52 protein-coding genes, 1 other RNA gene and 1 pseudogene (1 of these 54 running past the window's edge) are annotated in these 56,215 nt (G+C 66.5%); 27 read left to right on the top strand and 27 right to left on the bottom strand.

The features are described from left to right. Nucleotides 1-165 precede the first annotated feature (165 nt). The 5 genes from ABQZ09_RS09045 to ABQZ09_RS09025 form a co-directional block, all read right to left on the bottom strand. Entirely contained in the window at nt 166-396 is a 231-nt protein-coding gene (locus ABQZ09_RS09045; protein WP_349776709.1) for a hypothetical protein, read from the bottom strand. A 1,509-nt stretch (nt 397-1,905) separates the two neighbouring features. Continuing rightward, nucleotides 1,906-2,217 carry a hypothetical protein gene (locus tag ABQZ09_RS09040; protein WP_349776708.1) on the bottom strand — a complete coding sequence of 104 codons (312 nt, stop codon included), beginning with the start codon at nt 2,215-2,217 and terminating at the stop codon, nt 1,906-1,908. Between the two features lie 71 nt (nt 2,218-2,288). Next, nucleotides 2,289-2,696 (bottom strand): hypothetical protein, encoded by a 408-nt coding sequence (locus tag ABQZ09_RS09035; RefSeq protein WP_349776707.1) that lies wholly within the window; start codon nt 2,694-2,696, stop codon nt 2,289-2,291. A 398-nt stretch (nt 2,697-3,094) separates the two neighbouring features. After that, nucleotides 3,095-3,418 (bottom strand): hypothetical protein, encoded by a 324-nt coding sequence (locus tag ABQZ09_RS09030; protein ID WP_349776706.1) that lies wholly within the window; start codon nt 3,416-3,418, stop codon nt 3,095-3,097. 31 nt (nt 3,419-3,449) lie between these two features. Further along, nucleotides 3,450-3,866: a hypothetical protein gene (locus ABQZ09_RS09025; protein ID WP_349776705.1), complete on the bottom strand. Its 417-nt coding sequence runs from the start codon at nt 3,864-3,866 to the stop codon at nt 3,450-3,452. 123 nt (nt 3,867-3,989) lie between these two features. On the opposite strand from ABQZ09_RS09025, the gene ABQZ09_RS09020 reads away from it, so the two are divergent. Continuing rightward, nucleotides 3,990-5,075 carry an integron integrase gene (locus ABQZ09_RS09020; protein ID WP_349776704.1) on the top strand — a complete coding sequence of 362 codons (1,086 nt, stop codon included), beginning with the start codon at nt 3,990-3,992 and terminating at the stop codon, nt 5,073-5,075. A gap of 239 nt (nt 5,076-5,314) precedes the next feature. Here ABQZ09_RS09020 and ilvD read toward each other — a convergent pair whose 3' ends face one another. Continuing rightward, nucleotides 5,315-7,153 carry a dihydroxy-acid dehydratase gene (gene ilvD / locus ABQZ09_RS09015; protein WP_349776703.1) on the bottom strand — a complete coding sequence of 613 codons (1,839 nt, stop codon included), beginning with the start codon at nt 7,151-7,153 and terminating at the stop codon, nt 5,315-5,317. A gap of 390 nt (nt 7,154-7,543) precedes the next feature. On the opposite strand from ilvD, the gene ABQZ09_RS09010 reads away from it, so the two are divergent. Together ABQZ09_RS09010 and ABQZ09_RS09005 are read left to right on the top strand one after the other, a co-directional pair. Then, complete coding sequence (locus tag ABQZ09_RS09010) at nt 7,544-8,914, top strand: glycoside hydrolase family 5 protein (RefSeq protein WP_349776702.1); 1,371 nt, start codon at nt 7,544-7,546, stop codon at nt 8,912-8,914. 55 nt (nt 8,915-8,969) lie between these two features. Beyond that, nucleotides 8,970-9,236, top strand: a complete 267-nt coding sequence (locus tag ABQZ09_RS09005; RefSeq protein ID WP_081419535.1) for a YkgJ family cysteine cluster protein — start codon at nt 8,970-8,972, stop codon at nt 9,234-9,236. A gap of 291 nt (nt 9,237-9,527) precedes the next feature. Here the strand turns inward: ABQZ09_RS09005 and ABQZ09_RS09000 are convergent, their stop codons facing one another. Then, the gene (locus tag ABQZ09_RS09000; protein ID WP_039408784.1) at nt 9,528-10,073 is read right to left on the bottom strand and encodes a gamma carbonic anhydrase family protein; all 546 of its coding nucleotides are present in this window, start codon (nt 10,071-10,073) and stop codon (nt 9,528-9,530) included. A 778-nt stretch (nt 10,074-10,851) separates the two neighbouring features. Between ABQZ09_RS09000 and ABQZ09_RS08995 the strand changes: the two genes are divergently transcribed. From ABQZ09_RS08995 to ABQZ09_RS08970, 6 genes are all read left to right on the top strand, one after another. Then, nucleotides 10,852-12,162 carry an MFS transporter gene (locus ABQZ09_RS08995; RefSeq protein ID WP_349776701.1) on the top strand — a complete coding sequence of 437 codons (1,311 nt, stop codon included), beginning with the start codon at nt 10,852-10,854 and terminating at the stop codon, nt 12,160-12,162. 141 nt (nt 12,163-12,303) lie between these two features. After that, nucleotides 12,304-13,545 carry a cyclic di-GMP phosphodiesterase gene (locus tag ABQZ09_RS08990; RefSeq protein ID WP_349776700.1) on the top strand — a complete coding sequence of 414 codons (1,242 nt, stop codon included), beginning with the start codon at nt 12,304-12,306 and terminating at the stop codon, nt 13,543-13,545. A gap of 497 nt (nt 13,546-14,042) precedes the next feature. Next, nucleotides 14,043-14,519 (top strand): MarR family winged helix-turn-helix transcriptional regulator, encoded by a 477-nt coding sequence (locus tag ABQZ09_RS08985; RefSeq protein ID WP_039408776.1) that lies wholly within the window; start codon nt 14,043-14,045, stop codon nt 14,517-14,519. Between the two features lie 137 nt (nt 14,520-14,656). Then, nucleotides 14,657-15,676 (top strand): SphA family protein, encoded by a 1,020-nt coding sequence (locus tag ABQZ09_RS08980; protein WP_349776699.1) that lies wholly within the window; start codon nt 14,657-14,659, stop codon nt 15,674-15,676. A gap of 33 nt (nt 15,677-15,709) precedes the next feature. Beyond that, nucleotides 15,710-16,477, top strand: a complete 768-nt coding sequence (locus tag ABQZ09_RS08975) for a coniferyl-alcohol dehydrogenase (RefSeq protein WP_123137553.1) — start codon at nt 15,710-15,712, stop codon at nt 16,475-16,477. Nucleotides 16,478-16,511: 34 nt separating this feature from the next. Continuing rightward, a complete protein-coding gene (locus ABQZ09_RS08970) occupies nt 16,512-17,993 on the top strand; it encodes a benzaldehyde dehydrogenase (RefSeq protein ID WP_104579366.1) in 1,482 nt (493 codons plus the stop codon). A 130-nt stretch (nt 17,994-18,123) separates the two neighbouring features. Here the strand turns inward: ABQZ09_RS08970 and ABQZ09_RS08965 are convergent, their stop codons facing one another. Then, entirely contained in the window at nt 18,124-19,020 is an 897-nt protein-coding gene (locus ABQZ09_RS08965) for a helix-turn-helix domain-containing protein (RefSeq protein ID WP_228313372.1), read from the bottom strand. A 96-nt stretch (nt 19,021-19,116) separates the two neighbouring features. On the opposite strand from ABQZ09_RS08965, the gene pobA reads away from it, so the two are divergent. The 3 genes from pobA (at nt 19,117) to ABQZ09_RS08950 (ending at nt 21,171) form a co-directional block, all read left to right on the top strand. Next, a complete protein-coding gene (gene pobA, locus ABQZ09_RS08960; RefSeq protein ID WP_349776698.1) occupies nt 19,117-20,304 on the top strand; it encodes a 4-hydroxybenzoate 3-monooxygenase in 1,188 nt (395 codons plus the stop codon). A gap of 213 nt (nt 20,305-20,517) precedes the next feature. Then, a complete protein-coding gene (locus ABQZ09_RS08955) occupies nt 20,518-21,033 on the top strand; it encodes a nuclear transport factor 2 family protein (protein ID WP_039408763.1) in 516 nt (171 codons plus the stop codon). A gap of 61 nt (nt 21,034-21,094) precedes the next feature. Next, a non-coding RNA gene (locus ABQZ09_RS08950) (sX9 sRNA) lies at nt 21,095-21,171 on the top strand. A 116-nt stretch (nt 21,172-21,287) separates the two neighbouring features. On the opposite strand, the gene glpK is transcribed toward ABQZ09_RS08950, so the two are convergent. From glpK to ABQZ09_RS08915, 7 genes are all read right to left on the bottom strand, one after another. After that, nucleotides 21,288-22,787, bottom strand: coding sequence for a glycerol kinase GlpK (gene glpK, locus ABQZ09_RS08945; RefSeq protein ID WP_349776697.1), 1,500 nt, complete (start codon nt 22,785-22,787; stop codon nt 21,288-21,290). A gap of 134 nt (nt 22,788-22,921) precedes the next feature. Further along, a complete protein-coding gene (locus ABQZ09_RS08940; protein ID WP_349776696.1) occupies nt 22,922-23,743 on the bottom strand; it encodes an MIP/aquaporin family protein in 822 nt (273 codons plus the stop codon). A 176-nt stretch (nt 23,744-23,919) separates the two neighbouring features. Then, nucleotides 23,920-25,434 carry a glycerol-3-phosphate dehydrogenase gene (gene glpD / locus ABQZ09_RS08935; protein WP_349776695.1) on the bottom strand — a complete coding sequence of 505 codons (1,515 nt, stop codon included), beginning with the start codon at nt 25,432-25,434 and terminating at the stop codon, nt 23,920-23,922. A gap of 224 nt (nt 25,435-25,658) precedes the next feature. Beyond that, a complete protein-coding gene (locus ABQZ09_RS08930) occupies nt 25,659-26,486 on the bottom strand; it encodes a DeoR/GlpR family DNA-binding transcription regulator (protein ID WP_184553405.1) in 828 nt (275 codons plus the stop codon). Between the two features lie 155 nt (nt 26,487-26,641). Further along, nucleotides 26,642-27,625, bottom strand: coding sequence for a PDR/VanB family oxidoreductase (locus ABQZ09_RS08925; protein ID WP_184553403.1), 984 nt, complete (start codon nt 27,623-27,625; stop codon nt 26,642-26,644). Continuing rightward, nucleotides 27,618-28,421 (bottom strand): GntR family transcriptional regulator, encoded by an 804-nt coding sequence (locus ABQZ09_RS08920; RefSeq protein ID WP_349776694.1) that lies wholly within the window; start codon nt 28,419-28,421, stop codon nt 27,618-27,620. The genes ABQZ09_RS08925 and ABQZ09_RS08920 overlap by 8 nt, the downstream gene beginning before the upstream one ends. 22 nt (nt 28,422-28,443) lie before the next feature. Then, a complete protein-coding gene (locus tag ABQZ09_RS08915) occupies nt 28,444-29,520 on the bottom strand; it encodes an aromatic ring-hydroxylating dioxygenase subunit alpha (protein ID WP_349776693.1) in 1,077 nt (358 codons plus the stop codon). A 255-nt stretch (nt 29,521-29,775) separates the two neighbouring features. On the opposite strand from ABQZ09_RS08915, the gene ABQZ09_RS08910 reads away from it, so the two are divergent. From ABQZ09_RS08910 to ABQZ09_RS08870, 9 genes and pseudogenes are all read left to right on the top strand, one after another. Beyond that, nucleotides 29,776-30,639 (top strand): CoA transferase subunit A, encoded by an 864-nt coding sequence (locus ABQZ09_RS08910; RefSeq protein WP_184553396.1) that lies wholly within the window; start codon nt 29,776-29,778, stop codon nt 30,637-30,639. Then, nucleotides 30,636-31,424 carry a CoA-transferase subunit beta gene (locus tag ABQZ09_RS08905; RefSeq protein WP_349776692.1) on the top strand — a complete coding sequence of 263 codons (789 nt, stop codon included), beginning with the start codon at nt 30,636-30,638 and terminating at the stop codon, nt 31,422-31,424. Before ABQZ09_RS08910 ends, ABQZ09_RS08905 begins: the two co-directional genes overlap by 4 nt. Beyond that, nucleotides 31,421-32,629 carry a 3-oxoadipyl-CoA thiolase gene (gene pcaF, locus ABQZ09_RS08900; RefSeq protein ID WP_349776691.1) on the top strand — a complete coding sequence of 403 codons (1,209 nt, stop codon included), beginning with the start codon at nt 31,421-31,423 and terminating at the stop codon, nt 32,627-32,629. Before ABQZ09_RS08905 ends, pcaF begins: the two co-directional genes overlap by 4 nt. An 83-nt stretch (nt 32,630-32,712) precedes the next feature. Then, nucleotides 32,713-33,444, top strand: a complete 732-nt coding sequence (pcaH, locus tag ABQZ09_RS08895; RefSeq protein ID WP_228890451.1) for a protocatechuate 3,4-dioxygenase subunit beta — start codon at nt 32,713-32,715, stop codon at nt 33,442-33,444. Between the two features lie 4 nt (nt 33,445-33,448). Then, the gene (gene pcaG / locus ABQZ09_RS08890; RefSeq protein ID WP_184553390.1) at nt 33,449-34,012 is read left to right on the top strand and encodes a protocatechuate 3,4-dioxygenase subunit alpha; all 564 of its coding nucleotides are present in this window, start codon (nt 33,449-33,451) and stop codon (nt 34,010-34,012) included. Nucleotides 34,013-34,300: 288 nt separating this feature from the next. Next, nucleotides 34,301-35,653 (top strand): 3-carboxy-cis,cis-muconate cycloisomerase, encoded by a 1,353-nt coding sequence (locus ABQZ09_RS08885; RefSeq protein ID WP_349776690.1) that lies wholly within the window; start codon nt 34,301-34,303, stop codon nt 35,651-35,653. A gap of 10 nt (nt 35,654-35,663) precedes the next feature. Further along, the gene (pcaD, locus tag ABQZ09_RS08880; RefSeq protein WP_047695504.1) at nt 35,664-36,446 is read left to right on the top strand and encodes a 3-oxoadipate enol-lactonase; all 783 of its coding nucleotides are present in this window, start codon (nt 35,664-35,666) and stop codon (nt 36,444-36,446) included. A 22-nt stretch (nt 36,447-36,468) separates the two neighbouring features. Then, nucleotides 36,469-36,855: a 4-carboxymuconolactone decarboxylase gene (pcaC, locus tag ABQZ09_RS08875; protein ID WP_039408723.1), complete on the top strand. Its 387-nt coding sequence runs from the start codon at nt 36,469-36,471 to the stop codon at nt 36,853-36,855. Nucleotides 36,856-36,907: 52 nt separating this feature from the next. Beyond that, nucleotides 36,908-37,186, top strand: a pseudogene (locus ABQZ09_RS08870) (alpha/beta hydrolase); the annotation flags it as partial. A 100-nt stretch (nt 37,187-37,286) separates the two neighbouring features. On the opposite strand, the gene ABQZ09_RS08865 reads toward ABQZ09_RS08870, so the two are convergent. Next, nucleotides 37,287-38,147: an IclR family transcriptional regulator domain-containing protein gene (locus ABQZ09_RS08865; RefSeq protein ID WP_349776689.1), complete on the bottom strand. Its 861-nt coding sequence runs from the start codon at nt 38,145-38,147 to the stop codon at nt 37,287-37,289. 148 nt (nt 38,148-38,295) lie between these two features. On the opposite strand from ABQZ09_RS08865, the gene ABQZ09_RS08860 reads away from it, so the two are divergent. Both ABQZ09_RS08860 and ABQZ09_RS08855 read left to right on the top strand, forming a co-directional pair. Then, complete coding sequence (locus ABQZ09_RS08860) at nt 38,296-39,153, top strand: PA4780 family RIO1-like protein kinase (RefSeq protein ID WP_349776688.1); 858 nt, start codon at nt 38,296-38,298, stop codon at nt 39,151-39,153. A 496-nt stretch (nt 39,154-39,649) separates the two neighbouring features. Further along, nucleotides 39,650-40,597, top strand: coding sequence for an alpha/beta hydrolase (locus tag ABQZ09_RS08855; RefSeq protein WP_349776687.1), 948 nt, complete (start codon nt 39,650-39,652; stop codon nt 40,595-40,597). Nucleotides 40,598-40,677: 80 nt separating this feature from the next. Here ABQZ09_RS08855 and ABQZ09_RS08850 read toward each other — a convergent pair whose 3' ends face one another. From ABQZ09_RS08850 to ABQZ09_RS08840, 3 genes are all read right to left on the bottom strand, one after another. Beyond that, a complete protein-coding gene (locus ABQZ09_RS08850) occupies nt 40,678-41,388 on the bottom strand; it encodes a DUF2490 domain-containing protein (protein WP_228890448.1) in 711 nt (236 codons plus the stop codon). Between the two features lie 657 nt (nt 41,389-42,045). Beyond that, a complete protein-coding gene (gene mnmG / locus ABQZ09_RS08845) occupies nt 42,046-43,950 on the bottom strand; it encodes a tRNA uridine-5-carboxymethylaminomethyl(34) synthesis enzyme MnmG (RefSeq protein WP_349776686.1) in 1,905 nt (634 codons plus the stop codon). A gap of 576 nt (nt 43,951-44,526) precedes the next feature. Beyond that, entirely contained in the window at nt 44,527-44,988 is a 462-nt protein-coding gene (locus tag ABQZ09_RS08840) for a hypothetical protein (RefSeq protein WP_039408705.1), read from the bottom strand. A 158-nt stretch (nt 44,989-45,146) separates the two neighbouring features. On the opposite strand from ABQZ09_RS08840, the gene ABQZ09_RS08835 reads away from it, so the two are divergent. Genes ABQZ09_RS08835 through ABQZ09_RS08825 form a run of 3 tightly spaced genes read left to right on the top strand, consistent with a single transcriptional unit; the run spans nt 45,147 to nt 47,170 of the window. Next, nucleotides 45,147-46,106: a pyridoxal-phosphate dependent enzyme gene (locus ABQZ09_RS08835; RefSeq protein ID WP_228313388.1), complete on the top strand. Its 960-nt coding sequence runs from the start codon at nt 45,147-45,149 to the stop codon at nt 46,104-46,106. After that, entirely contained in the window at nt 46,091-46,708 is a 618-nt protein-coding gene (locus tag ABQZ09_RS08830; protein ID WP_039415238.1) for a YdcF family protein, read from the top strand. Before ABQZ09_RS08835 ends, ABQZ09_RS08830 begins: the two co-directional genes overlap by 16 nt. Nucleotides 46,709-46,750: 42 nt before the next feature. Then, on the top strand, nt 46,751-47,170 hold the full coding sequence (locus ABQZ09_RS08825) for a nuclear transport factor 2 family protein (RefSeq protein WP_039415229.1): 420 nt from the start codon (nt 46,751-46,753) through the stop codon (nt 47,168-47,170). Nucleotides 47,171-47,268: 98 nt separating this feature from the next. Here ABQZ09_RS08825 and lpxO read toward each other — a convergent pair whose 3' ends face one another. From lpxO to bioB, 7 genes are all read right to left on the bottom strand, one after another. Beyond that, nucleotides 47,269-48,174 carry a lipid A hydroxylase LpxO gene (gene lpxO / locus ABQZ09_RS08820; RefSeq protein WP_184553371.1) on the bottom strand — a complete coding sequence of 302 codons (906 nt, stop codon included), beginning with the start codon at nt 48,172-48,174 and terminating at the stop codon, nt 47,269-47,271. 191 nt (nt 48,175-48,365) lie between these two features. Next, nucleotides 48,366-49,250, bottom strand: a complete 885-nt coding sequence (gene bioC, locus ABQZ09_RS08815) for a malonyl-ACP O-methyltransferase BioC (RefSeq protein ID WP_228313389.1) — start codon at nt 49,248-49,250, stop codon at nt 48,366-48,368. 63 nt (nt 49,251-49,313) lie between these two features. Next, nucleotides 49,314-50,096: an SDR family oxidoreductase gene (locus ABQZ09_RS08810; protein WP_228313390.1), complete on the bottom strand. Its 783-nt coding sequence runs from the start codon at nt 50,094-50,096 to the stop codon at nt 49,314-49,316. A gap of 44 nt (nt 50,097-50,140) precedes the next feature. After that, complete coding sequence (gene bioH / locus ABQZ09_RS08805; RefSeq protein ID WP_349776685.1) at nt 50,141-50,902, bottom strand: pimeloyl-ACP methyl ester esterase BioH; 762 nt, start codon at nt 50,900-50,902, stop codon at nt 50,141-50,143. 164 nt (nt 50,903-51,066) lie between these two features. Beyond that, nucleotides 51,067-51,441 (bottom strand): DUF7079 family protein, encoded by a 375-nt coding sequence (locus ABQZ09_RS08800; RefSeq protein ID WP_349776684.1) that lies wholly within the window; start codon nt 51,439-51,441, stop codon nt 51,067-51,069. A 189-nt stretch (nt 51,442-51,630) separates the two neighbouring features. Further along, nucleotides 51,631-52,836, bottom strand: a complete 1,206-nt coding sequence (gene bioF / locus ABQZ09_RS08795) for an 8-amino-7-oxononanoate synthase (protein ID WP_039406063.1) — start codon at nt 52,834-52,836, stop codon at nt 51,631-51,633. A gap of 499 nt (nt 52,837-53,335) precedes the next feature. After that, nucleotides 53,336-54,370, bottom strand: a complete 1,035-nt coding sequence (gene bioB, locus ABQZ09_RS08790) for a biotin synthase BioB (protein ID WP_228890442.1) — start codon at nt 54,368-54,370, stop codon at nt 53,336-53,338. 49 nt (nt 54,371-54,419) lie between these two features. Between bioB and ABQZ09_RS08785 the strand changes: the two genes are divergently transcribed. Further along, nucleotides 54,420-55,145 (top strand): ComF family protein, encoded by a 726-nt coding sequence (locus ABQZ09_RS08785; protein WP_349776683.1) that lies wholly within the window; start codon nt 54,420-54,422, stop codon nt 55,143-55,145. 401 nt (nt 55,146-55,546) lie between these two features. On the opposite strand, the gene ubiA is transcribed toward ABQZ09_RS08785, so the two are convergent. Continuing rightward, nucleotides 55,547-56,215, bottom strand: partial view of a 4-hydroxybenzoate octaprenyltransferase gene (gene ubiA, locus ABQZ09_RS08780; RefSeq protein ID WP_184553356.1) — the 3' portion only. 237 nt of this gene lie beyond the right edge of the window; only the last 669 of its 906 coding nucleotides appear in the window; the start codon falls outside the window, past its right edge — the gene reads right to left on this strand; the stop codon is at nt 55,547-55,549.

Here is a 56,215-nt window from a genome sequence, read left to right as displayed (position 1 = left end):
GCCCAACAGCTGGCCAACATCGATATCATCAACCCCGGACTCTAAACCTGGCCGCTACTCAGGGCGGGGGGACGTCGAACGGTGGGCAAGATAGTTGCGCAGCCTGAGTGCGGAAGCCAGATCCTGACTAAGGTTGTCTGGTACGCCTGTAACGGCGGCTAAAGCTCAGATCAATCTTCCAAGGGTAAGTTCAAACTTAGACTCCATAAAGGAATCGACTAACTCCTCCCATTCGGATCTGCTTTTCGCCTTATGACGCTCATTGGGGATGAGGTCAAGCATCACTAGCGCATTGACCAATCCATGCTCTAAGCATTGTACTTGATAGATGGCCAAGCCAAACCGCGCATAGATTTCCTTGACTTGCTCTCCATGATCTTCCGGGAAGTCTTCCATGATCTCTAACACCTGAGTTAAGCCGCGCCGCAAAGCGGTGTCGGCTGGACGAATAGTTAGCGCTCATCTCAACTTTACGAATGTGCCGCCAACGTTGACATGCACCGCTCTGACGCTTGGACTTTCCACAGAGAAATAATTAGCGCTTCTGCTGCGAGCTCCATTGCCTCTGGAGCGAAAGCGAGACGCCTTGCCCTCATTGAGGACCCCCTGAATCATTTCGAGTTCTGAGACGTCCAACTCCCCAGCTCCACGAACATTGTGTTCGCTGCCGCCGGAACTTAGTCGAAACGTTCCGTCGACTGTGCACGGCCAGACCTCGTCGCCGTCTGCCAAGGTGAAGTAGAACGCTTCGGACAATAGAACCGTGACCATGAGTGCTAACACCTGAGTTAAGCCGCGCGGCGTAGCGGAACAAACAGTGGCACGCTTTTCGGTGCCACCGTTTGTTTAGCGAAGCTGCGTCGGCTTGAACGAATAGTTAGGTCCTGCCCCCTGGCGGATAAGGAAGACCCTCTATATGTGCCTCCACGACCTTACTGGGAGAAAGACCAAGCTCTACCAGCTTATCGCCGTACAGCTTGATCAGGTTCCATGGGCAGCCGATGTCTTGGCACGGCCCATCTGGGTCTCCTTGATGCTCAAATTCTAAATGGAAACACAGCCAATGCATCCCCTCAAATGTATCGAAGTCGGCCGCATAGATTCGACCGGTCGACCGCAGCGACGGCAGTTTTTGTGTGAGTCGCTCATGGGCCTCCTGCAGGGCCTAACGCTTGAATTAAGCCGAACTGCGAAGCAACTTCGGCTTGAATGAGTTGTTAGGCAGTGAGTGGCCGCAGAGGTTGGATGTTGCAACCATGCTCCCCAGCACTGCCGCCTGGACCGAGTGTGCCACAGCTTGTGGGACGGAGCTTGCCTTAGCGGTGCAGCGGCGCGTGATGCTACCGACGCCAAGCACAATAAGCACAGCGCGGAAACAACGTACGAAAACGAAGCACCAAACCTTCCGACACAAGAAACGGTGATGATTGCTACCCGGAGCGCATGCGCGCCAGACAACTCATCGAAGCTGCATTCACCAATGCATTTACCCCGCCACGGCCTAACGCTTGAATTAAGCCGAGTTGCGAAGCAACTTCGGCTTGAATGAGTTGTTAGGCAGTGAATGGCCGCAGAAGTTGGATGTTGCAATTTGCTCCCCAGCACTGCCGCCTGGACCGAGTGTGCCACAGCTCGCGGGGGTGGAGCTTGCCCAGCGGTGCCGCGGCGCGTGATGCCACCGAAGCCCAATGCAACGAGCGCAGCCTGGCAACGACGTGCCAAGGCGAAGCACTGAACTTGCCGCAACCAGCGACGATGATGACGACTGCCCGGAGCCGACCGCATGCACACTAGCGAACTTACTGAAGCGGCAACCACCAACGCATTTGCTCCACCCCGACCTAACGCTTGAATTAAGCCGAGTTGCGAAGCAACTTCGGCTTGAATGAATTGTTAGAACTCACTTTATCGAAGTGGATACACGTGAAATCGGTGCGCACCAGTGCGCTCCACGACCACTTTGTCTCCAGGCTTGAGCTGATGAACTTCGAAGAACTCACGCACCCAAGCGCGGCGCCTAAAGATTTTCTTGTCCCCAGCGATATCTGTTTCGACAGGCTCACCGATGCCTGAGTGAACCTCCAATAGCTGTGGCGCCTGATCAGCATCCGATCCGCCGCCAATAGAGTTGGCAGGAAAGAGGCCATAGATGCTGGAAAGGTACAGATGATGGTGGTCCAGGTTTGGTTGGTTGATTTCGATGATTCCGTATCGCAAGAAATCGCTCCTGTGAGTGCTAATGCCTGAATTAAGCCGCGCCGCGAAGCGGCGTCGGCTTGAATGAATTGTTAGGGCGCATCAGGGAGACCGAGATATGCCCTGTTTGCAGCAGTTACAGGCGCCAAGAGTGCCAAAAGTTGCTGCGCCAGATCACGGATCGGCTCCCAAGCCGGATTTTGCATCGCTGCAAGATTTGCGGCGCGACCAGACCCGAACGGCATCTCATTTACAGGGATGGGATCTATTGCCGCTAGAAACTCAAGAATGGCCGCCTCTTGTTGCCCTGTAAGGAGACCGGAGCCGATCAAGTAGTGGCCGGCAAGCGCATCATCCCGTAGCTCCCACACGGTGTTGTAGTCGCCCATCAACTCGCACTGCTTATCGGCCGAGTCGGCAAGCGCCCCAAGGGCAAAGACGAACACGTCATAGGCGTTGTGAGACGCTTCTAATGTTGAAATTTGCGATGGATGAGACATGCGCCCTAACGCCTGAATTAAGCCGACACGCGAAGCGGGTTCGGCTTGAATGAATTGTTAGGCTCCAGCCGAAGCCACTTGGAGGCAAGTATCCCAAAGTACGAAGTTATCTGTCTCTGCCGACCTCAAGGACGTGAGTGGACTCGGGTCGACGCCCCAACGCCTAAAGACCACCAGGAGTTGCCGAACTGTGTCAGCGCTGACTGGTGAGGCTAACTCCAAGTCCAAGGTGGTGCCCGCACCAAGGATGTTCTTGTACTCGGGTAGCGAGTACAGCCAGTTGAAGAATTGATCCTCATCCTCAGGGACAAAGAATGTTGGACCTTTGAAAGAAACGATCATGAGCCTAACGCCAGAGTTAAGCCGAGTTGTGAAGCAACTTCGGCTTGAATTAATTGTTAGAACTCACTTGATCGAAGTGGATACACGTGAAATCGGTGCGCACCAGTGCGCTCCACGACCACTTTGTCTCCAGGCTTGAGCTGATGAACTTCGAAGAACTCACGCACCCAAGCGCGGCGCCTAAAGATTTTCTTGTCCCCAGCGATATCTGTTTCGACAGGCTCACCAATGCCTGAGTGAACCTCCAATAGCTGTGGCGCCTGATCAGCATCCGATCCGCCGCCAATAGAGTCGGCAGGAAAGAGGCCATAGATGCTGGAAAGGTACAGATGATGGTGGTCCAGGTTTGGTTGGTTGATTTCGATGATTCCGTATCGCAAGAAATCGCTCCTGTGAGTGCTAACGTTTGAATTAAGCCGAGCCGCGAAGCGGGTTCGGCTTGAATGAATTGTTAGGGCTCAGTCTTGCTAGAACGTAGCCTGCTAAGGCGTACAACATAGAGCGCAACATACCCCACGGCTCGATCAACTCACTGACTTGTGCACCGAATGCCAAAGATAGAGCCATGTCGATGAGCTGTACTAGCAAGAATGCAGCAATGACATGCCAGGCTCTACGAGTCGGAGCATCAGCGGCAAGGCGCCAGTAGCAGACGACTGCAATGAGACCAATTGCAACGCGCCGAAAAAGACGGGCTTTCTCCACTAGTTGATCGATGGTCGCCGGATCAATCTCCGAATGAGCCATCCAGACTCCGCTAAGAACACCAATACCATTGGCTAGGATCATGAGAAGAGCGGACCATCCAATGATGCGCTTCCAGTTCACAGCACTTTCCTCCTGAGCCCTAACAAATATTGGACCGCCGAAATGCGGTGTTGCACGGAGTATCTTCGATCGCTGGCGCTTTGTGAACGGGGGAAATCCTAGCCGGGGTTACGGGATTGCACGATGGCAAGCGGTCGCGACCATATGGATACTTTCAGTGTTATCCAGCAAGGACGCAGGCGTATGAGATACACCCCCCAAAACAACGGCGTAACAGTACCTCCACCGCTTCGGCTACTCGATCAGGTGCGTGACCGCCTGCGGGTTCGGCGCTACAGCCTACGCACCGAGCAGGCGTATATCAGTTGGATACGACGCTTCATCCTGGCCAGCGGCAAGCGCCATCCGGCCCAGATGGGGCAGGCGGAAGTCGAGGCGTTCCTGACGCGGCTGGCCACGGATGGCCGGGTGTCTGCGGGCACCCAGAACCAGGCGTTGGCGGCGCTGTTGTTTCTTTACCGCGAAATGCTGCGCATCGAGCTGCCGTGGATGGAAAACCTGGTGCACGCCAAGCGGCCCAGGCGCATTCCGGTAGTGCTTTTGCGCGAGGAGGTGGCACGTCTGCTGGCGGTGCTGGAGGGGCGGTGCTGGCTGATGGCCAGCCTGCTGTACGGCAGCGGGATGCGGTTGATGGAATGCCTGCGCCTGCGCATCAAGGACGTGGATGCCGCGCGTGGCGAGATCGTGGTGCGCAATGGTAAGGGCGGCAAGGACCGACGGGTGCCGTTGCCGCACAGCCTGCGGGAGGCGCTACAGCGGCAACGCGAACGCGCACTGTTAGTGCATGCGGCGGATCTGGCGGCCTGTGCCGGTCGGGTCTTCTTGCCGCACGCGTTGGTGCGCAAGTATCCCAATGCCGACGTTGAGCCGGGGTGGCAATATCTGTTCCCGTCTGTGCGCCGGTTGCGGGATCCGCGCAGCGGCCGGCCTGGCCGGCACTATGTCTCTGAAGAAATTCTGCAGCGTTTGGTGCAGTCGGCACGGCAGCAGTCTGGCATCGTCAAGCCGGCGACCTGCCACACATTGCGGCATTCGTTCGCCACCCATCTGCTGGAGGCCGGCCACGATATCCGCACCGTACAGGAACTGCTGGGGCACAAGGACGTGAGCACCACGCAGATCTACACGCACGCGGTGCGTCGGCGGTTCGCAGCCCGTTGGATGGGCTGGGCAGTGTTGGTGGCGGAGTGTGAGCTGCCGTGCAACTGATGCAGCGGATGGCCGCTTGCTGCCAAGCAAGCAACCATGATTGCGCCTGAGACACGCGTTTCAGACTCGATTGTGCGCGATGACGGCAGCCAGTTGCTGCACTGGCCGAGCGCGACCCACCCCACGTTGCGCGCATCGCAGATGGGCGCGAATGCATCCGTGAGGCACGACGTACCACTCCTGCACAACTGCGCTGTGCGGCCATCTGACGCCTGTTCGATCTATCGTAGCGGCCAGCCTCAACCGTCCAACAACGCCTTATCCCGCACCGCACCCTTATCCGCACTCGTCGCCAACAACGCATACGCTTTCAACGCGGTGGTGACCTTGCGTGGGCGCACCTCCACCGGCTTCCAGCCCTTGGCATCCTGCTCGGCGCGACGGCTGGCGAGTTCTTCGTCGGACACCTGCAGATTGATCGAACGGTTAGGAATGTCGATCAGGATCTTGTCGCCGTCGCGCACCAGGCCGATGGCGCCGCCTGCGGCGGCTTCCGGTGAGGCGTGGCCGATCGACAGGCCCGAGGTGCCGCCGGAGAAGCGGCCGTCGGTGAGCAGGGCGCATTGCTTGCCCAGCCCCTTGGATTTGAGATAGCTGGTGGGGTAGAGCATTTCCTGCATGCCGGGGCCGCCCTTGGGGCCTTCGTAGCGGATCACCACGATGTCGCCGGCTTTCACTTCGTCGGCAAGGATGGCCTTGACCGCCGAATCCTGGCTCTCATAGACGCGGGCGTTGCCTTCGAACACGTGGATGGATTCATCCACGCCTGCGGTCTTCACCACGCAGCCGTCGCGGGCGATATTGCCGTACAGCACGGCCAGGCCGCCCTCCTGCGAAAACGCATGCGCCACATCGCGAATGCAGCCCTCGCCACGGTCGGTGTCCAGGGTGTCCCAGCGTGTGGCCTGGCTGAAGGCAATCTGCGTGGGAATACCGGCCGGGCCGGCCTTGTAGAACGTGTGCACTTTCTCATCGTCGGTCTGGGTGACGTCCCATTGCGCGATGGCGTCGGCCAGCGTGCGTGCGTGCACGGTGGCTGCGTTGGTATGCAGCAGCCCGCCACGCGCCAGCTCGCCAAGGATGGCCATGATGCCGCCGGCGCGATGCACGTCTTCGATGTGGTATTTCGGCGTATTTGGGGCGACCTTGCACAGCTGCGGCACGCGCTTGGAGAGGCGGTCGATATCGCGCATGCCGAATGCCACCTCGCCTTCCTGCGCGGCGGCGAGCAGATGCAGGATGGTGTTGGTCGAGCCGCCCATGGCGATATCCAGCGTCATCGCATTTTCGAAGGCCTCGAAGGTGGCGATGCCGCGTGGCAGGGCGGTGGGGTCTTCGGCGCCGTACCAGCGGTGACACAACTCCACCGCCACGCGCCCGGCGCGCAGGAACAGTTGCTCGCGGTCCGCGTGCGTGGCGACAACCGTGCCGTTGCCCGGCAGCGACAGGCCCAGCGCTTCGGTCAGGCAGTTCATCGAGTTGGCGGTGAACATGCCCGAGCAGGAGCCGCAGGTGGGGCAGGCGCTGCGTTCGAACTCGGCCACCTTTTCATCGGAGGCGCTGTCGTCGGCGGCGATCACCATCGCGTCGATCAAATCGAGCTTGTGCTCGGCCAGCTTGGTCTTGCCGGCTTCCATCGGGCCGCCGGAGACGAACACGGTGGGGATATTGAGCCGCAGCGCGGCCATCAACATGCCGGGGGTGATCTTGTCGCAGTTGGAAATGCACACCAGCGCGTCGGCGCAATGCGCGTTGACCATGTATTCCACCGAGTCGGCAATGATCTCGCGGCTGGGCAGCGAATACAGCATGCCGTCGTGGCCCATGGCGATGCCATCGTCCACGGCAATGGTGTCGAACTCCTTGGCCACGCCGCCGACGCGTTCGATCTCGCGCGCGACCAACTGGCCAAGATCCTTCAGGTGCACATGCCCGGGCACGAACTGGGTGAACGAGTTGGCGATGGCGATGATGGGCTTGTGGAAGTCGCCGTCCTTCATGCCGGTGGCACGCCACAACGCGCGCGCGCCGGCCATGTTGCGGCCGTGGGTGGAGGTCTTGGAGCGGTACTCGGGCATGGCGAATTCGACGGCTAGTCAGCGAGCGATGGCTGGCAATTAGACCGCACGGCGACTGTTGCTGCTGCAACCGTCACCGCCAAGCGGGGGCGCAACAGGTCCAGGCGCAAGGCATTGCAGGCGCGTGGTTGCGTGCGCGAGCGGCGCTCGCATGCACGGCACCGTTGGCGGGCGGTCGTTGTGTCTGCCTGCCTCCGGCTGCAACGCGGGCACAGCGGGTGCGTGGCTGTCATGTAATGCGATGTAAACGTATGCGCCGTTTCATGCAGTGACAGCCTGCGAACCGGGTCGCAGACGCGACCGCGCCGCGTCCGCACCATGGCGCCAGGCCGGTGCGCATAGGGGAGCAGCACCGCCATGGATCCCACCACGGCACCGCAGGAGGCGCCCATGTCCGACCATCCACATCCCCGCCGCCGCTCCAGCACGGCGTGCTCGCATCCTCCCGACCAGACGCTGGCAGCAGCCGGTGGCATCACCCGGCGCCGTGTTCTGCAAGGCGTCACCGGCGCCGCAGTGCTGGCATCGGTGGGGTGGGGCGGCAGCGCCGCTGCGCAGAGCGCCACCTTGCCCTTCGCCGGCTTGAACCTGTCCGGGCTGGCGTCCAACAGCTATGTGGACAATGCCGAGATCGGCACCCACTACCGCGCCATCACCGCACAGCACGTGGCCGCGGCCGGGGCCTGCCCGTTGTTCCGGTTGCCGACCACGGCGGCACGCTTCACGCGCGGGCAGGGCCTGTCGTTGAACGAAACCTACTGCGCGCAGGTGCAGGCGGCGCTCGACAACATCGCCGCGCGCGGCAAACGCGCGATTGTGGAATTGCACGACTACATGCGCTTGCCGCAGCGGGTGGCGGCCAAGTCGGGCTACCGGCGCGATGCCAGCGGCGCCATCATCGATGCGCGCGGCAACCGCATCGACAATCTGGTCGACCCCGCACTCTGGGCCGACACCTATCCGCTGCGCAGCTTCGGCTACCAGGGTTACTTCGATCGCCGCGACGGGCTGCTCAAGCTCTACGAGTACCGGGTGATCGGCACGCCAGGCTGCACGCTCTACAACGAGGCCGGCTTGCCCGACCTGTGGGCACGCATCGTCAATCGGTTCCGGCAGCATCCGGCCGTATTCGGCTGGGGCGTGATGAACGAGCCTTACCAGGGCAAGGAACTCAATGCCGATGGCAGTGTGTTGTCGATGGCGGCACACTGGCAGAAGACCGCCACTGCGTGCTGCAAGACCATCGTCGATCGCGACCGTGACCACTTCGTGTTCGTGTGCGGCAATGGCTATGCCAGCGCACGGCTCTGGCAGGAGGATTCGATGAGTCTGTTCGACATCCCCGACCCCTACGCGCGCATCGTCTACGAAGCGCATAACTACCTGGACAGCAACGGGGCGGGCGGCGGCAACTGGATCGGGCCTGGCGGGCGCGACGAGGTGATCCGGCCGGACACCGGCATCGAGATGGTGACGCCCTTCATCGATGCGTTGCGGCATGCCGGCAAGCGCGGCTACCTCGGCGAGCACGGCTACCCGGCCGGCAATCGCAGCGCGGAGGTCGCTACCACGCGCATGCTGGCCCATCTGCAGGCGAACAATATCCCCAGCACGCAATGGTGCTTCGGCCCCGGCTGGCCGGATGACGACGTGCTCGGCATGAGCCGCGACGTGGGCGCGGACATTCAGGCCAAGGGCAATCTGGCCGCGGTGCAGGCGTTCTTTGGCGTGCGCGTGCCCAGCTATGTCCCGCCACGCTAGCCGCCGACGATAACCGGCCGCCGCCGGACCATGGGCGGCGGTTTACACTGCAGCAATGCCCATGGACATCCCGTGCCGCGCCGGCTGCGCGGCGTGCTGTATTGCGCCGTCGATCAGTTCGGCGATCCCCGGCATGCCGCATGGCAAGCCGGCCGGCGTGCCGTGCGTGCAGCTGGACGGGCAGGGCCGATGCCGGCTGTTCGGGTTGCCAACGCGGCCGTTGGTGTGTGGCAGCCTGCGTCCTTCCGCGGAGATGTGTGGGAGCTCGCGCGCCCAGGCATTGGCCACCCTCGCCGCGCTGGAACACGCCACGCGGCCCTGAGCCGCGTTCTGCAGGCACAGGCACGTGAGGCACGCGCACAGCGCTGCCGCGCATCGCGTCCAGGCCTCGGCCGGCAACAGGCATCCTTCGGCCAGCGCGGTCTCTTGGTCTACGCGCATGCCTGCCGTCGTGCCGTGCGCGCATGCGATGCATTCGCTCGGAAGCCCGGGCATTGGCCGGCCGCTCGATTCGCCTGCTCGCCTTGCGCGTGGGTAACTGCTGCGCCAACGCTCGGGCGCTCACGCGTTCGTTGCCATCACCACGCGTGCGATGGCGCCTGGTGCGGCGTGCTCAGTGGGCGGCGGGCGTGCCCAGATACTGATCCTTGAGCCGCACATAATGCTGGGCGGAGTAATGCAGGCTTTCGATTTCCTTGTCGCTGAGCGTGCGTGCCGGACGCGCAGGATTGCCCAGCCACAACTCGGCCTCGCCGACGACCTTGCCCGGGCCGACCACCGCACCGGCACCGACAAAGCCATAGCGCTTGACGGTGGCGCCATCGAGCACGCACGCGCCCATGCCGATCAGGCACAGGTCCTCGATGGTGCAGGCATGCAGGATGGTGCCGTGGCCGACGGTGACGTCTTCGCCGATCACGGTCGGGTAGCCGGCCTTGTTGAAGGGGCTGTGGTGGCTGACGTGGATGATGGTGCCGTCCTGCACGTTGGTGCGCGCGCCGATCTGCACATGATTGACGTCGCCGCGGATCACCGTGCCCGGCCACACCGACACGTCATCGCCCAGGCTCACCTTGCCGATGATGGTGCAGGCCGGGTCGATGTAGACGCGCGCGCCCAGCTGAGGGGTGTGGTCCAGAAATGGGCGAATCGGGGTCACGGCACTCTCCGGCGGGTCAGCGTGCCACCGACTGCAGCACCGCAGCATGATACCTGCGCGGTGCTGCTGGCTGCCGCAGGCATGACCCGCGCGACAGCGGGCATGTGTGGATGAGCAGCCTGTTGCGATGTGCAGGCAAGCGCGGACTGCGACCGTGAAGATAAGCGCCTCTGGATGTTGGATGTCGCAACGCGTTGACCGGCGGCACTTGGTGCGCGATCGATCGACCGGCCCGCCGGCCTTGGTCATCGCACCGCGACATCGAACGTGCGCGGTGATGTTGCCCGTGCTGCGATGAATCGCACGACGCGTGTGCTGTTGCACGTCACCAGGTGACTGGTGGCCGAGGACTGCCTGCAGCAGCCATCCCGGCGCATGCGCCTGCGCATCGCACGACGGCGCGCATGAACCGCCGCGCCTTTGCCGCCGGCATCGACGCACCACGCGACAAGCCAGGGCGCTGCGGCCAGGGGCATCGATGTCGGCACGCAGGGTGCGGCATGCGTGCGCATGCCGTTGGCGCACCTGGCTCACCGACCGAACGTGTGGCTGGGCAAGCGAAGCGGCGGCCCGCAGCGTCCGATTAGCGCACAGCCGTGCGCTGGCCCGGCTTGAACAGTGCGTGCGATGGGCCTAGCGTGCGTGCAGTCATCGCACTGCCGTGTTCGCTAGGCGTTGCCTCGCCTGCGCGCACGGCAGTGTGCCCGTCCACGGCGGTGCCATGCCGCGGCCGTGCACACGTGATCGGTACCGGCCCTTCCATGCACAGGACATGCCCATGCTCCAACGCACCGCAGACGCTGCGCCCTTCGTATTGGAGCGCATGACGCCCTTCCAGTGGCGGGCAGTGGCGGTGTGCGTGTTGTTGACCATGCTCGATGGCTTCGACGTGATGGCCATGGCCTTCACCGCGCCGCATGTCTCGGCCGACTGGCAGTTGTCGGGCAAGCTGTTGGGGGCATTGTTCAGTGCCGGGCTGGTGGGCATGGCGGTGGGCTCGCTGCTGCTGGCGCCGCTGGCAGACCGCATCGGGCGCCGTGCGCTCACCCTGATCTGCCTGGCCATTCTCACGGTGGGCATGGGCGCGTCTGCCCTGGCCGGCAATGCCTGGCAACTGGGCGCACTGCGGGCGTTCACCGGGTTGGGCATTGGCGGCATGCTGGCCTGCGTGGCGGTGACCGCGGCCGAATACTCCACTGCACGCTGGCGTAGCACCGCCACCGTGCTGCAGGCGACCGGCTACCCGGTGGGCGCGACGCTGGGTGGTGTGATTGCGGCGCTGTTGCTGCAGCAGTGGTCGTGGCCAGCGGTGTTCTGGCTGGGCGCGCTCGGGTCGCTGCTGTGCGTGCCGCTGGTGCTGCTGTTTTTGCCGGAGTCGCTGGAATTTCTGATCGCCCGTCGCCCGGCCGGGGCGCTTGCGCGCTTCAACGCCGTGCTGGCGCGCATGGCCATGCCGCCGCATGCGCGGTTGCCGCCGCTGCCGGTGCAGACCGATGCGCAGACGCATGGCTATGCGGCGTTGTTTGTCGGGGCGCTACGGCGGCAATCACTGCTGATCGCACTGGCTTTTTTCCTGCTGATGTTCTCGTTCTACTTCGTGCTCAGCTGGACTCCCAAGCTGTTGGTGAATGCCGGGCTGTCGGCCGCGCAGGGTGTCACCGGCGGGGTGTTGTTGAACCTGGGCGGCATTGTCGGCGGCAGCCTGTTCGGTTGGCTGGCCTTGCGCGCGCGGCTGTCGTGGCTGACGGCCGGTGCCCTGCTGCTGGTAGCGGCGGCCATGGTCGCGTTCGGGCTGAGCAGCACGGTGCTGCGCTGGGCCTTTGCCAGCGCGTTGCTGACCGGCGCCGCCATGACCGCGGCGATGGGCGGGCTGTATGCGGTAGCGCCGGTGGTCTTCCCGGCGGCGGTGCGCTCCACCGGCATGGGCTGGGCGATCGGCGTGGGGCGCGTCGGCGCGATCCTGTCGCCGCTCTGCGCGGGCGTATTGCTGGACGCCGGGTGGTCGCCGGTGCGGCTGTATCTGGCCTGCGCGGTGCCGCTGCTGTTTGCTGCGGCCGCGGTGCTGGCGATGCGCCTGCCGCATCGCTGAATCGCTCAGCCGAGCGCGGCTGGCCGCTGCGTCGCACGGGGTGGTCGGTGGTCAAAGAAATCGAGTCGGTTGCCGATAACCACGAAGACCGCCAAGCCTGCGGCGGCCTCATCCGTGACCCTCGTGCAGACCAGTGCCGGCATGCTCAGAACCATCGACTCCGACCAACTCCGTCCCGGCATGTATGTGTGCAAGCTGCTGGGCGCGTGGGTGCATCATCCGTTCTGGAAGACGTCGTTCCTGGTCGATTCGCAGGACGTGGACAAGATCCACGGCAGCCGGATCGAGCAGCTGGTGATCGACACCGCGCGCGGGCTCGACGTGGACACCGGCGCATCCACGCCCGCACCCGAGGCGATCGACACGCCATCGCCGCCGCCCGTACCGGAGCCACCGGAGCCGGCGTCCAGCCCGCGCGGTGTGCGTACCAACAGCGTCACCGCGCAGGTCGGCATCGAGGCCGAAGTGGTGCGCGCACGCAAGATCTTCGAAGACGGCCGCGACACGGTGGAGGCGATGTTCCGCGACGTGCGGCTGGGGCGCACCGTCGACACCGAGGCGGCGATGCCGCTGGTGGAGGCCATCAACGATTCGGTGCTGCGTCATCCGCAGGCCCTGATCAGCGTGGCGCGGCTCAAGACCGCCGACGATTACACCTACCTGCACTCGATGGCGGTGGCCGGCCTGATGAGCGGGCTGGCGCGTCAGCTCGGTTTGCCCGAGCCGCAGGTCGTGGAAGCGGCGATGGGCGGCCTGCTGCATGACATGGGCAAGGCGGTGACGCCGCTGGACATTCTCAACAAGCCCGGCCGGCTCACCAACGACGAAATGGACATCATGCGCCAGCATCCGCTGGACGGGCATCGGTTGCTGGTGGCCGGCGGCGTGCAGAACGCGGTGGTGCTGGAAATTGCGCTGCACCATCACGAAAAGATGGATGGCAGCGGCTACCCGAACCGTCTGGCCGGCGAAGAGATCTCGCTGATGTCGCGGATGGGCGCGGTGTGCGATGTCTACGACGCCATCAGCTCCGACCGCCCGTACAAGCGCGGCTGGGATCCGGCCGAATCGCTCAAGCAGATGGCGTCATGGAAAGGCCACTTCGACCCGGCGATCTTCCAGGCCTTCGTGCGCCGGCTGGGGATCTATCCGGTCGGTTCGCTGGTGCGTCTGGAATCGCAGAAGCTGGCCGTGGTGATCGAACAGACGCCCGACGCGCTGCTCAAGCCCAAGGTACGCGTGTTCTATTCGGCCAGGCTGCGCAGCCATGTGCTGGTGCAGGACATCGACCTGTCGCGCCCCGACTGCCAGGACCGCATCGCGCAGATGGAAAGTCCGGGCGACTGGGGCTTCCGCGATCTGGAGAAACTCTGGCTGCCGTAAACGGCGGCGTCGTCTGCTGGCCGTGCAACGCCCGCGGCTCTGAGCGTGTGTGTGCGCCGCCGGCGCCTGACGGACGCCGGCGTGGCCCGGTAGAGGCAGCAACGTGTCGCACCGCTTCGCGCACCGGCTGGCCTTCGTCCGCTCCGCGAGCTAGCGGACGCGACCATGCTGCGGTGCAGCTTGGCAATGTAGTTATGATCCATAACTATTCCGGAACGCAATCACATGCCGACCGGATCCCATGTCCACTCCGTGCCCGGATCACCGCCGTCCCCCGCGCATCGCAGCACCGCTGCCGCGCAGCCGGGCGCGCGCGTGGAAGGCGGCAGCGGCCGGTGCGCAGGCAGACATCTGCACAGCGCAAGCGAGGGCGGGCGGCACGTCCACATCGGTACGGCCGGCCGCGTCTACAATGCGGTGCACGCCGGGGATCGGCGTTGCGGACCGGGCGCCTGGGGCGTCCCGTGCCGCCCGCTGCCTTTGTCGCGAGAACCCTCATGTCCGCTACCGCCGCCGTTGCACCGTTGCCCGATGCCGTCACCACGGTGGACCAGGCGCGCCTGTTGCGGCTGCTGGGCTACCGCATCACCCGCACCGAGTTGCTGGTCCGGCGGATGTTTCAGGACTGCGTGGCGGCCTTCGATCTGAAGCCGGTCGACTTTTCGCTGCTGATGCTGGTGGACGGCAACCCGGGGATCAACCAGCGCCAGATCGGCGATGTGCTGCATGTGTCGCCGCCCAACCTGGCCATCGTGGTGGCGCGCCTGGTCAAGCGCCGCCTGTTGCGGCAGGTGCGCGGGCGCCAGGACCGGCGCATGCAGCATCTGTCGCTGACGCCGGCCGGCGTCACCCTGCTGACCGATGCCGAAGCCGAGGTGCTGCGCATGGAGCGGCAGCTCAGTGCCGTGCTCGGCACCAGCGAGGCGCCGTTGCTGCGCGCGCTCGATCGCCTGGACCGGCTCGACTCGCCGTAAGCCGCGCGCTGCAGGCCAGCGCCTGGCAGCGTTTTCCTTCGCACATCCTGTTTGCACGTGCTGTGTACAGCGCGGCGCTGCCGCCTGCCTGACGCGTGCCGTCTGGCACGTCCTGTTGTTTCCTCCCAACGCTGGAGATGTCCGCAGTGATTCGAAGAAGGGTGGTGCGTGGCGCAGGTCGACGGGTGTCGTGGACGCTTTGCGCCGCACTTGGCGCGGTGGGCGTGTGTACCGGCGGTGCGGCGCTGGCGCAGGGCGTTCCGCAAAGCGCGGCGCTGACCAATGGTCTCAATACCGGTGGCACCAGCTTCCTGGACGGTTTCACCCGCACCACGCCCGGCTGGGCGGTGGTCACCTATCTGCGCCAGACCTCGCTGGATGCGGTCAAGGACGCACAGGGCGACGATGTGCCGGTGTTCGCCAACCCGCGCATCGACTCGACCCTGCTGCTGACCCAGATCGCCTATGTCACGCCGTATAAGCTCTTTGGCGGCGCGCTCGGCATCAACACGTTGATACCGCTGATCAACCTGGACGCCTCGTTCGGCCGCAACAGCATCGCCACCCTGCGCGACAACGGCGCCGGCGTGGGCGATCTGACCTTCGGGCCGTACCTGCAGATGCTGCCGGTGATGCGCGACGGGCGGCCGGTGTTTTCGCAGCGTTTCGAGATCGATGCGGTGGCACCGGTCGGCAAGTTCGACCGCGACCGCGATCTGAATCAGGGGGCCGGGTATTGGTCGCTGGTGCCGAACTACGCCTTCACCGTGCTGCCCACGCCCAACTGGGAAATCAGCGCGCGCCTCAACTACGTCTACAACTTCCGCAGCGAGCGCCGGCCGAATCTGCCCGACGGATTCGACTTCCGTAACGGGCAGGCCGGCGATGCGGGCTGGATCAACGTCGCCACTTCCTGGGAGGTGGCGCCGGGTGTGCGGCTGGGCGTCAACGCCTATTACCTGACCCAGTTCCGCGACAACCGCACCAATGGCCAGCGCGTGCCCGACAGCCGGCAACGCATCTTCTACGCCGGCCCGGGCGGCGCGTGGCGGCTGGATGCCAGCAACATGCTGTTTGCCAATCTTTACCTGCCGGTGGAGGTCAGGAACGCGGCCTCCGGCAACAACGTCAACCTGCAGTACGTCCATGTGTTCTAGCGCCGGCACGGCTGGCTCCTACGGAGGGTGGCAATGAATTTGCAGAACAAGACGATCGTGGTGACCGGTGTGGCCTCGGGCATCGGCGCAGAGGTCGCACGCCTTGCACGGTTTCATGGCGCCACGGTGATCGGTGTCGATCGCACGCCGGTGCAGATGACCCTGCACGGCTTTCATCAGGCCGACCTGGGCGACCCCGCATCGATCGATGCGCTGGTGCGCGCACTGCCCGAGCGCATCGATGCGCTGGCCAATGTGGCCGGCGTGCCGGGCACCGCGCCACTGGATGCGGTGGCGCGCGTCAACTACCTGGGCCTGCGCCATCTGAGCCATGCGCTGTTGCCGCGCATCGTGTCCGGCGGCGCCATCATCAACGTCGCCTCGATCCTGGGCGCAGACTGGCCGCAGCGGCTGGACCTGCACAAGCAGCTGGCCGCCACCGACAGTTTCGAGGCCGGCAGCGCCTGGCTGGCTGCGCACCCGGTGGCGCACGACACCTGCTACCAATACTTCAAGGAAGCCTTGATCGTGTGGACCTTGCTGCAATCGCGGCCGTGGTTCGCCGAGCGCGGCATTCGCGTCAACAACGTCTCGCCGGGGCCGGTGTTCACGCCGATCCTGGGCGATTTCGCTGCGATGCTGGGCGAGGAGCGCGTCAAGGAAGATGCCAAGCGCATGACGCGCCCCGCGTATGCCGACGAAGTGGCCGACGCCATCGTGTTCCTTGCATCCGATGCCGCGCGCTGGATCAACGGCATCACCCTGCCGGTCGATGGCGGCCTGGCATCCACCACCCTGTAAATCACCCCCACTGTTTTCAGCAGGAGGCTAGACCATGAATGCTCTTCCCAGCGCAGCGGTCGCTGCAAACGACACCCCCGCGTGGCACGGCTGCATCTTCAACGGCGAGTGGGTGCCCGGCAACGGCGGCGCCCTGCCGATCTATGAGCCGGCCACCGGCGGCCTGCTGCACGAGGTGAGCAAGGCCGACCTGGCCGACGTCGAGGCCGCCGTGGCGCAAGCCAAGCAGGCGCAGCGCGCATGGGCGGCGACCTCGCCGCGCGAGCGCGCGGCGATCTTCCATCGCGCCGCCCAGGTGATGCAGGCGCGCAGCGCGGAAGCGGCATTGCTGATCGCACGCGAAACCGGCGGCATCCTGCCCAAGGCGCAGCGCGAGGTGGATGAGGCGGTGGTGTTCTACCAACAGGCGGCCGGCCTGCCGTTGCAAGCAGTGGGGCAGGTGCTGCCGACCGCCGCCGGCCAGCTCAGTCTCGCGCGCCACCTGCCGCTGGGCGTGATCGCGGTGATCTCGCCGTTCAACTTCCCGCTGATCCTGTCGCTGCGTTCGGTGGCGCCGGCACTGGCGATGGGCAATGCGGTGATCCTCAAGCCCGATCCGCGCACGCCGTACACCGGCGGGGTGATCATTGCGCAGGTGCTCGAAGAAGCCGGCCTGCCCAAGGGGCTGCTGCACGTGCTGCACGGCGATGCGCAGATCGGCCAGGCGCTGGTGGAATCGCCGGAGATTCCGATGATTGCCTTCACCGGCTCCACCGCCGCCGGTCGCCGCATCGGCGAACTCGCCGGACGGCATCTGAAAAAGGTCGCACTGGAGCTGGGCGGCAACAATGCGGTGATCGTGCTGGACGATGCGGACCTAGACAGGGCCGCCTCGGCCATCGCGTTCGGTTCCTACCTGCACCAAGGCCAGATCTGCATGGCCACCGGCCGGGTGCTGGTACAGCGCAGCGTGGCGCAGGCGCTGACCCAGCGACTGGCGGAAAAGGCGCGGCACCTGCCGGTGGGCGACCCGGTCAGCGGCACCGTGGCGCTCGGGCCCATCATCGACCAGCGCCAGTTGCAGCGGGTGATCGACATCGTCACCGACAGTGTCGCCGCCGGCGCCGTGGTGGAAGCCGGCGCCACCAATGAAGGGCTGTTTTACGCGGCCACCGTGCTGTCCAACGTGCGCCCCGGCATGCGTGTGTTCGACGAGGAAGTGTTCGGCCCGGTGATCAACATCGCGGTGTTCGATACCGATGAAGAAGCTGCCGAGATGGCCAACCACGGCGAGTACGGGTTGGCGGCCGGCATCATGTCGGCCTCGGTGTCGCGTGCGATGGCCCTGGGCGAGCGCCTGCATCCGGGCCTGCTGCATATCAACGACCAGACCGTGGTGGATGAGGTGATCAACCCGTTTGGCGGTACCGGCGCTTCCGGCAATGGCACCAGCGTTGGTGGCCCGGCCGATTGGGAGCAGTACACCCATTGGCAGTGGCTGACGATCAAGAACGAGGTGCCGCAGTACCCGTTTTGATCGCCCGCGCCGGCATCGGCGTGCCCGGTGTCGGTGCAAGCCGGGGTGCGACATGGCCGCTTGCTGTCGCCAATGCGGCGAACGCGGCTGCGGCGCACCTGCGCGTGTGGCATGTGGCGTGGCTGCGCGCTTACGCGCTCGCGCGAAACTGCGTGGGCGAGCATCCCGCATGCCGTGCAAAATAGCGGCTGAAGTAGGCAGCGTCGAAAAATCCAAGCGCTGCAGCGATCTGCTGCACGCTCAGGCTGGTGTAACGCAGGCTGCGGCGCGCTTCGAGCATGACCCTGCGCTGCAGCAGCTCCAGCGCCGAGGCATTGGCCAACCGGCGGCACAAGGCCGTGAGATGCCCCGGCGTCAGTCCCAGCTGACCGGCGTAGCGGGAGATCGGCCAATGTGCACGGTAATGCTGGTCGATCAAGGCCTGGTAGGCGCGCAGATGGCGCAGGCCAGGGTCGCCCTGCGCTGCGGTTTCTGCTGCCGCGTGCAGGCCCTGCAGCGCGGCACGTGCGGTCCAGATCACCAGGTGGGCCGCCGCCGCCTGTAGCGCCGCCTCGTGCCCCGGGCGCTGATGCGCGTGGTCGTCGGCAATGCTGGCGAACAAGGCATCGAGCAAGCGCCGTGCCTGGGTTGCCTGCAGTACGGTCGGCGCCGCCAGGCCCGGTTGCAGCAGCGGTGCTGCAACCAGTGCGCTGCGCACCAGTGGCATGCACAGGGTGATGATGTGGCCACGCACGCGCGGATCGAACGCAAACCCGTGGACGCAGAGTGGCGGCAGCCACACCACGGTGGCGCCACGCAGGCGCTGGGTTCGTCCATCCAGCTGCAACGTGGCGGGCCCGCGTTGCACGTAGAGCAGCTGCGCCAGGTCCTGGTGCCGGTGCGGGGTGATGTGCCAGTCATGCAGCCGGCTGCGTGCGGCGATCGATTCCCAATGCAGCAGTTCCGGCGCGTGCGCGTGCCGTTCGCCATACAGGCCGAACGCGGGCACAGCAGTGGATGCATCGGTCTGGCGCGCGCGTGTGGGCATCGTCGAAAAGTCCAAGCACTGCGCGTAATCATCCCTTCAATGCCCGCGTTTGGCTACCGACACTGCAGGCCTGGTATTTAAAAACAGGAGCGCCCCATGCGGACGCAGGTTGCGATCATCGGTGCCGGCCCGTCCGGCCTGTTGCTGGGCCAGCTGCTGCTGCGCGCCGGTATCGACACGCTCATCGTCGAACGGCAGGCGCCCGACCACGTGCTGGGGCGTATCCGTGCCGGCGTGCTGGAGCAGGGCAGCGTGGACCTACTGCAATGCGCTGGCGTGGGCGAGCGCGTGCAACGCGAAGGCCTGCCGCATCATGGCTTCGAGCTGTCGCTGGACGGCCGGCGCGAACGCATCGATCTGCTGCACAGCTGCGGTCGCGCGGTCACCGTGTATGGCCAGACCGAGGTGACCGCCGATCTGATGCAGGCACGTCAGCGCAGCGGTGCGCGCAGCTACTACAACGCAGACCAGGTCAGCCTGCACGCGCTGGACAGCCCTGCACCGCGCGTGGAATTCATGCATCACGGTACCCGCCTGCAGGTGGCCTGCGACTACATCGTCGGCTGCGATGGATTTCATGGCGTCAGCCGCGCCAACATTCCCGCCGCGCGCCTGCGCGTGTTCGAGCGCGTATATCCCTTCGGCTGGCTGGGCGTGCTGGCCGACACGCCGCCGGTGCACGATGAGCTGATCTATGCGCGGCATCGGCTGGGGTTTGCCTTGTGTTCGATGCGCTCGCCTACGCGCAGCCGCTACTACGTGCAGGTACCGGCCGACGCGCGCGTGGACGCCTGGAGCGACCAGGCATTCTGGGATGCATTGCGCGCTCGGTTGCCGGACGCGTTGGCCACGCGCCTGGTCACCGGCCCGTCGATCGAGAAGAGCATTGCGCCGCTGCGCAGTTTCGTGGCCGAACCGATGCAGTACGGCCGCCTGTTCCTGGCCGGCGATGCGGCGCATATCGTGCCGCCGACCGGCGCCAAGGGACTGAATCTGGCATTGGCCGATGTCGGCCTGCTTGCGCAGCTGTTCGCGCGCTGGAAGGCATCCGGCGATGCCGGTGTGCTGCAGCAGTATTCGGCGCTGGCATTGCAGCGGGTGTGGAAGGCCGAGCGCTTTTCCTGGTGGATGACCACGCTGCTGCATACCTTCGACGATGAAGACGCCTTCACCGCACGCATCCGCACCGCCGAGCTGGACTATCTGCTCGGCAGCGCGGCAGGGCGCACGACCATTGCAGAAAACTACGCAGGGCTGCCACTGGTCGATCCGGTCAGCGCCTGACACCGCAACCCTGACGGTAATTCTTTGATTACCAGCAATTGTGGAAGTGTCCTGGTGCACTTTCGGGTGGCTAGCGCGGTAGCGGACGTGCTCGGTAGGGTGGCCTGGACGCGTGGCGGTCGCTGTCCGAGCACGCGCGCGTCAAACCCAATCGTGCGCCGTAGGCCGAATCCCCCGCACGCGCAAGGCCCCCTTCCACCCGAGGAGATCCTAATGAAAAAGACCCTGTTTTCTCGTGCTTTGTTACTGATCATGCTGGTCGCGCCGATGGCGGCGTTCGCGCAGACCGCGGTGACCGAAAACACCAACCACCAGAAGATGCTGATCGGCTCCAACTGGCTGGAAACGGCCAACAAGCGCCTGGTCTACGATTTCTGGCGCATCGTGTTCGAAGCCGGCCAGGTGGATTACGCACCGTTTTACATGGACAAGAACTACATCCAGCACAACCCGAATGTGGCCAACGGGCGCGATGCGTTCATCAGGTTTCTGACCGCGTTCGTTCCCAAGAGCCCGGTGCAGGAGCGGGTGCAGTTGCCGCTGGTGGCCATCACCGCCGATGGCGATCTGGTGACGCTGGTCTCAGTGCGCACGCTGCCGGACCCGCGTGATCCGAGCAAGACCTACACCACCACCTGGTTCGACATGTTCCGGATCGAGAAGGGCCTGATCAAGGAGCATTGGGACCCGGATACCATCGCCGGCCGCGCCAATACCGGCGGCCAGTAAGAGCAGCTAGCAACACTACTGCGCGGCCGCCAGGCGGGCGCGGTCGGTGCTCGGAATCCTCATGTACCACTCGTACACTGCGGTTCCTCCGCGCCGTCCGCACCCACCTGACGACCGCTCGCTACGTTCTTTTTAGCAGCTCTAGGTCTGTGACTGATCGCCGGCCTACAGGCTGCAGGCCGGCGATCTGCGTTTCAGAGATACATGACCTGCGCATCGGGTAAAGGCAGGCAGCGTCTGCGCGGGTGAATCACTCAGCTAATACGGAAACCCATCGTCGCTTCCACTGCCTGCTGCCAGCCGGAATACAACTGTTCGCGCTTGTCCTCGGCCATCGCCGGCTCGAAGCGACGATCCACCGCCCATTGCTTGGCGATCTCTTCGCGGCTGCCCCAGAACCCGGTCGCAAGCCCCGCCAGATACGCCGCACCCAGTGCCGTGGTTTCGGCCACCTCCGGGCGCAGCACCGGCACATTGAGGATGTCGCTCTGGAACTGCGCCATGAAGTCGTTGGCGATGGCGCCACCGTCGGCGCGCAGCTCCTTCAGTTCGATGCCTGAGTCGCTCTGCATCGCGGTGAGCACGTCGCGGGTCTGGTAGGCCATCGATTCGACCGCCGCACGCACGAAGTGTTCCTTGCTGGTGCCACGGGTCAGGCCGAACACCGCACCGCGAATGTCGCTGCGCCAGTACGGCGCGCCCAGGCCCACGAACGCCGGCACGATGTAGACGCCATCGTTGTCGCCGGCGCGTTCGGCATAGGCCTGCGAGTCGCTGGCCTTGCCCAGCATGCGCAGGCCGTCGCGCAACCACTGCACCACCGAGCCGGCGACGAAGATGGCCCCTTCCAATGCGTATTCGACCTTGCCGTCGACGCCCCAGGCGATGGTGGTCAACAGGCCGGCCTTGGACGCCACTGCCTTGTCGCCGGTGTTCATCAGCATGAAACAGCCGGTGCCGTAGGTGTTCTTTGCCATGCCCGGCTCGAAACACGCCTGGCCGAACAACGCGGCCTGCTGGTCGCCGGCAATGCCGGCGATGGGTACTTGTTCGCCGTAGAAATACTGGGTCTGGGTCATGCCGTAGACTTCGCTGGACGAGCGCACCTCCGGCAGCATTTCCTTGGGCACGTCGAGCATCGCCAGCAGCTCGGCGTCCCATTCCAGCGTGTGGATGTTGAACATCATGGTGCGCGAGGCGTTGGTGTAGTCGGTGACGTGCACCTTGCCACCGGTGAGGTTCCAGATCAGCCAGCTGTCGATGGTGCCGAACGCCAGCTCGCCGTTGCGCGCGCGCTCGCGCGCACCTTCGACATGGTCGAGGATCCACTTGACCTTGGTGCCGGAAAAATACGCATCGATCAGCAGGCCGGTCTTGTCGCGCACCATCTGCTCGTGCCCGGCCTCCTTGAGCTGGGTGCAGATGTCCTTGGTCTGCCGCGACTGCCACACGATGGCGTTGTAGATCGGCTGGCCGGTGGCCTTGTCCCACACCACCGCGGTTTCGCGCTGATTGGTGATGCCAATCCCGGCAATCGAGCGCGCGTCGATCTGCGCGTTGTTGAGCAGCTCGGTGATGGTGGTGTAGACGCTGGTCATGATCTCGCGCGGGTTGTGTTCCACCCAGCCCGGCTGCGGGAAGATCTGGCCGAACTCGCGCTGCGCCACGCCGGCCACCTTGCCCTGGCGATCGAACAACATCGCGCGCGAACTGGTGGTGCCTTGATCGATCGCAAGGACGTACTGCTTTTCCATCAGGGTTTCCTCAAACGATGCCGGCGGTTGCGCCCGGCGAGAGTGGTGGGTGCGGCCCCGGCGAGCTGCGCAGCTGCGCGTCGATCCGCCGCTGCACGCAGGTCGTTGGGGCCCGCAGGGCCGGCGTGCTGTGATCAGCGCGGGTCGTGCGGGGCTGGCTCGCCCTGCAGATGGCGCACGCGCGCCGGCAGGAAGGGCAGGATCAGCCACTGATACGCCAGTGCGCCGATCGGCCCGCCGATGAGCGGCCCCACGATGGGGATCCACCAGTAATTGTCCTTGGCCGGCAACGCTGCCTCGCCCCATCCGGCGAAATACGCGAACAGGCGTGGGCCGAAATCGCGCGCCGGGTTCATCGCCCACGCTTCCAGGTAGCCCATCGATGCGCCCAGCGTTGCCACCAGCAGGCCGATCATCAACGCCCCGGAATTGGCGCCCGGCGCCGCTTCGTTGAAGCGCTCGGTAATGGCGAAGATGCCGAAGATCAGGAACGCGGTGATGATGATCTGGTCGACCAGCGCATGCATCGGCGTGACCGCCAGACCGGGTGCGGTGAAGAACACCCCGGCGGCACCGCCGGCTTCGCGGGTGAGGTGCTGCACCTGGTTGTAATGGTCGATCACCGGCCCATACAACTGGTAGACGATGGCCGCACCCAGGAACGCACCGATGACCTGGGCGATCCAGTACGGCACGACCTTCTCCCACGAGAAATCGCGGAACAGCGCCAGCGCCAGCGTCACCGCAGGGTTGGCGTGGGTGCCGGACACCGAACCGGTGACATAGATGGCCAGCGTGACCGCCAGGCCCCAAGCGATGCACACGCCCCAATAGGCGTTCTGATATGGGCTGGGGTCGTAGAGCACATACATCGCCGCGACCGAATCGCCCAGCGCGATGATGATGAACATCGCCACTGCTTCGGAGATCAACTCACCCACGAGCTGACGGTTCATGCGGGCAGTCCCGGATGCTGGTCACGGCTGCGGGCAGGGTGCTGCGACGCGCGCGCTGGCGCGCCGGGGAATCGGGTGGTGCTCATCAGGGGTGCCCTCCACGTGGCTCGGGGTGATGCCGGCAATGCGCCAGGATACGTTGCCGGACGACCCGTCCTCGCCGGCAACGCGTGTGTTCAGACGGTTGCGACGGCGCGCTGCTGCAGTGCGTGCGTCTGCAGATAGTCTTCCAGCCGCTGGCGGCCAGCCGCATCGATGCGCAGGCCGAGTTTGCTGCGCCGCCACAGGATATCGTCGGCGGTCAGTGCCCATTCGTGCTGCTGCAGGTAATCCACCTCGGCCTGGTACAGGTCCGCGCCGAAGTGCGTGCCCAGACCGGCCAGGTCCTGCGCATCGCCCAACAGCTGGTCTGCACAGGTGCCGTAGTTGCGCACCAGCCGCTGCGCGGTGGCCGCCGGCAACCAGGGGCGCGCGTTGCGCACCCGCTCCAGCAGGCTGGCGATGTCGCGCTGCTCACCGCCGGGCAAGGCTTCGCCGCGTGCAGTCCATGCCGGCTTGCGCGCGCCCAGCGCATGGGTGAGCCGGTCGACCGCTTCTTCGGCGAGCTTGCGGTAGGTGGTGAGCTTACCGCCGAACACGTTGAGCAACGGCGCACCGTCGTTGACCACTTCGAGTTGATAGTCGCGGGTCACTTCGGCGGCGTTGTCTTCGGCGTCGTCCAGCAGCGGGCGCACGCCGCTGTAGTTCCACACCACATCGGCGGGGCTGATCTGCTGCTGGAAATACAGGTTCACCGCGTCGCACAGGTACTGCACTTCGGCCGCATCGATCTTCGGCGCGGCCGGATCTGCCTCGTAATCGACATCGGTGGTGCCGATCAGGGTGAAATCGTGTTCGTACGGGATGGCGAATACGATGCGACGGTCCGGTTGCTGAAAGATGTACGCGTGGTCGTGATCGAACAATTTGGGCACCACGATGTGGCTGCCCTTGACCAGACGCAGCGCATGCTGGTGCGGCACCGCGGCCACCTTGTCCAGGAACGACACCGCCCACGGGCCGGCGGCATTGGCCAGCGCGCGCGCCTGCACGGTGCGGCGGCGGCCCTGGCGGTCTTCGAGTTCGGCGTACCAGAACCCTGCATCGCGCCAGGCACCGACACAGCGGGTACGGGTATGGATCCTGGCGCCGCGCCTGGCGGCATCCATCGCGTTGAGCACCACCAGCCGCGCATCCTGCACCCAGGCATCGGAATACACGAAGCCGGTGCGCAAGGATTCCTGCAGCGGCGCGCCAACCGGATGCGTACGCAAGGAGAGCCGGCGCGAGCGCGGCAGGCTGCGCTTGCTGCCGCCCAGGTGGTCGTATAGGAACAGGCCGGCACGGATCATCCAGGCCGGGCGCAGATGCGGCTGATGCGGCAACAGGAAGCGCAGCGGCCAGATGATGTGCGGTGCCAGCCGCAGCAGCACTTCGCGCTCGGCCAGCGCCTTGCCGACCAGCGCGAACTCGTACTGTTCCAGATAGCGCAGGCCGCCGTGGATGAGCTTGGTGCTGGCGCTGCTGGTATGCGCGGCCAGATCGTCCTGCTCGCACAGGCACACCGACAGGCCGCGGCCGGCCGCATCACGGGCAATGCCGACCCCATTGATGCCACCGCCTACCACCAGAAGATCGTACGTCTCGCCCATCGGTGCCTCCGTCCGGATTCGCCACTGAGCGAACCCAAGTTGTCATGTTCGAACATATTCGAACATCGCACCTTGCGGAAGCGTGAAGAGCCGAAAGGGCGCGCAGATGATGCGCGACCGCGTTTATCAACTATCGAAAGCCAGGCTGGCGATTACTCACGGCTATCGCCAGCGACCTGCACCCAGGCCGGAAATTCAAAAAGGTACACAAACGAACATTCGGCTCAGCCGGACGCAGGTGCGTCTGCCAGATGCACGCGGGTGCCGGCCTCGGCCAGCACTGCGGCCAGTTCCTGCGGCGGCGGTCGGTCGGTGAACCAGTCGTGCACCTGGGCGATCGCGCCCAGCCGCACCATCGCATTGCGGCCGAACTTGCTGTGGTCGGCCGCCAGCAATACCTGCCGCGAGTGCTCGATGATGGCCTGGGCCACGCGCACTTCCTGGTAGTCGAAATCCAGAAGGGTGCCGTCCAGGTCGATGCCGGAAATGCCGATCACCCCGAAATCCACCTTGAACTGGCGGATCAGCTCCACCGTGGCCTCGCCGGTCACGCCCTGGTCGCGTCCGCGCACCACGCCGCCGGCCACGATCACCTCGAAGCTGGGATTGGCGCTGAGCATCACCGCCACGTTGAGGTTGTTGGTGATCACGCGCAGGCCGCGATGCTGCAGCAACGCACGCGCGACTTCCTCGTTGGTGGTGCCGAGGTTGATGAACAGCGAGGCATCGTCGGGAATGAAGCGCGCCACCTGCGCGGCGATGTGCTGCTTTTCGCGCGCCTGCAGCGCCTTGCGCGCGGTGTAGGCCAGGTTCTCCACGCTCGAAGGCATGCTGACGCCCCCGTGATACCGGCGCAGCACGCCGGCATCGCACAGCAAGGTCAGATCGCGGCGGATGGTCTGCGGCGTGACGTCAAAGCGCGTTGCCAGCCCTTCGACGTCGGCAAAGCCCTGCTGCCGCACCAATGCCACCAATTGCTCCTGGCGCGGGTTCAAGGCCGGCGCCGGGACAGTCCTGTAGTGAGTCGACTCCATGCGCAGATGATCGCGCATGCGCGTGAGGATGCAAGCACGACGGCTGCGCGGCGGTGCGCAGCGCGACGCGGCCAGTCATGCCGCCGTGCGGGCCTGTCTGGTCCCACGCGGACGCGCGCATGCCACCGCCACACCGCGCCCGCATGCCAGCGAGGTGACGATAACGGGCGTGCTCAGCCCAGCTCGCCGCGGTAGCCGGTATCGATGCTGATGCTGCCGCCCACCGCGCGCGACACGCAGGCGCAGAGCTTGCGGTTTTCGCGGCGTTGTTCGTCGCTGAAGAACACGTCGCGGTGGTCGATGTCGGCCGCGCTGTCGAGCACGTCCACCGCACACAGGCCGCATTCGCCGCGGCGGCATTCGGCAATGAGCTCCACGCCGGCATCGGCCAGGGCATCGAGCATGGATTCGTTTTCGGCCACCGGCACTTCCAGTCCCAGCCCGGGCAGCTTGACCACGAACGCCTGCGCCGGCACCCGGCCGCTGTTGCCGAAGGTCTCGAAGTGCAGCCGCGCGCGTGGCCGGCCGGCGGCGTGCCAGTGCTGACGTACCGCCTCCAGCATGCCCAGCGGCCCGCACACATAGACCTCGGCATTGGGCGAGAGCCGCGCCAGCTCGGCGGCAAGATCGGGCGGACCGGCGCTGTCGTCGCAGTGCAGGTGCAGGCGCTCACCAAGCTGTGTTTCCAGCTCGTCCACATACGCCATGGCGCGGCGCGAGCGGCCCACGTAAAGCAGGCGGAACGCCTGGTGCCGCTGCGCCAGCCGCTGCGCCATGCCCAGGATGGGCGTGATGCCGATCCCGCCGGCAATCAACAGGATCTCCTCGCCCAATTCGTCCAGCGCGAAGTTGTTGCTGGGGGGCGACATCTCCACTACATCGCCGGGCTGCAGCGTCCACATGTGTCGCGAGCCGCCGCGGCTGTCGGGCATCTGCCGCACCGCGATGCGGTAGTACCCATCCTCGCGCGGTTCGCCCACCAGCGAATACGAGCGCACATCGCTGCGCCCTTGCAGATGCACGCGGAAATCCACATGACTGCCCACCTCGAAACTGCGCGCGGCCGGGCCTGGATCGAGCACGATTTCGCGCACGCCCTCGCAGGCATCGGCAATGCTGACGACGTGGGCGCGGTGCCACTGGGTGTCTTTACGCATGGGGTACTCCGGGCAGAAGGCCAGGCCGGCCGGTGCCGGCGTTGGAGGCATGGGCACGGCCGATCAGGGCGCCACCGCGCACCTGGCTGACCGCGGCAGGGGTTTGCAGGATGTGGCGCAGATTGCGGTGCGCCAGGCGTGCGTGCTCGCGCATCAGCGCCTCGGCGCGGCCGCCCTGGCGGTGCTCGATGGCGGCAATCGCTTCGCGATGCTGGTCCTGCGCCAGGGTGAGGATGAGGCGTGCATCGGCATCGCCGGTCTGCGCCATGACCAGCCCATTGGGCGAGGCGAACGGCAGCTGCACCACGCGGGTCAGGGCACGTTCGAGCACGTCGCTGCCGGCCATGGCGATCAACAGCGCGTGGAACTGCGCATTGGCCTCCACATACGCGCTGAAGTCGACGGTCTCCAGCGGCGCGCCGATGATGGCGTCGATCTGCGCCAGCAGGGTGCGCGCCTGGGCCAGTTGCATCGCGGGCACGCCGCGCTCGGCGGCGATCCGCGCGGCCAGGCCTTCGAGCGTGCCGCGCAGCTCGATGGCGTCGTGCACGTCGCGTTCGCTGAAGGCCTGTACCGCATAGCCGCCGCCCGGCAGGGCGTTGGCCAGGCCTTCCTCGCACAGGCGCTGCAAGGCCGCGCGCACCGGCGTACGCGACATGCCCAGCCGTTGCACCACGGCCAATTCGGACAGCCGCGTCCCCGCCGGCAGGGTGCCGTCGAGTATCAGTTCGCGCAGCGACAGCAGCGCGCGCGTGGTCTGCGCGGCACTGCTGTGGAAGGGCGTGGTCGGTGGCATGGTGGTCTCCCGCGCAATGCGCTCAGCCCACCATGCGCAGCGACAAATCCTGCGCGCGCTGCTCCTGTGCGATCAGGCGGTCGATCACCCGCCGCGCCCACATGCCGCCGGCATCCACGTTGAGGTTGTAGAAGGTGTGATCCGGGTGCGCGTCGATCGCGCGTTGCTGCGCTTCCAGCACCGCTTCGTCTTCGCCGAATACGCCGGTGACGCCGGCGCGGGTCAGCGTGGTCAACGACTGATCGTGCAGCGCGTAGTTGCGCATGAACGCCCAGAAGTAGTGGCAGGTGGTGTCGGTCTCGGGGGTGATGGTGTTGAGCACGTAGCCGTTGACACCCTGGCTGCGGTCGCCTTCCGGTGCGCCGGTGCCGGCGATGGCCACGCCGACATCGATGGCAATGGTGCCGGGTGCTTCGAAACGGATGATCTGCCAGCGGTCGACCTTGCCGTGGTGATCCAGGTGACGGGCGATCTGGCTGGCCCAGAACGGTGGCGGGTCGATGTTGTGCATCCAGCGCGACACCACCACCGAGCGGTCGCCGTGCACCACATCGAACGGGGCTTCGGCGATTTCGTCCTGGCCGATGCTGGAGCCGTGTACGAAGGTCTCGTGGGTCAGGTCCATCAGGTTGTCCAGCACCAGCCGGTAATCGCACTTGGCGTAGATGGTGCGGCCATCGCCGGCCCAGGCCGGGTCATGCGCCCAGTGCAGGTCGGGAATCAATGCGGTGTCGGCCTTGGCCGGGTCGCCCGGCCAGATCCACACGTAGCGGTGCTTCTCGGCCACCGGAAAACTGCGGACGCAGGCCGACGGGTTGATGGTCTCCTGCGACGGCATGTGCACGCAGCGGCCCTGAGTGTTGTAGACCAGGCCGTGGTACCCGCACACCACGTCATCGCCGCGCAGCTTGCCCATCGACAGCGGGACCAGGCGATGCCAGCACGCGTCTTCGAGCGCGATCACCGCCCCGGCGGTGCTGCGATAGAGCACCACCTCCAGGTTGCAGACCTTGCGCGGGCTCAGGGCGTGCTTGATTTCGTGGTCCCAGGCGACGGCGTACCACGCGTTGAGGGGAAACAGCGGCTTGGACTGGGACATGACCGTGACTCCTGGGGTTTGTATACAACCTGGGATACGAATCGGCGCCGGCGCGCCGGCCGGCAACCAGTGGACGCCCATTGCGACGCTGGCGTCCGCTTGCGAGCGAAGTTATGTATACACCGGAGACAATGTGGGAGCGTTACAAGCCCATCGAAAATGTGCGATTATCGAATTAATTCGTCGATAATCGCATTGACCCCGCGCTCTGGCTGGCTCTACCGTGGCAGCACGTTCGCAGCCCGGGGTCGTGCCATGGTCGAAATCGTTTCGCTGAACGATGCGGTGTCGCAGCTGATCGCCGATGGCGACTGCGTGGCGATGGAAGGCTTCACCCACCTGATCCCGCATGCGGCCGGGCACGAGGTGATCCGCCAGCGCAAGCGCGACCTGCGCCTGGTGCGCATGACGCCGGACCTGATCTACGACCAGCTGATCGGCGCAGGCTGCGCATCGGCATTGCGGTTTTCCTGGGGTGGCAATCCAGGCGTGGGCTCGCTGCACCGGCTGCGCGATGCGGTCGAGCATGCCTGGCCGCAGCCGTTGCACCTGCGCGAGCACAGCCACGCCGACATGGCCAACGCGTATGTCGCCGGCGCCTCGGGGCTGCCGTTTGCGGTGCTGCGCGGGTACGTGGGCTCGGACCTGCCGCGCGTCAACGACAGCATCAAGTTCCTGCAATGCCCGTATACCGGCGAAACGCTGGCCGCGACGCCGGCAGTGAACCCGGATGTCACCGTGATCCATGCCCAGCAGGCCGACCGCCGCGGCAACGTGCTGCTGTGGGGCATCCTGGGCGTGCAGAAGGAAGCCGCGCTGGCCGCGCGCAAGGTGATCGTGACGGTGGAAGAGATCGTCGACACCCTGGAGGCGCCGCCCAATGCCTGCATCCTGCCGCGCTGGGTGGTGGACGCGGTCTGCCACGTGCCCGGCGGCGCGGCACCGTCCTACGCGCACGGCTATTACGCGCGCGACAACCGGTTCTATCTGGGCTGGGACGCGATCGCACGCGACCGTGCCCGCTTCCAGGCCTGGATCCAGACCCACATTCTCGATACCGAGGACTTCGCCGCCTTCCAGCGTGTGTATGCGCACGCGCAGCAGCAGGTGGCCGCATGAGCGACTACACCACCAACGAGATGATGACCGTGGCGGCTGCGCGCCGCCTGCCGGATGGGGCGGTGTGTTTCGTCGGCATCGGCCTGCCGTCCACCGCGGCCAATCTGGCCCGGCTCACGCATGCGCCGGATGTCATCCTGATCTACGAATCCGGCCCCCTCGGCGCCCGCCCGGATGTGCTGCCGTTGTCGATCGGCGACGGCGAGCTGGCCGAGACCGCCGACACCGTGGTGTCCACGCCGGAGATCTTTCGCTACTGGCTGCAGGGTGGCCGCGTGGACGTGGGCTTTCTGGGCGCGGCGCAGATCGATCGCCACGCCAACCTCAACACCACGGTGATCGGCGATTACGCCGCGCCCAGGACGCGCCTGCCCGGCGCCGGCGGTGCGCCGGAGATCGCGGCCAGTGCCAGGCAGGTGTTCATCATCATGCGGCAATCCAGGCGCAGCTTCGTGGCGGCGTTGGACTTCATCACCACGGTCGGGCATCTGGACGGTGGCGATGCACGCGCCCGTGCCGGCCTGCCCGGCGCCGGCCCCACCGTGGTCGTCACCGACCTGTGCGTGATGGAGCCCGATCCGGTGACCCGCGAGCTCACCGTCACCTCGTTGCACCCGGGCATCGCGCCCGAGCAGGTCAGCGCCGCCACCGGCTGGCCGATCCGCTTTGCCGCCGATCTGGTGCAGACCAGCCCGCCCAGCGCAGACGAACTGCAGGCATTGCGCGCGCTGCAGGCACGCACTGACGCGGCGCATGGCACCCAATCGGCCGGAGCCGACGCATGAGCGAGGTCTATCTGATCGATGGCATCCGCACGCCGATCGGCCGCTACGGCGGCGCGCTGTCCAGCGTGCGTGCCGACGACCTGGGCGCGGTGCCGATCGCCGCGTTGCTGGCGCGCCAGCCGCAGCTGGACCCGGCCGCCATCGACGACGTCTACCTGGGCTGCGCCAACCAGGCCGGCGAAGACAACCGCAATGTCGCGCGCATGAGCCTGTTGCTGGCGGGGCTGCCGAGTGCGGTACCGGGCTGCACCCTCAATCGGCTGTGCGGCTCGGGGCTGGAGGCGGTCGGCGCCGCGGCACGCGGCATCCGTGCGCAGGAGCTGGGCCTGGCCATTGCCGGCGGCGTCGAATCGATGTCGCGTGCGCCCTGGGTCATGGGCAAGGCCGAAAGCGCGTTTGCGCGCACCCAGCAGCTGGAAGACACCACCATGGGCTGGCGCTTCATCAACCCGCGCCTGCAGGCGGCCTACGGCACCGAGCTGATGGGCGAAACCGCCGAAAACGTGGCGCAACGCTATGCCATCGCACGCGCGGACCAGGACGCCTTCGCCCTGCGCAGCCAGCAACGCGCGGCGGCGGCGCAGGCGGCCGGGTTCTTCGATGGCGAGATCACCTCGGTGCCGGTGGCTGCGCGCAAGGGCGGCGAGGCCAGCACCGTCGAATACGACGAAGCGCCGCGGCCGAACACCACCGCCGAGATACTGGCCAAGCTCAAGCCGGTGTTCCGCCAGCCCGGCAGCGTGACTGCCGGCAATGCCTCGGGCATCAACGATGGTGCGGCCGCCTTGCTGCTGGCCTCCGCACAGGCCGTGCAGACCCATCGGCTGACCCCGCGCGCCCGCGTGCTGGGCTTTGCGTCGGCAGGCGTGGAGCCGGCGTACATGGGCATCGGCCCGGTGCCGGCCACCCAGCGCCTGCTTGCCCGCCTGAACCTGCAGATCGACCACTTCGATGCGATCGAGTTCAACGAAGCCTTCGCTGCGCAGGCACTGGCCTGCACGCGGGCATTCGGGCTGGACGACGATGCGGCCCGGGTCAACGCCAATGGCGGCGCCATCGCCCTGGGCCATCCGCTCGGCATGAGCGGCGCGCGGCTGGCGCTTACCCTGCTGCGGCAGCTGGAGGCCAGCAACGGGCGGCTCGGCCTGGCCAGCATGTGCATCGGGGTGGGGCAGGGCGTTGCCCTGGCCATCGAACGTCTCTAGGCCATCGATGGCAACCGACCGCGCCACCGCCGCGCACCCACACCGCTTGAACGCGCCGCACCGCGGCCGACGGAGATCTCACGATGCGCGATGCCACCCTTGAGACGTCACCCGCCGATCCGCTGCTCGGTTACCGCCGCACCCGTCCGGGCACCCAGCCGGCCTACCTGCATCCGGCCTATGCCTCCACGGCCCTGCGTGGCCCGCTGCAGGCAGCGATCGAGATTCCGGCCACGCTGTCGGAAGTCACCGGCCCGCGCATGGACCGCCTCACCCTGGGAGAGCATGCCGCCGATCTCACCGCGGGATTCGATGGCCAGCCGCTGGGCGAGCGCATCATCGTGTCCGGCCGGGTCCTGGACGAAAACGGCAAGCCGGTGCGCAACAGCGTGGTGGAAGTCTGGCAATGCAATGCCGCCGGCCGCTACCAGCACGAAGGCGATCGCCACGACGCACCGCTGGACCCCAACTTCCGCGGCACCGGCCAGGTGCTGACCGACGATCACGGCCGCTATGCGTTCAAGACCATCAAGCCGGGCGCGTATCCGTGGCGCAACCACTACAACGCCTGGCGGCCGGCACACATCCATTTTTCGTTGCATGGCGACGGCATCGGGCAGCGCCTGATCACCCAGATGTATTTTCCCGGCGACCCGCTGCTGGCGCACGACCCCATCTACAACTGCGTCGACGATGCGCAGGCACGCGAGCGCATGGTGTCCCGTTTCGACTGGGAAAACGCCATCAGCGAATATGCGCTGGCCTACCGTTTCGACATCGTGCTGCGCGGTCGCAAACAAACGGTCTGGGAGTAAGCCGATGAGCCTGCACGCCACCCCGTCGCAAACCGTGGGCCCGTACTACCGGCTCGGGCTGGAGCCGCTGTATCGCGACCAGCTTGCACCCGGGCACGTCGCCGGCACGCCCGTGCAGATCAGCGGCGGCGTCTTCGATGGCGCCGGCGTTCCAGTCGCCGACGCGGTGCTGGAGCTGTGGCAAGCCGATGCCGCCGGCATCTACGCGCATGCCGCCGATGCCCGTCATGCGGCGCACGCTCCCGGCTTCGATGGCTGGGGCCGCGTGCCCACCGATGCGCAGGGGCGTTTTGCATTCACCACCATCAAGCCGGGCGCCGTGGCCGGGCCGGATGGCCGCCAGCAGGCCGCGCACCTGACTGTGCTGGTGTTCATGCGCGGCTTGCTGCGTGGCGCCTCGACACGGTTGTACTTCGCCGACGACCCGCAGCTGGGCACTGATCCCATCCTGGCCCTGGTGCCGCCCGAACGGCGTGCCAGCCTGCTGGCCCAGCCGCGCGGCGGCGGTGCCTACGCCTGGGACATCCACATGCAGGGCGATGCGGAAACCGTGTTCTTCCGGTACTGACGCGCCCGCTGCCTGCGCGATGTCGTCGGTGCGATGGCGGGATGCCGGCGGTTCGCCGGGTGGCGCTTGCCCAGCACGGTGCCTGCGTGAACGGCATGCACGTCGTCGCTTGCGTGCACCGCCCTCGCCAGCACGCGCAGAAGCGCCCGGCGGCGCGCGCATCAACGCAGCGGCGCGCTGCATCACCGGTGTCGCTACCGGCGGCGGCGCGGCTCGCATTGCCCTAACGTCTAGTTGGCACCCCCCTGCTTCGGTGCCATGCTGCCGTCACGCCAAGAGAGGCAATGCATGAGCGCGACGTCGTTGCTGTTGGGATCTTTTTTTGGCGAGCCGGCGTGCGATGCCTTGTTCAATGATGCGGCGCGCGTGCAGGCCATGCTCCACTTCGAGTCCGCGCTTGCGCGCGCGCAGGCGCAGTGCGGTGTGATTCCTGCCGACGCGGCCGCGTCCATCGCAGCCGCCTGCGATGTGCAGCACTACGACATCGCTGCCCTGGCGCAGGCCACCGCGCTGGCGGGCAACCCCGCCATTCCATTGGTCAAGGCGTTGACCGCGCGTGTCGCCACGCAGGATGCCGCCGCCGCGCGCTGGGTGCACTGGGGCGCCACCAGCCAGGACGTCATCGATACCGGCATGGTGTTGCAACTGCGCGCCGCACTCGATCTGCTGCTGCCGCGCCTGCAGGGCCTGTGTGGCGACCTGGCTGCACTGGCTGCCCGCGAGCGCGACACCGTCCTGCCCGGGCGCACCTTGTTGCAGCAGGCGGTGCCGGTGACCTTCGGGCTCAAGGTGGCCGGCTGGCTGGATGCGCTGCAGCGCGCGCAGCAACGCCTGCAGGCATTGCAGGACGATGCGCTGGTGCTGCAGTTCGGCGGCGCCGCCGGCACCCTGGCCTCGCTGCAGCAGCGCGGGCTGGACGTGGCCCAGGCGCTGGCCGCCACGCTGGCGCTGCCACTGCCGGCCTTGCCATGGCACACCGCGCGCGACCGCATCGTCGAGGTCGGCTGCGCATTCGCCCTGCTGGCCGGCACGCTGGGCAAGATCGGTGGCGATGTGGTGCTGCTGATGCAGTCGGAAGTCGGCGAAGCCTTCGAGCCGTCTGCTGCCGGCAAGGGTGGCTCGTCGGCAATGCCGCACAAGCGCAACCCGGTCTCCAGCGTGGCAGCGGTGGCCGCCGCCACGCGCGTGCCCGGGCTGGTGGCCACCTTGTTCAGCGCGATGGCGCAGCCGCACGAGCGCGCGGCCGGGCAATGGCATGCCGAATGGGACACCGTGCCGCAGATCGTCTGCCTCACCGCCGGCAGCCTGGCGCAGATGCAGGCCTGCCTGCGCGACCTGAAGCTGGACCGCGCGCGCATGCGGGCGCATCTGGACAGCCATGGCGGCGTGCTCTACGCCGAGGCGGCGGTGTTCGCGCTGGCCCCGCAGCTGGGCAAGCCGCAGGCCCACGCGCTGGTCGAACAGGCGGTGGCGCGCGCGCAGGCGCAGCAGCGGCATCTGCGCGAGGTGCTGGGCGAGGACGTACAGGTGAGCGCGGTGCTCACGCACGCGCAACTGCAGGCGGTGTTCGATAGCGACAGCTGGCGCGGCATGTCCTCGGTCTGGATCGATCGCGTGCTGGCCGGTTCTTCTTCCCGCTGACGGTGCTCCGATGGCTTATCTCCAGTTGCCCACCCATCGCCTGCACTACCGCCTGGACGGTACCGAAGGACGCCCCTGGCTCACCTTCTGCAATTCGCTCGGCACCGACCTGCACATGTGGGACGTGCAGATCGACGCCTTCGCCCCGCACTACCGCATCCTGCGCTACGACCGCCGCGGCCACGGGTATTCGGACACGCCCGCCGGCCCGTACAGCGTGGCCGACCTGGGCCAGGACGTGCTGGCGCTGTGGGACGCGCTGGGGATCGAGCGCAGCGACTTCTGCGGCCTGTCCATCGGTGGCCTCACCGGGCAGTGGCTGGGCCTGCACGCGGCGCAGCGGCTGCGGCGGCTGGTGCTCTGCGCCACCGCGCAGAAGATCGGCAGCACCGCCACCTGGGAAACCCGCATCGAGCAGGTGCGCAGCGAGGGCCTGCCGATGCTGATCGATGCCACCTTGCAGCGCTGGTTCACGCCGGCCTTCGCCCTCAGCCATGCGCAGCGCCTGGACATGATCGCGGCCGCGTTCGTGTCCACCTCGCCGGCAGGCTACATCGCCTGTTGCCAGGCGGTGGCCGAGGCGGATTTTCGCGGCGCGCTGGACGGGCTCACCCTGCCGCTGCTGGCCCTGGCCGGCGACGACGACCCGGTTTGCCCGCCGCCGAATCTGCGCGAGATCGCCTACGCCGCGCCCGACGGTCATTACGCCCAGGTGCCCGGGCGACACATCTGCAACCTGGAATCGCCGGCTGCGTTCAATGACGCGGTGCTTGGCTTTCTTCAGGCCGATTGATCCTTCCCCAACGAGGCCCCTCATGCACGAAGACGAGCGTTACCAGGCCGGCTTGCGCGAACGCCGACGCGTCCTGGGCGATGCCCATGTCGACCGCTCGCTGGCCGCACGCACCGAGCTGACCAGCGAGTTCCAGGACCTGATCACCCGCTACGCCTGGGGCACCATCTGGACCCGCGACGGCCTGCCTGCGCATACCCGCTCGCTGATCACCCTGTCGATGATGGTCGCACTGGGCCACGACGAAGAATTCAAGCTGCACGTGCGCGCGGCGCGCAACAATGGCGTCACGCCCGAGCAGATCAAGGAAGTGCTGCTGCAGGCGGCCATCTACTGCGGCGTGCCGGCGGCCAACCACGCCTTTGCGCTGGCAACGCCGATCCTGCAGGAACAGGCTGCCGAGCGCTGAGGTGCGGCATCGCCGCCTTGCGCACACCCGCGCTGCCTGCCGATGTCAGTGCGCGCAAGCGCTGGCCGCCGACCCGGTCCGTACCGATTGGCGGGCGATGGAGCAGCTCGCGTTCCGGCCCGAGCAGGTGAGCAGCTTGCCGGTGTTGTTGCTGCGTGGCGTCGACGACCCCATCGCCACGCAGGCCGACAATGCGCATGTCTACGCGCGCCTGCGCAGCGCAGAACGCAGCTGGGTCACCTTGCCGCATGCCGATCACGTGGCGCATGTCGAAGACAGCCACGCGGCCTGGGTGGATGCGGTGGTGGGCTTCCTGCGCCGGCCGCGGTGAGCCTGCGTGGCGTGCGTGCGGGGCAGCGGTCCTGCGTGCGCACCGGCCATGTGCGACGTCACCGCGTGCAGCGCCTGCGCCGGCACACCACTGGCTGTCTTTAGCTCAGCAACGCACCCAACCGCTGCGCGGCCTGTTTCAGCGGGTCCCGCCATTGCGTCTGCATGGTCTGCAGGCTGACGCGCCCGGCCTGGGCGCCGATGTTGAGCGCGGCGATCACCTCGCCGCGCAGATTGCGCACCGGCACCGCGATCGAGCGCAGACCGATCTCCAGCTCCTGGTCGGTCAGGCACATGCCTTCGCGGTGCGCGCGCGCCAGCACCTCGAGCAGGGCCGAGGCCTGGGTCACCGTGCGATCGGTGCGCGGGCGCAGCGTGGTGCGCTCCAGGTAGGCCTGCAAGGTGTCGCCGGGCAGGGCCGCCAGCAGCACCCGCCCCATCGAGGTGCAATACGCCGGCAACCGGGTGCCCGGGCGCAGCCCGATCGACATGATGCGCACCGTTTCCGCGCGTGCCACGTACAGCAGATCGTCGCCATCCAGCACGCCCAGCGAGCAGGATTCGTGCAACTGATCGCGCAGTGCGTCCAGTACCGGCTGCGCTGCGGCGGTCATCGACGACGAGGCCGCATACGCACCGCCGATCCCCAGCACGCGTGGCAACAGGACGTAGCCACGGCCCTGCTCGCCGACATAGCCCAGCCTGGCCAGCGTGTGCAGCACACGCCGCACCGCCGCGCGCGAGATGCCGGTCTCCAGGCTGATCTGCGACATGGTCACTTCGCGCGCGTGCTGGGCGAACACGCTCAGCACCACCAGCCCGCGCCCCAGCGAGGTCATGAAGTCCGGGTCGCCCTGGGCAGCGGCGATCTGCTGCATCAACTCGTGCGGCAGACCGCGCTCGCTACCGGCCGCGGCCACGGCGGCGGGGCGTTTGCGGCGGCTGGTGGCAGGCTCGGGCATTGGGTCGCGTACGTGACAGGTCCTGTGCATGGTAAGCGCTTGCGCCAATGCATGCCCTCGGTCGCAGTGTGCGCGCCGGCATGTAAGCGCTTCACCCTGCTTGCCGCATAATCGGTGCTGACTTGTTTCGGATCGGTCCCCTTCGTCCATGAAAACCCCCACGGGCCTGCAGCCGCTGATCGACGACGGTGTCATCGACGAAGTGTTGCGGCCACTGAAGAGCGGCAAGGAAGCATCCGTCTACGTGGTCAGCGCCGGCGACGACATCCTGTGCGCCAAGGTCTATAAGGACATGGCCCAGCGCAGCTTTCAGGCACGCGTGCAATACCAGGAGGGCCGCAAGGTGCGCGGCAGCCGTCAGGCACGCGCGATGGGCAAGGCCACCAAGTTCGGCCGCAAGGAAGCCGAGACCGCCTGGAAGAACACCGAAGCCGATGCGCTCTACCAGCTGGTGGATGCCGGCGTGCACGTGCCCAAGCCGCGCGGTTACTTCCACGGCGTGCTGCTGATGGACCTGGTCACCGACGACGCCGGCCACAGCGCACCACGCCTGGGCGAAGTGGAGCTGGAGCCGGAACAGGCGCGCGCCTTCCATGCCAGCCTGATCGGCGATGTGGTCAAGATGCTGTCGCTGGGCCTGGTGCATGGCGATCTGTCCGAATACAACGTGCTGGTCTCGCCCGACGGCCCGGTGGTGATCGATTTCCCGCAGGTGGTCAGCGCCGCAGGCAACAACGCTGCGCGCGACATGCTGCTGCGCGACGTGCACAACTTGCGCGATTGCCTGGGCCGCTTTGCGCCGGAGTTGCTGGACACGCACTACGGCGAAGAGATGTGGGCGCTGTTCGAGAAGGGCGAGTTGCGCCCGGACAGCGTGCTCACCGGCCGCTTCAAGTTCGACACCAAGCGCGCCGACGTGCGCGCCATCCGCGCCTCGATCGAAGACGCACGCCAGGAAAACCTGATCCGCCAGCAAGGCCGCGAAGCCGCTGCCGAAGACGACTGAGCACACTGCTCAGGCGTCTGAGCATCCTGCATCTTGGGCGGTAGGCGGCCTTCCCGGATCGGGCAGGGTGGTGCCCAACTGCAGCTGTCTGTACGCGTCGCACCCGCGCCGCAGCGCGTTTGGCCAATCCGGTGGATCTGCAAGTACCGCCGACGCGGGCGTTTGGCGCACCGCTGCAGACCTCACCCGCAGCGCACCGTTGCCGTCACTGCCGCTGTATCAGTGCCAGCAACGCATCGGTGTTGGGCGCATGGCCGCCATGCCGAACAGATTCTGTCCGGCCCCGGATTCGCAGACGTCGCGTGCATCGCGCAGGGGCGCGATGCGATGCAGCAAACACCGTCATGCGAGCCGCCAGGCCGCGGTGAGAGCCCTCGTAAACAGTGGCGTTGGCGGGCGCCCGGACTGCTCCGCATGCTTGGTTATGCAAATGAATGGTGATGGCTCATAACAATCTGGCAAGCTCCGCACATCGTCCGCGCGTGATGGAGTCGCCATGTCCTTCGATCCAGATGTCGTCCGCCTGTTTGCACAGTTGCAGCAGAGCGGCGCGCCGCCGATGGAGGCGCTGCCGTTGCCGGAGGCGCGCGCCATGATGCGCGGCATGAGCGCGCAGCTCGGCTTTCCGGTGCTGCCGATGCAGGTACGCGACCTGCGCGCCGCCACTGCCGCCGGCGACGTGCCGCTGCGCCTGTACCGGCCGCCCGGCCTGAGCGACGATCCGGCGCCGACCTGTCTGTTCGTGCACGGGGGTGGCGGGGTGGTGGGCGATCTGGAGTCGCACGACGATGTGTGCCGGCAGTTGGCGGCGCGTGCGGGTTGCCAGGTGCTGGCGGTGGATTACCGCCTCGCCCCGGAACACCCGGCTCCGGCGGGCGTGGAAGATGTCATCGCCACCTTGCACTGGTTGGCGGCGCATCCGCAGCAGGTGGGTGCGGATGTGCGGCGGCTGGCGGTGGCCGGCGACAGCATGGGCGGCGCCATGGCCGCCGTCGTGGCACTGGTCGCACGCGATGCCGGCATTGCCCTGCGCTGCCAGTTGCTGCTCTACCCGCTGACCGATGCGCGCGAAGGCAGAGCAGAGCATGCCTCGCGCGCGACCAATGCCGACATTCCGCCATTGACTCGCGAGGCGGTGCGATTCTTCAACCAGCACCTCTTCAAGGATCCGGCAGTCATGCACGACTGGCGGATTTCGCCATTGCTGGCACCTGAGGTGGCAGGCGTTGCACCGGCGCTGATCGTGCTGGCCGAGCTGGACATCCTGCATGACGAGGGCGCGCGCTATGCCGACCGCCTGCGTGCGGCCGGCGTGGAGGTCACGGTCCATCGCTTCCCCGGCATGATCCACGGCTTCATCACCATGGGTGGCGTCATCCAGGCGGCCGAGACCACTGTGGAGCTCTGTGCCCAGACGCTGCGCAGACAGCTGTTGCCGGAGTAAACGCGGCTGATGAGACACCTGCGCTTGCCGGCATGCGCAGCGCGCACGTGGGTAAGCGCTGCTGCATCGGCCGCGACGTGTCAGAAGTTGAAACGGAAGGTCGTCATCAGCACGTGGTTCTCGCGGTCCACTGCCGATGTGTTGACGAACTGGTTCAGATAGCCCACGTCCACGTTGGCGATGGCGTTGAATTTCCAATTGATGCCAACGAATACACGGTTCTGGTCGATGCCGCGCCGCGCACCCCATTGCGTCTGATCGAGGTTGACGAACAACTCGTTGAACAGCACCCAGGACAGCTGCGGACTGAAGCCGCTCGGGCGCGTGGCGCGGATCATCTGCCGCACGCGGTAGCCCTCATCGCTGAAGTCTTCGCGATGGCGCTGTTCCAGACGGGTGCGGCTGGTAATGGTGATGTCGGCAATCGGGTCGAACTGATATTGAAATTGCCCCCACCAACGATTTTCGCGATTGGACGGCTGGCCTGCCGGGTGGCTGATGATGGTGTCGTACCCCATCCAGACGCTGGCCTTGGGATTGAGCCGATAAAACACGGCCGGGCGCAGGATCAACTGGTCGAACTGCTCGCCTTCCTCGCGCCAGCGCGGATGGACATCCATGCTCCAGTACAGGTTTTCAACCGGTAACTTGCCCTGCGCGTAGATACTCAGCCAATACCGGCCGTCTTCTTCCGTATTGGCGTGGGCCGAACTAACCGTGGCCACCATCAGCAGCAGCACAGGGCAGGCGATACGAAACGTCGCTGTGATTAACGTGCCAAATGCGTTCATTTAGTTAAAATGTGTCGTCGTTGGCAAATCATAGCAATATCTTTTCTGTTTCCATGGACCGTCTGGTCGGCTGATACCCCCGTGTTTCGCCTGCTTCTTCGTTATTCGGGATAGTCCATCGCATTGCCAGCTATGACACCGGTATGCCGGTCTGTGGACTGCCGTCGGCGCGCGGAGACAAGGGTCGTTTTATGCCTCGATCCGTGTTCGATGCTGCGTGACGGCCGCCAATCCGTAGATGACGGCGGTCGTGCAACACATTGCAGTAGATAAAACCAATCGCGTGGCGATGTGACGCGTCAGGCGTCCCATCAATGTCTCCGCAGCGACCACACGATGATGCGTAAGCCCGTTGCTCAGGCATGCCGAGGCGTGGGTGATTGCTGCGCGGATGGCTGCCGCGGACTGGTTGATGTGCATGCGCGCGGGTACGACACCCGGCAGCCGGCTCCACACCCATCAGGTGCGGAAGAAGCATGGCAAACGCAGCATTTGTTCGCCTGCCGCACAGGTCACGCAGGGGGGCTGCCCACCATCCGTTCCCCAGGCATCACGCCCTCCGCTCGTGGCGGATCTTCACTGCCGTTCTGCACCCCGCACGTTTTGCCCGGGAACTCCAGCAATCGCTGCCACTGTCACCGCGATCGCCCGGGCCGATCACGCCACCTGGCTGCGCCGCTCACGCTCCAGATGCACCAGCAGCAGCGAGATGGCCGCCGGCGTCATGCCCGGGATGCGTTGCGCCTGGCCAATGTGTTGCGGGCGCACGCGCTCGAGTTTCTGCTGCACTTCGATCGACAGCCCGCGCACGCCGGCATAGTCGAAACCTTCCGGAATGGGCGTGTTCTCCTGGCGTTGCTGGCGCGCGATGTCGTCGCGCTGGCGGTCCAGGTAGCCGGCGTACTTGACGCTGATTTCCACCTGTTCGGCGACCTGCGCATCGTTCACGCCCGGCCCCAGTGCAGGCACGCGCATCAGGCTGGCGTAGTTGAGTTCCGGGCGCTTGATCAGATCCAGCACATTGGTTTCGCGGCTCAGCGACACACCCAGCGTCTGCGTCACCTCGCGCCCCAGGGCATTGCCCGGAGTGGCCCACAGCGCGGACAGCCGCGCGCTCTCGCGCTGCACGGCGTCCTGCTTGGCCGAAAAGCGCGCCCAGCGCGCGTCATTCACCAGCCCCATGCTGCGGCCGACGCCGGTCAGGCGCGCATCGGCATTGTCTTCGCGCAGCTGCAACCGGTATTCGGCGCGGCTGGTGAACATGCGATACGGCTCGGTGGTGCCGTGGGTGATCAGATCGTCCACCAGCACACCCAGGTAAGCCTCGTCGCGGCGCGGCGACCACGCCGGCAGGCCATGCACGTGGCGCGCGGCATTGAGCCCGGCCAGCAGGCCTTGCGCGGCCGCCTCTTCGTAGCCGGTGGTGCCGTTGATCTGCCCGGCGAAGAACAGCCCGCCCACCGCCTTGGTTTCCAGCGAGGCCTTGAGCCCGCGCGGGTCGAAGAAGTCGTACTCGATGGCGTAGCCGGGGCGGGTGATGTGCGCGTTCGCAAAACCGTGGATCGAGCGCACCAGCGCCAGCTGCACATCGAATGGCAGCGAGGTGGAAATGCCGTTGGGATAGATCTCGGTCACCTCCAGGCCTTCGGGCTCGACGAAGATCTGGTGGCTGGTCTTCTCGGCGAAGCGCACCACCTTGTCTTCGATCGACGGGCAGTAACGCGGGCCGATGCCCTCGATCTGCCCCGAGTACAGCGGCGAGCGATGCAATGCGCTGCGGATGATGTCGTGGGTCTGCTCGGTGGTCTGGGTGATCCAGCAGCTGACCTGACGCGGATGGTCGCTGAGCTGGCCCATGAATGACATCACCGGCAGCGGGTCGTCGCCGGGTTGTTCGGCCATCACACCGTAATCGAGCGTGCGCCCGTCGATACGCGGCGGGGTCCCGGTCTTGAGGCGGTCAATCGCGAACGGGCGCTCGCGCAGCCGTGCGGCCAGGGTGGTCGCCGGTGGGTCGCCCATGCGCCCGGCCGCGTGTTGGGTTTCGCCGACATGGATCTTGCCGGCCAAGAACGTGCCGGCGGTCAGCACCACCGACGGCGCCTCGAAGCGCAGCCCGGTCTGGGTGATGACCCCGCGCACGCTGTCGGCCTCGCTTGCGCCGTTGTGGATGATCAGATCGTCCACCGCCGCCTGGAACACGGTCAGGTTGGGCTGCGCTTCGACCATGCGGCGGATCGCGTTGCGATACAGGTTGCGGTCGGCCTGGCAGCGGGTGGCGCGCACCGCCGGCCCCTTGGAGGCATTGAGCGTGCGCCACTGGATGCCGGCCAGATCGGCCGCGTGCGCCATGGCCCCGCCCAGTGCATCGATCTCCTTGACCAGATGGCCCTTGCCGATCCCGCCGATGGCCGGGTTGCAGCTCATCGCGCCCACGGTTTCGATGTTGTGGGTCAGCAGCAAGGTGCGCGCACCGGTACGCGCGGAGGCCAGCGCGGCCTCGGTGCCGGCATGGCCGCCGCCGATCACGATGACGTCGTAGCGATAGAAAGAGTCGGACATGGGCGTGGAGACCAGGAGCAGAAGGAAGTTGGCGGCTGCGAAAGTATCGGCTGAAGGGCGAGCAAGGTCACTTGCCGGGCAAAATGTGACGTAAATCACATTATCGGATACTGACCCTCAAGTTGGCATGTTTTGTGCGGATATCCCTACCGCACCCGTCGCGGCATTGCGACATGGGCGCAAAGGCTGGAATTGGAACAGGGGCCAGCCGCGCGTGCGACGGGGTAGCGTAAGGGTCGGTAGTCGGGGGACTGCCGACCCTTATTTTTTCTGCGTCAGTGGGCTGCTGACAGAGGATCCAGGCCTGCAGCGTCATCTCGCGCCGCCAAGCCAGCGCCAAAAACATAAAGCCCCGGCATGCCGGGGCTTTATGCATTGCAGGCGCCGATATCCGACAGGACCGGAACAGGGGGGATCCAGATTTCCCTGTCGGACATCGACATAAGTCGGTCAGTGGGCCGGGCCGGGTCAGAAGATGACGTGGCAGGTCACACAGAGCACCTAGCTTGCGACCAAGTGCCGGCTGAACGCAAGCCCCCAATGTTGCCATTTGTGGGGCCTGTCGCAGTCAGCTTGTTACGGAATCTGCTCGCGCGTGTTCCGTGGCGCGGTCTGCCGCTGGATTTCGCGGATCACGCGCGGCGGTGCGCCAATGCGGGCCGGGGGCCGTGACGGCGGAGCGCCGGTTGCCGGCGGGCGATTGGGTCGCTGCGGGCGCGGCCCGTTCGGACGGGGACCGTTGTTGAACGAACCATTGGGACGCGGCGGACGGTACTGCGGGCGACGATCATTGGGGCGGTAGTAATACCCGCCGCCACGATAGACCGGGTAGACCGGGTAGTCGTACAGCCCGATACCGCCCGCGCCATACGGCACGCCATAAGGACCGCCGTAGTAGGGCGAATATCCCGGCGGATAGCGATACTGCACGGCGGGCGCGCCACGGTAGTAGCCGCCTGACCCGCCTCCGGTGTAGTCGTAGGTCGCACAGCCGCCCAGGGCCAGGAGCCCGGCGGCGAAGATCAGACGGAATTTCATGGATGGTGCCCTCCTGCAACCATGATGGCACTTTCGAGCCGATGCATTGAATCGGTCCTTAACTGTGCCGCAATGTGGCGCTTTGTCATCGATCCAGCATGCGCGGGCAGTGTGCGTGCGAGCCGTGAAGGGCAGGGCGATACGTTAATCTTGCAGGCATGATCGACACGGTTCCTCTTGCCCATTCCGATGTCCTGCAGGCCGCCGCGCGCATTGCCGCGCACTGCGCGCCGACACCGTTGCTGACCTCGCACAGCCTGGATGCGCTCTGTGGCGCGCAGCTGTTCTTCAAGGCCGAGCATCTGCAGCGTGGCGGCGCCTTCAAGTTTCGCGGGGCCTGCAACGCGGTGTGGTCGCTGCCGGACGCGCTGGCCCCGCGCGGCGTGGTGACCCATTCGTCAGGCAACCACGGCGCGGCGCTGGCCTTGGCGGCGCGTACCCGCGGCATCGGCTGCCATGTGGTGGTGCCCGAGGGCGCGGTGGCCGCCAAATTGGCCAATATTTCCCGGCACGGCGCCACGCTGTGGCGCTGTGCGCCGACCATCGCCGCGCGCGAGCAGCTGTGTGCCCAGGTGCAGGCCAGTGTCGGAGCGACCCTCGTGCATCCGTACACCGATCCGGCGGTGATCGCCGGGCAGGGCACGGCCACGCTGGAGTTGCTGCACCAGAGCGGTGGGCTGGATGTGGTGCTGGCGCCGGTCGGTGGCGGCGGGCTGGCTGCCGGGGCGGCCCTGGCGCTGCAGGCCGCCCCCGGATGCGCGCTGGTGCTGGCCGAGCCCAGCGGCGCGGCCGACACCGCGCGCTCGCTGGCGGCCGGGCAGCGCCTGGTCGACTTCGTCCCCGACACCGTCTGCGACGGTCTGCGCGGCACCCTGGGCACGCCGAATTTCGCGCTGCTGCAGGCGGCTGGCGCGCAGGTGATCACCGTGGACGATGCCGCCGTGGTGCAGGCGATGCGGCTGATCTGGCAGGTGCTCAAGCAGGTGGTGGAGCCGTCGTCGGCGATCACGCTGGCGGCGCTGCTGGCCGACCCGGCGCGGTTTGCCGGCAAGCGGGTGGGGGTGATCCTGTCCGGCGGCAACGTCGACCTGGACGCAGTGCCCTGGGCCGCCGCGTGAGCAGGCGTCGGCGCGGGCTCGGCCTGTGGGGCTGGGGCTGGCGGTTATGCATGCTGGCAGTGATCTGGCTGGTGGCGGTGGCCGGGTGGATCGTGTGGGTGGGCGACCGCGACCAGGCCGCACCGGCCGATGTGATCATCGTGCTGGGTGCGGCCGCCTACGACGCACGTCCTTCACCGGTGTTCGAAGAACGCATCCGGCATGCGCTGGACCTGTACGCCCAAGGGTATGCGCCGCGCCTGTTGTTTACCGGCGGCTTCGGCAACGGCGCGCGCTTTGCCGAGTCGCAGGTGGCGCGCCGTTACGCGCTGCGTCACGGTGTGCCGCCGGAAGCGATCGTGATCGAAACCGCATCGCGCACCACCCGTCAGAATCTGGAACAGGCGCGCACGCTGATGGAGCGGCACGGCATGCATCGGGCGATCATCGTCAGCGACCCGCTGCACATGGCGCGCGCGCTGCGGCTCAGTCAGGAACTGGGCGTGGATGCGCTGGCCTCGTCCACGCCCAGCACGCGCTTTCGCAGCTTCCACACCAGCTGGCGCTTTCTGCTGCAGGAGGTCTATTACTTCCATCGCGATCTGGTGGTGCAAGGTCCGTGACTGCGAGCCTATGATGCGCCTTTCCCAGCGGCAGGTTCGAGCATGAGCGAGAGCAATCGGCAACGCGCCACCGGCCTGGTCCAGGCCTATTACGAAGCATTCAACCGCGGCGATTGGGACGGCATGTTGGCGTTTTTGGCCGACGATGTCGCGCATGACCTCAACCAGGGCCCACGCGAGATCGGACGTGCGGACTTTGCCGCCTTCCTGCAGCGGATGAACGACAGTTACCGCGAGCAGCTGCGCGATGTCGTGATCACCGCCAGCGACGACGGCACGCGCGTGGGGGCCGAATACGTGGTGCACGGGGTCTACCACACCACCGACGAAGGCCTGCCGGAAGCCAACGGGCAGACCTACGTACTGCCGGGCGGGGCCTTTTTCGAGGTGCGCGAGGGCAAGATCACCCGTGTCACCAACTACTACAACCTGCAGGAATGGATCGCGCAGGTGTCGCGCTGAGTGCCGACTAGCGCTGCGTAGGAGCGCACCTGGGCGCGATGAGGCGTTACCGGCGATGCGGGTCGCGCCCGGGTGCGCTCCTACGCGGGTGGTCCGGTTTACAGCAACACGATCCCGACCACCACCAGGATGAAGATGCTCCACTTGAGCACCTGGTAGAGCGGGTTGTTGCGTTCCTTCAGCGCCTTGGCCTTCAGCCGCGCGGCGTAGAAATACCGGAACACGCGGTTGATGCCGCCGGTCTTGTCGCCTTCCTGATTGGGTGAGGCACCGGCCGAGAGCAGGCTGCGGCCGACGAAGCGGTTCACTGCCGCCGCCCAGCGCCAGCGCATCGGGCGCTCGATGTCGCAGAACAGGATGATGCGGTCCTGGTCGGTGTCGTTGCGCGCGTAGTGGATATAGGTCTCGTCGAACATGGTCCACTCCCCATCGCGCCAGCTGTGGCGCTGGCCGTCGACGTCGATGAAGCAGCGGTCGTCGTTGGGCGTGGCCAGGCCAAGATGCAACCGCATGGAGCCTGCGAACGGGTCGCGGTGCGGGCGCAGTTCGCTGCCCGGCGGCAGCTCGGCGAACATCGCCGCCTTGACCGTGGGGATGGATTTGAGCAACGCGGTGGTCTGCGGGCACAGCTCGGCTGCCGACGGGTGCGCAGTGCCGTACCACTTCAGATAGAAGCGCTTCCAGCCGCGGCGGAAAAACGAATTGAAGCCGATGTCGGTATAGCCGTCGGCGGCGCGGATCTTCTGCATCTGCTGCAGCGCCACCGCTTCATCGCGGATCACCGGCCAGTGGGCGCGCAGCGGCGCCAGCTCGGGAAACTCCTTGCCCGGGTCGATGAACGGCGTGGTCGGCACGCGCGAACACAGATACATCAGCGTGTTGATCGGCGCCATGAAGGTGGAATGGTCCAGCAGCTGCCGGCTGAGCCGGTGCCGCACGCGACCGCGGTAATGGATGTACAGCGCCGATGCGATGAACAGCGCGATGATGAGCCACTTCAACATGGGGAACGCCAATGGGGGCGGGGGGCCGCAACAGAGGGGAAGGCCGCCGGCGGGCAACGCCGGGCAGGGGAAGCCTTTAGCGGATGAATTCTACCGGGTGTGGCGGCTGCGCCCGGCCACTGCACAGCGGCGCCGGCGCAATACTGTGTGTCACCGGAACCGGCGCGCGGGCGCGGCCACTGTGCACCGCCTCAATCGCGGCGGCGGCGGATCGGAATCGAGGCCACCGGCACGCTGGCGACGTCATGCCCCTGTTCGCGGATGGGGGCGCCCGGCGCCGGAGCCCAGGCATGGGCATAGATCACTTCCCAGGAGCTGGGCAGGGTGCCGTCGGGCCGGCGCAGCGGTTCGTAGGCGGCACTGGCGGCGGCAAAGCGGCCGCGTCCGGTCAGCGTGGCGCGGCGATTGCTGAGCGCGTTGGTGGCGCCCATCGCCCGCAGCTCGCGCATCAGGGCGGGCAGGTCGTTGTAGGTGAGCGTGAACAGGTCGCGGTCCAGCACCGGGTCGCGGAAGCCCGACATCAGCAGGGCATCGCCGAACTGCGCGATCGGCGGGAAGCGGCTGACATGCGGGGCGGGGTCGGCCTGGGCGAAGGCATCGCGCAGCTCGATCAGGGTCTCCGGGCCGAAGGTCGAGCACAGCAGCAGGCCGCCCGGCCGCAGGGCGCGACGGAAGCCGGCGAACACCGCCGGCAGGTCTTCCACCCATTGCAGGCACAGATTGCTGAAGATCACATCCACGCTGCCGTCGGCCACCGGGAGTGCGCGCGCATCGGCGCAGACCTGCGCAAACGGCTTCCACCACCCGGCCGCCTTGCGCGCCTGGCGCAGCATCGGCATGGCCTGGTCGAGCGCGATCACCTGCGCCTTGGGCCAGCGTTTCTTGATCGCAGCGCTGGCATGGCCGGGGCCGGCGCCGACATCCAGCACCACCTTGGGTACCTGTTCACCCAGGTAATCGAGCGATTCGAGCAGGCGCGTTTCCACTTCGCGTTGCAGCGCGGCGGAGGCGGCATAACTGCTGGCGGCACGCGCAAACGCGCGCCGGACGTGGCGGGGGTCGAAAGTGCTGTTCATTGCGGGGCTATTGTCGCCTCTGGGCGAGGCGGAGGGAATCGATGGATGGGGCCGGGCGCGGCGCTAGAACGTGCCCGGATAACTGCCGCCATCGATGAGCAGGTTCTGCCCGGTGATGTAGCCGGCCTGCGCGGCGCACAGGAATGCGCAGGCCGCGCCGAATTCGTCCGGCTCGCCAAATCGCGCCGCCGGGATACCCGCACGCTTGCGCTCGGCGACTTCTTCGAGCGTGCTGCCCTGCTGCTGCGCGATGGTGGCGAAGTTGCCCCGCAGGCGGTCGGTGGCGAACTGGCCGGGCAGCAGGTTGTTGATGGTGACGTTGTCGGCCACGGTGCTGCGCGCCAGCCCGGCAACGAAGCCGGTGAGGCCGGCACGTGCGCCGTTGGACAGGCCCAGGATGTCGATCGGCGCCTTCACCGCACTGGAGGTGATGTTGACGATGCGGCCGAAGCGGCGCGCACGCATGCCGTCGACGGTGGCGCGGATCAGTTCGATCGGGGCGAGCATGTTGGCGTCCAGCGCGCGTAGCCAATCGTCGCGTTCCCAGTGGCGGAAATCGCCTGGCGGCGGGCCGCCGGCGTTGTTGATCAGGATGTCCACCTGCGGGCAGGTAGCGAGCGCGGCGCTGCGTCCTTGCGGCGTTGCGATATCGGCGACCACGCTGCGCACCTCGCCAGCGCCGGGAACCGCGCGCACTGCCTCGGCCGCATGCTCCAGCGCGTCGCGGCCGCGCGCGACGATGACCACGTTGACGCCTTCGCCGGCCAGGGCGCGTGCACAACCCAGCCCCAGTCCCTTGCTGGCGGCGCAGACCAGGGCCCAGCGGCCGGCGATTCCCAGATCCATGCGGTATGTCCTCGATCAGCGATGTTGCATGATCGGCGATCCGCTCACGGCACGGACGCAACGAAGCGTTGCAGTGCCTCGCTCACTTGATCGGCGTGACCGAGGAAGGGGGCGTGGCCACCGCCGGCAATGGTGAGCGCCTGCGCATGCGGGGTGAGCGCGGCGGCGGCATGCATGCCGGCGGCAGGCACCAGGCGATCGCGCTGGCCGGCGATCCACAGGCTGGGGCGTGCAAGCTGCGGCAAGGCGCGGCGCAGGTCGGTGCGTTCGAGCAGGGTGAGCCCCTGCTGCAAGGCCTCGGGCGCCGGTTCGCCACGTGCGGTGAGCGTTTCGCGCAGGCTGCGCAGTTCGCTGCGTGCATGCGCCGAGCCGAGTGTGTCCAGCGCAATAAACCGCTCCAACGTGCCGCGGTAATCGCGCGTCAACTCTTTGCCGAATTGCACGAACACGTCGCGCTCGACTGCGTCCGGCCAGTCGCTGCCCCGCACGAAACGCGGCGTGGCCGCGATCATCGCCAGCCCGCGCACCTGCGGTTGGGTGGCGGCGGCATGCAGCGCAAACAGCCCGCCCAGCGACCAGCCCAGCCACACCGCAGGCGGGGTGGCGGCGGCAATGGCCGCGACCACATACGGCAAGGCCAGTGGCGTGCTGTCGTCGCGACTGAAGCCGTGCCCGGGCAGGTCGACCAGATGCAGTTGATAGTGCGGTGACAGGCGCTCGACCAGCGGCGCGAACACTCCGCCGTGCAGTGCCCAGCCGTGCAGGAGAACCAGCGCAGGCCCATGGCCGATGACATCGATATGCATGGGCGCATTGTCGCCGATTGTTGGGTGCCGATACGCGTTGATCGCGGCGCGTTGGTGCTGCGACAGGGCTCAGAAATACCGGATGGTGGCGGCCTTGTCGCCGATTGCAGTTTGCCGATTGGCGCCTGGGTGTTTAGGTACGGCGCTGCTGCTGCGCGTCGGCGTCAGTGCGAGACGGCTGCACGCAGCGCGCCGATCTTCGGGGCCAGCAACGCCCACTGCGCGCGCGCGTAGCCGCGCCAGCACCAACGCGCCGGCCAGCGCCAGCGCCGTGCACGCCGCGCCTGGATCGTGGCCGCCAACCACTCGGGATCGAATCGGTTCCAGACGCCGGCCACGCTGCGCAGATTGCCGATCAGGACCGGATGCACCTCGTGCAACAGCATCGTGCGTAACTGTTCCAGGGTGAATGGTGAGACGGCTAAAACGTGCGCAATGCTGTCGTCGTCGCGACTGTCGGTGTCCAGATACAGCAGCGACAAGGCTTCCCACACACGGCGCTCCGCCGCTGCGGCTGTGCCAGGCGTCGCCCGCGGCATGTCAGTGAAACGAGGCCATCGATGGCGAACACGCAAACGCTGCATCACCGGTGCCATGCATGTTGGGCCGGTTGCAACGGGGAATCGGCGCGCGCTTGCCGTCCGCCGCGCGCGCCTGGTGCACGCGATGCATTGGTCGGGTAGCCCCTACTGCTTCCAGCGCAGGCCGTGCAGGAACTGCGGCTCGCCTCAGGCCGAGGCACGCAGCGGTTGCCGGCTGACCACGTCGCGCGCCTGCACGATTGCCTCGATCAGCGCCTGCACCTGCTGCGGGGTATGCAGGGCCGACAGGGTCACCCGCAGGCGTGCCTTGCCCTCGGGCACCGTGGGTGGGCGGATTGCGCCGACCATGAACCCGGCCTGCTCGAGTGCGGCCGACATCGCCATCACCGTGGCTTCTTCGCCGCACAGCAGCGGCTGGATCGGGGTATCGGAGGCCATCAGTTCGAACCCATGGCGGCGCGCGCCCTCGCGGAAGCTGCCGATCAGTTCAACCAGGCGTGCACGCCGCCAGTCGTCGCGACGCGCCAGGCGCACTGCGGCCAGGGTCGCGGCGACCTGCGCCGGCGGCAGGGCCGTGGTGTAGATGTAGGGGCGCGCGGTTTCGGCCAGGTGACGGATGAGTGCCTCCTCGCCGACCACCACGGCGCCATAGCCGCCCAGCGCCTTGCCCAGCGTCACCAGCTGCAGCGGCACTTCGGCCACGCCCAGCCCGGCATCGGCCACGCAGCCGCGCCCCTGCGGGCCCAGCACGCCAACTCCGTGCGCATCGTCGACGTAGAACAAGGCCTCCTGCATGCGGGCCACCAGGCTCAACGCGCGCAACGGCGCCACATCGCCATCCATGCTGAAGACGCCATCGCTGGCCAGCATCGCCGCGCCTTCGGGGGCACCCTTGAGCTGGCGCATCGCGCCTTCCACATCCAGGTGCGGATAGCGCCGCAGCCGGCAGCCGGCCAGGCGCGTGGCATCGAGCAGGCTGGCGTGATTGAGCCGGTCCTGCACGCAGACATCGTCTTCTTCGCTGAGCAAGGCCTGTTGCACGGCCAGGTTGGCGATGAAGCCGCTGCCGAACAGCAGCGCCGACGGATACCCCAGCCACTGCGCGATTTCGCGCTCCAGCGTCTCGTGTGCGGTGTGGTGGCCGCAGATCAGGTGCGAGGCGGTGGCGCCGGCACCATCGCGCGCGGCCGCGTCCTGCAAGGCGGCCACCACTTCGAACTGCTGCGCCAGGCCCAGATAGTCGTTGGAGCAGAACCCGGTCAGCCAGCGGCCATCGATCTCCAGGCGCACGCCATCGCGGCGACCGACCTGGCGGCGTACCCGTACCCGTTCCTGGGCGAGGCGCAACTTGCGCAGCGACGAAATCCGTTCGTGCAGATCGGGGCGAGCCATGGTGGAGTCGACATCGAAAAAGGTCCGCTAGCGTAGCGTGCCGCGGTCACCTCGCCCAGCCGACACCGACAGCCGGTGCAGTGTGATGGCCCGTGGCGTCGGGGTGCTGGAAAGCGCGTGCAAGCCCGGCGGCGGTTGCCGGAGGCCTCGCGCATTAAGGCGGTCCGTGACCGATCAAGGCCACGACAGCGGCAACGGCGAACCGGCAGGGCGCAGCGCGATGGGGTGATCGATTGCGTCGCGCTGTCCGCAGCGCGTTTCTGCCACGGTCCGGATGATCGGGTGGTAGTGCTTGTAACCGGCTCCGGGCATGCGCTGGCTGAGGGCCGGTCCTGCACCCGGTGCCATCGCGGATTGGCGATGGCCCGATCAGGCGCTGCCGCAGGATCGGCTGCAGGTAGGCGCTGTCTCCAACGCAACGCCTGCCGCAGGCCCCGCCCATCGCCGCAGGACGGCTCAGGCGCGGTGCGGGCTCATCCGACAATGCGGCGCTGCGCGGTCATGCCGCGCGTTCGCAGGCCTGGCCGCAGGTGATATCCGCATGCACGGTGCCCGGGTGGTCGTGGTCGGCGGCATCGACAGTGATCTGCATCGGGCGCAGGCCCAGGCGCTGGAACAGGGCCTGGTCGCGCTCGGTGTCCGGGTTGCCGGTGGTGAGCAGTTTTTCGCCGTAGAAGATCGAGTTGGCGCCGGCCAGGAAACACAGCGCCTGCAGCTCGTCGCTCATCGCTTCGCGGCCGGCGGACAGGCGCACCATCGATTTGGGCATGGTGATGCGGGCCACGGCGATCATCCGCACGAACTCGAACGGATCCAGTTGCTGGGTACCATGCAGCGGCGTGCCGGCGACCTGCACCAGCTGGTTGATCGGCACCGAATCCGGGTGCGCCGGCAGCGTGGCCAGTGCCAGCAGCAGGCCGATGCGCTGGTCGCGGGTTTCGCCCATGCCGACGATGCCGCCGCAGCAGGTCTTCAGGCCCACGTCGCGCACGTGCTCCAGGGTGTTGAGCCGGTCCTGGTATTGGCGGGTGTGGATGATCGAGTCGTAGTAATCCGGCGCGGTGTCCAGATTGTGGTTGTAGTAGTCCAGCCCGGCGTCCTTCAGCGCGCGCGCCTGGCCGGCGTCGAGCATGCCCAGCGTGGCGCAGGTCTCCAGGCCCATGGCCTTGACCTCGCGGATCATTGCGGCCACCTTGGGGATGTCGCGCTCCTTGGGCGAGCGCCAGGCGGCGCCCATGCAGAAGCGCGAGGCGCCGGCCGCCTTGGCCTGGCGCGCCTTGGCCACGACCTCTTCGGTCTCCATCAGCTTCTGTGCGGTCACGCCGGTGTCGTAGCGCTGCGCCTGCGGGCAGTACGCGCAATCTTCCGGGCAGCCGCCGGTCTTGACCGACAACAGCGTAGAGACCTGCACCTGCGCCGGATCGAAATGCGCGCGGTGGACGCTGGCTGCACGATGCAGCAACTCGGGGAACGGCAGATCGAACAGCGCCTGCAGCTCTTTGCGATCCCAGTCATGGCGGACGACAACAGACATCGGAGTTTCCTGACAGTCAGCGGCTTGGAAGCCAGGCAGTCTGGTGAGCATGGAAGAGGCTGTCAACTTCAATGGGGTGGGCTCGGTTTACAGGTGGCCGCAGCGGGTGTTGCGGTTTCTGCTGCCGAGCCTGTGCCTGGTCTGTGCCGAGGCGGGCATGGCCGACTGCGATCTATGCCCGTCCTGCCGCGCCGCGCTGCCCGAGCACGGCCGTGCCTGCCTGTGCTGCGCCAGCCCGCTGTTCGCGTCCGATGGCGTGGCATTGTGCGGGCAGTGCCTGCAGCAACCCCCGCCACTGCAGCGCGTGCATGCCTGCTTTACCTACCGCTGGCCGGTGGATGGCCTGCTGCGGCGCTTCAAGTTCCACCAGGACCTGGCGGCGGGGCGTCTGCTCAGCGAGCTGATGGCCAGGCGCTGCGCCAGCCTGCCGCGGCCGCAGGCGTTGGTGCCGGTGAGCCTACACCGCCAGCGCTTGCGTCAGCGCGGTTACGACCAGGCGCTTGAGTTGGCCAGGCCGCTGGGCCGCGCGCTGCGCCTGCCGTGTCTGCCGTTGCTGCGGCGTGTGCGTGCAACTGCGCCGCAATCCGAGCTGGACGCAATCGAGCGGCAGCGCAATGTGCGCGACGCATTCGTGGCGCGTGGCGCATTACCGGCGCATGTGGCGCTGGTGGACGACGTGATGACCACCGGCGCCACGCTGCATGCGGCGGCCAGGGCCTTGCGTCGCGCGGGCGTGCAGCGGGTGGATGCATGGGTGTGTGCGCGGGTGCCGTGATGGATGCGATTTCTGTTTGACATGGCTTTGGAAGAAAAGCGCAAAGACACGTCAGTGGGGTGCTGCAGGCGTTGCGTGGTCCCGTAGCCTCACCCCAACCCCGCTCCCGCGAGAGGGGCTTGCTGCCTGCGGAGTGGTGCCCTGCGGCGCAGGCTTCACGTTGGATCGGTCAACGCTTGTCTTGAGCGAAGCACATCATTTAACGGGCCCTTGTCTTTCGAACGCTGCCGCCTGCCAATCCCAGATTCCAGATTCCAGATTCCAGATCCCCAGACCCCGGACCCCAATTCCCGATTCCCGATTCCCGATTCCCGATTCCCAATTCCCAATTCCCAATTCCCAATTCCCAATTCCCAATTCCCAATTCCCAATTCCCAATTCCCAATTCCCAATTCCCGCTGCTAACGTGCTGCCACCGCGATCGCGATCCCCAGGAAGATCGCCAGGCCCACCCAGTTGTTGTGCAGGAAGGCGCGGAAGCACGGGCCGCGTTCGCGGTGGCGGGCAATGCGGAATTCGTAGACCACCAGCAGCGCCGCCACGCCCAGGCCTGCCCAATAGGCAGCGCCGAGCGCGGCACGCAGGCCAACCGCCGCCAGGGTGGCGAACATCAGCGCATACAGCACGCCTTGCGCCAGCAGATCGTACTTGCCGAACAGGATGGCGGTGGACTTGCTGCCCATGCGGATGTCGTCGTCGCGGTCGACCATGGCGTACCAGGTGTCGTAGGCGGTGGCCCACAGGATATTGGCCGCATACAGCAGCCAGCCCAGCAACGGCACGCTGCCCTGGACGGCTGCAAAGCCCATCGGAATGCCCCAGCCGAACGCCATGCCCAGGTAGACCTGCGGCAGGTGGGTATGGCGTTTCAGATAGGGATAGCTCGCAGCCAGAAACACGCCCGGCACGCTCAGCGCCACGGTCAGCCAGTTGAGGCTGAGCACCAGTGCGAACGCCACCAGCATCAGCGCCACGAACACCCACAACGCCTCACGTCCGGACACCGCACCGGTGGCCAGTGGGCGGGTCTTGGTACGCTCGACATGCGGGTCCAGCCAACGGTCGGCGTA

The sequence above is a fragment of the Xanthomonas sp. WHRI 6106 genome (assembly GCF_040202405.1).
In the GTDB taxonomy this organism is placed as follows: domain Bacteria; phylum Pseudomonadota; class Gammaproteobacteria; order Xanthomonadales; family Xanthomonadaceae; genus Xanthomonas; species Xanthomonas cannabis.
Note: the sequence above shows the minus strand (reverse complement) of the source record. Positions and strands in the feature narration are given on the sequence as shown.

Bases quoted from the DNA above. Each gene is read 5' to 3' on its own strand.
- ABQZ09_RS08985 (WP_039408776.1), top strand. From the start codon at position 14,043: ATGTCCGCTACCGCCGCCGTTGCACCGTTGCCCGATGCCGTCACCACG.
- ABQZ09_RS08800 (WP_349776684.1), bottom strand. From the start codon at position 51,441: ATGCCGCGGGCGACGCCTGGCACAGCCGCAGCGGCGGAGCGCCGTGTG.
- ABQZ09_RS08865 (WP_349776689.1), bottom strand. From the start codon at position 38,147: ATGCCCGAGCCTGCCACCAGCCGCCGCAAACGCCCCGCCGCCGTGGCC.
- ABQZ09_RS08825 (WP_039415229.1), top strand. From the start codon at position 46,751: ATGAGCGAGAGCAATCGGCAACGCGCCACCGGCCTGGTCCAGGCCTAT.
- ABQZ09_RS08905 (WP_349776692.1), top strand. From the start codon at position 30,636: ATGAGCGACTACACCACCAACGAGATGATGACCGTGGCGGCTGCGCGC.
- ABQZ09_RS09020 (WP_349776704.1), top strand. From the start codon at position 3,990: ATGGCAAGCGGTCGCGACCATATGGATACTTTCAGTGTTATCCAGCAA.
- ABQZ09_RS08910 (WP_184553396.1), top strand. From the start codon at position 29,776: ATGGTCGAAATCGTTTCGCTGAACGATGCGGTGTCGCAGCTGATCGCC.
- ABQZ09_RS08885 (WP_349776690.1), top strand. From the start codon at position 34,301: ATGAGCGCGACGTCGTTGCTGTTGGGATCTTTTTTTGGCGAGCCGGCG.
- mnmG (WP_349776686.1), bottom strand. From the start codon at position 43,950: ATGTCCGACTCTTTCTATCGCTACGACGTCATCGTGATCGGCGGCGGC.
- ABQZ09_RS08785 (WP_349776683.1), top strand. From the start codon at position 54,420: ATGGAAGAGGCTGTCAACTTCAATGGGGTGGGCTCGGTTTACAGGTGG.
- ABQZ09_RS08860 (WP_349776688.1), top strand. From the start codon at position 38,296: ATGAAAACCCCCACGGGCCTGCAGCCGCTGATCGACGACGGTGTCATC.
- ABQZ09_RS08920 (WP_349776694.1), bottom strand. From the start codon at position 28,421: ATGCCACCGACCACGCCCTTCCACAGCAGTGCCGCGCAGACCACGCGC.
- ABQZ09_RS08955 (WP_039408763.1), top strand. From the start codon at position 20,518: ATGAAAAAGACCCTGTTTTCTCGTGCTTTGTTACTGATCATGCTGGTC.
- pcaH (WP_228890451.1), top strand. From the start codon at position 32,713: ATGCGCGATGCCACCCTTGAGACGTCACCCGCCGATCCGCTGCTCGGT.
- ABQZ09_RS08990 (WP_349776700.1), top strand. From the start codon at position 12,304: ATGCTCAGAACCATCGACTCCGACCAACTCCGTCCCGGCATGTATGTG.
- ABQZ09_RS09035 (WP_349776707.1), bottom strand. From the start codon at position 2,696: ATGTCTCATCCATCGCAAATTTCAACATTAGAAGCGTCTCACAACGCC.
- ABQZ09_RS08975 (WP_123137553.1), top strand. From the start codon at position 15,710: ATGAATTTGCAGAACAAGACGATCGTGGTGACCGGTGTGGCCTCGGGC.
- ABQZ09_RS09010 (WP_349776702.1), top strand. From the start codon at position 7,544: ATGTCCGACCATCCACATCCCCGCCGCCGCTCCAGCACGGCGTGCTCG.
- bioC (WP_228313389.1), bottom strand. From the start codon at position 49,250: ATGAACAGCACTTTCGACCCCCGCCACGTCCGGCGCGCGTTTGCGCGT.
- glpK (WP_349776697.1), bottom strand. From the start codon at position 22,787: ATGGAAAAGCAGTACGTCCTTGCGATCGATCAAGGCACCACCAGTTCG.
- bioH (WP_349776685.1), bottom strand. From the start codon at position 50,902: ATGCATATCGATGTCATCGGCCATGGGCCTGCGCTGGTTCTCCTGCAC.
- pobA (WP_349776698.1), top strand. From the start codon at position 19,117: ATGCGGACGCAGGTTGCGATCATCGGTGCCGGCCCGTCCGGCCTGTTG.
- ABQZ09_RS08995 (WP_349776701.1), top strand. From the start codon at position 10,852: ATGCTCCAACGCACCGCAGACGCTGCGCCCTTCGTATTGGAGCGCATG.
- lpxO (WP_184553371.1), bottom strand. From the start codon at position 48,174: ATGTTGAAGTGGCTCATCATCGCGCTGTTCATCGCATCGGCGCTGTAC.
- ABQZ09_RS08810 (WP_228313390.1), bottom strand. From the start codon at position 50,096: ATGGATCTGGGAATCGCCGGCCGCTGGGCCCTGGTCTGCGCCGCCAGC.
- ABQZ09_RS08915 (WP_349776693.1), bottom strand. From the start codon at position 29,520: ATGTCCCAGTCCAAGCCGCTGTTTCCCCTCAACGCGTGGTACGCCGTC.
- ilvD (WP_349776703.1), bottom strand. From the start codon at position 7,153: ATGCCCGAGTACCGCTCCAAGACCTCCACCCACGGCCGCAACATGGCC.
- bioF (WP_039406063.1), bottom strand. From the start codon at position 52,836: ATGGCTCGCCCCGATCTGCACGAACGGATTTCGTCGCTGCGCAAGTTG.
- pcaF (WP_349776691.1), top strand. From the start codon at position 31,421: ATGAGCGAGGTCTATCTGATCGATGGCATCCGCACGCCGATCGGCCGC.
- ABQZ09_RS08850 (WP_228890448.1), bottom strand. From the start codon at position 41,388: ATGAACGCATTTGGCACGTTAATCACAGCGACGTTTCGTATCGCCTGC.
- ABQZ09_RS08970 (WP_104579366.1), top strand. From the start codon at position 16,512: ATGAATGCTCTTCCCAGCGCAGCGGTCGCTGCAAACGACACCCCCGCG.
- pcaD (WP_047695504.1), top strand. From the start codon at position 35,664: ATGGCTTATCTCCAGTTGCCCACCCATCGCCTGCACTACCGCCTGGAC.
- ABQZ09_RS08835 (WP_228313388.1), top strand. From the start codon at position 45,147: ATGATCGACACGGTTCCTCTTGCCCATTCCGATGTCCTGCAGGCCGCC.
- pcaG (WP_184553390.1), top strand. From the start codon at position 33,449: ATGAGCCTGCACGCCACCCCGTCGCAAACCGTGGGCCCGTACTACCGG.
- ABQZ09_RS08925 (WP_184553403.1), bottom strand. From the start codon at position 27,625: ATGCGTAAAGACACCCAGTGGCACCGCGCCCACGTCGTCAGCATTGCC.
- ABQZ09_RS08840 (WP_039408705.1), bottom strand. From the start codon at position 44,988: ATGAAATTCCGTCTGATCTTCGCCGCCGGGCTCCTGGCCCTGGGCGGC.
- ABQZ09_RS08930 (WP_184553405.1), bottom strand. From the start codon at position 26,486: ATGCGCGATCATCTGCGCATGGAGTCGACTCACTACAGGACTGTCCCG.
- glpD (WP_349776695.1), bottom strand. From the start codon at position 25,434: ATGGGCGAGACGTACGATCTTCTGGTGGTAGGCGGTGGCATCAATGGG.
- ABQZ09_RS08980 (WP_349776699.1), top strand. From the start codon at position 14,657: ATGTCCGCAGTGATTCGAAGAAGGGTGGTGCGTGGCGCAGGTCGACGG.
- ABQZ09_RS09045 (WP_349776709.1), bottom strand. From the start codon at position 396: ATGGAAGACTTCCCGGAAGATCATGGAGAGCAAGTCAAGGAAATCTAT.
- bioB (WP_228890442.1), bottom strand. From the start codon at position 54,370: ATGTCTGTTGTCGTCCGCCATGACTGGGATCGCAAAGAGCTGCAGGCG.
- ABQZ09_RS09005 (WP_081419535.1), top strand. From the start codon at position 8,970: ATGCCCATGGACATCCCGTGCCGCGCCGGCTGCGCGGCGTGCTGTATT.
- ABQZ09_RS08855 (WP_349776687.1), top strand. From the start codon at position 39,650: ATGTCCTTCGATCCAGATGTCGTCCGCCTGTTTGCACAGTTGCAGCAG.
- pcaC (WP_039408723.1), top strand. From the start codon at position 36,469: ATGCACGAAGACGAGCGTTACCAGGCCGGCTTGCGCGAACGCCGACGC.
- ABQZ09_RS08940 (WP_349776696.1), bottom strand. From the start codon at position 23,743: ATGAACCGTCAGCTCGTGGGTGAGTTGATCTCCGAAGCAGTGGCGATG.
- ABQZ09_RS08965 (WP_228313372.1), bottom strand. From the start codon at position 19,020: ATGCCCACACGCGCGCGCCAGACCGATGCATCCACTGCTGTGCCCGCG.